This is a genomic window from Actinomadura sediminis (genome assembly GCF_042675525.1).
Lineage (GTDB): Bacteria > Actinomycetota > Actinomycetes > Streptosporangiales > Streptosporangiaceae > Spirillospora > Spirillospora sediminis.
Genome location: NZ_JBHTJA010000015.1, coordinates 54,392 through 103,963, shown reverse-complemented (window position 1 = coordinate 103,963; position 49,572 = coordinate 54,392). Strand labels below are relative to the sequence as shown.

Here is a 49,572-nt window from a genome sequence, read left to right as displayed (position 1 = left end):
CCCGCAGCCGGGGCGTCGTGCGGGTCCGGACGCGCGAGACCGTGCGGCGCTGGGCGCGGGCGGCGGCGCGCCGCCGTGCGCGGGCGAGCCTGCGGCGGCGGGCGCGTTCGGCGGTGTTGCGGCGGTGCCGCAGTTCGGGCGGGATGAGGTCGTGGCGTCCGGCGATGAACTCCTGCACCCAGATCTTGCCGCGGATGAGGGGGCGGCGGATCCGCTTCTCGCGGTTGACGGCGCGGGCGTACTTGCGGGAGTCGACGTCGTATCGCCAGCGGGACCACGGGGAGCCCGGACGGGCGACGCGGACGGCGCCGACGAGCAGCAGCGCGGGCACGAAGAGGCCGATGAGGCCCGTCCAGATCTTGCCCTTGAGGAGCGTCAGCGTCGCGAAGACCAGGTTGATCGCGAGGGACGCGACGTAGAACCCGGAGATGAGCTCGACCTGGACTCCGGGGACGGACGGGAGCGGCGAACTCTCCACGCCGAGCGGGTTGACGCCGAGCAGGAGCAGGCCGGTGACGGCGATCGCGACGAACACGGCGTCGACGGACGCGCGGCCCTTCTCCGTCCAGTAGACGTCGCTGAGGTGCAGGATCAGCGCGAACTCGTCGAGGACGAGCGCGGACCCCATGCCGAAGACGACGGCGGCGGCGAGGTCGAACCCGACGCGGCCGTCCGGGACGGCGAGGCTCGCGACGCCGCCGAGCAGCATGAGGACGACGCCGAACACGACGTGGTGGATGTGGACGTCGCCCGCCTTGACGTTGCGGAACCACCAGCGGACGTTCGCGCGGATCAGCCGCACGTTCACCCGGGTGAGGACGAACGTGACGATGAACGCGACGAAGAAGCCGAACAGCGGCAGGCGGCCGGTGTCGACGATGCGTTCCTCGAACAAATGGATCATGAGCCCCCCGTGGGCTCCATGATGCCCGGTGACTTGCACCGTTATCGTGGGAACCTGCCGATCATGGACGTTCGAGGGGGAGCCGTGGGCGGGATCGTGGAGCGGTGCGACCCCGGCGGGCGCGCCTGGATCGCCGAGGCGATCCGGCTGGTGGAGGCGGACGCGAACCGCAGCGCGGACACGCACCTGCACGTGTTCCCGCTGCCGCCCGAATGGGGCATCGACCTGTACATGAAGGACGAGTCGGTGCATCCGACCGGGTCGCTGAAGCACCGGCTCGCGCGGTCGCTGTTCCTGTACGGGCTGGCGAACGGGTGGATCACCCGCGACACGACGATCATCGAGGCGTCCAGCGGGTCGACGGCGGTGTCGGAGGCGTACTTCGCGCGGCTGCTGGGGCTGCCGTTCGTCGCGGTGATGCCGGCGTCGACGAGCCCGGAGAAGATCTCGCTGATCGAGTTCCACGGCGGCCGCTGCCATCTGGTGGACGAGCCGGGCGCGATCTACGACGAGTCGCGGCGGCTCGCGGCCGAGTGCGGCGGCCACTTCATGGACCAGTTCACGTTCGCCGAGCGGGCGACGGACTGGCGCGGCAACAACAACATCGCCGAGTCGATCTTCGAGCAGCTGCGGCTGGAGCGGTTCCCCGAGCCGTCCTGGGTGGTGGTGGGCGCCGGGACGGGCGGGACGTCCGCGACGATCGGCCGCTACGTCCGGTACCGGCGGTTCCAGACGCGGCTCGCGGTGGTCGATCCGGAGGGGTCGGCGTTCTTCGGCTCGTTCCAGGACCAGGACCCCGGACGGACGGCGTCCGGTTCGCGCATCGAGGGCATCGGGCGCCCGCGCGTCGAGCCGTCCTTCCTGCCGACGGTGATCGACCGGATGATCCGGGTGCCGGACGCGGCGTCGATCGCGGCGATGCGGTGGACGAGCGCGGTCGGCGGCCGGAGCGTGGGCGGTTCGACGGGCACGAACATGTGGGGCGTGGTGCGGCTGATCGCGGAGATGCGGGCGCGGGGGGAGCGCGGCAGCGTGGTGACGCTGATCTGCGACGGCGGCGAGCGCTACACGGGGACGTACGGTTCGGACGCGTGGCTGCGCACGCAGGGGCTCGACATCGCGCCGTACATGGCGGCGCTGGAGACGTTCCTCGCGACCGGCGTGCTCCCGGACGTCGAACCGGACGGGCCGGGCGGCGGCGTCACATGAGCCGGATCGGGTTCACCAGGTCGGCGTAGATCAGCAGGCCGCCCATGACGATCAGCACGATCGCCATCGCGTACGTGACGGGCAGCGCCTTGGCGATGTCCACGTAGCCGGGGTCGGGCCTGCGGAAGATCTTCGCGAAGAACTTCTTGACCGCCTCCAGCAGGGCGCCGGCGATGTGGCCGCCGTCCAGCGGGAGCAGCGGGACGAGGTTGAACAGCCCGACCGCGAGGTTCAGCGAACCGAGCAGCATGACGAAGTAGGAGACCTTCTCCTGCCCGGTGAGCGCGTCGGACGCGGCGACCTCGCCGCCGAACCGGCTGACGCCGACGACGCCGACCGGCCCGTTCGGGTCGCGTTCCTCGCCGCCGAACGCCGCCTCCCACACGCCGACCATCTTCTGCGGCATGTGGAGCAGCGCCTCGACGGTCCGGCCGGTGAGGTCGGTCATGTGCTCGGCGACGGCCCCGGGCCCCTGCCGTTCGAGCTCGCGGACGGGGGTGATGCCGAGGAAGCCGACGGTGACGACCTTGTCCGGGTCGTCCAGGCTCTGCAACCGGTTCTGCGTGATCGGGACGTCCAGCCGCATGCTCTCGCCGTCGCGCTCGATCATCACCGGGACGGTCTTGTTCGCCGAGTCGCGGATCAGCAGCTGGAGCTGCTCGTAGTCCTCGATGCGAGTGCCGCCGAAGGAGACCACGCGGTCGCCGGCCTGCAGCCCGGCCTGCCGCGCCGGGGTGGGCGTGGCGTCGGCGGGGCAGGTGTCGACCTCCGCGGCCTGGCTCGTCGGGATGATGCAGTCGGAGACCTGATGGATGACGGGCTTGCTCACGTACGTGCCGAGGCCCATGATCAGGATCCCGAAGAACACCACCGCGAGCAGCAGGTTCATCGCGGGCCCGCCGAACATGATCAGCAGCTTCTGCCACCAGGGCTTGACGTAGAAGACGCGGTCCTCGTCGCCGGGCCGGACCTCCTCCAGGGCCGCGCCGCGCGCCGACTCGATCAGTCCCTGCCACGGGCCGGTGCTGATCTGCCGGATCTGGCCGGGCTTGTCGCCCTTGCGGGGCGGGAGCATCCCGATCATCCGGATGTAGCCGCCGAGCGGGATCCACTTGATGCCGTACTCGGTCTCGCCCTTGCGCCGGGACCACAGCGTGGGGCCGAAACCGACCATGAACTGGGTGGTGCGCACCTTGAACAGCTTGGCGAAGGAGAAGTGTCCCAGTTCGTGCAGGGCGATGGACGCCATCAGGCCGAAGAAAAGGATCAGTACGCCGGCCAGCCAGCCCATGCGTCACGCCCTCCGGTCGTCCGCACCCCCGCCCGGCGGGGTGATCTCCAGGAACCAACTCAGCGTACGTCATGCGGCGGGCCGTCCGGATGCCCCGGGAATCCGCCCCTGGGAGCGGACAGCGCGGGTCGGGAAGGCGATGGGGGCGTGCGCGAGGAAGTTCTCCACCGACCCGCCCGCCGGCCGGCCCCGGGGCTGGTCGAGGCGGCGACGCCGCTGCTAGCCTGACGCGAAAGCCGTTCATCCCGTGCGGGAGAGTCCCCGGCAGCCGGCCCGGGACGCCGAAGGAGCAAATCCTCCCCGGAACCTCTCAGGCCCATGGACCGCACGGGCCAGGCGACCTCTGGAAAGCGGGGACCCCGGTCCCCCGCCGAAGGTGAAAGCCCGCGGCGCGCGGCGTCCGCTCGGACGTCCGGCCGCGGGTGAAACTCTCAGGCGCCGATGACAGAGGGGGAGGCACCGAGACGCCCGGTGCGCGAGTGGGACGATGGACCACGTCGCGCCCGTGACGAAGGAGCCGAACCGATGTCCGCCGATCCCAACGCGAAGAGAACGCCGCTGCACGACGTCCACACGGACCTCGGCGCGCACCTCGTCGACTTCGCCGGGTACATGATGCCGCTGCGCTACGCCGGCGAGACGGCCGAGCACCGCGCCGTCCGCACCGGCGCCGGGCTGTTCGACCTGTCCCACATGGGGGAGATCTTCCTCGCCGGGCCGGGCGCCGGGGAGGCCCTCGACCACGCGCTCGTCGGGAACCTGTCGCCGATGAAGGTCGGCAAGGCCCGCTACACGATGATCTGCGCGCCCGACGGCGGCGTCCTCGACGATCTGATCGTGTACCGGCTCGCGGACGAGACGTGGATGGTCGTCGCGAACGCCGCGAACGCGGACGTCGTCCACGACGCGCTCGTCGAGCGGGCGCGCGGGTTCGACGCGGCCGTCGAGGACCGGTCCGCCGCGTACGCGCTCGTCGCGCTCCAGGGCCCGCGCGCGCAGGGGATCCTCGAGCGCTTCACCGGCGCGCCGCTGGACGACCTCAGGTACTACGCCGTGCTGGCGGCCGAGGTGGCGGGCGTCGACGCGCTCGTCGCCCGCACCGGCTACACGGGCGAGGACGGCTTCGAGCTGTTCGTCGACGCGGGCGACGCCGAGCGGCTGTGGCGGGAGCTGGCGGCCGTGGACGGCGTCGTCCCGTGCGGCCTCGCGGCGCGCGACAGCCTCCGGCTGGAGGCGGGGATGCCGCTGTACGGCAACGAGCTGACGGCCGAGACCACCCCGTTCGAAGCCGGGCTGGGCCGTGTCGTCAAACTGGACAAGCCCGTCGATTTCGTCGGGAAGAACGCCCTGGCGGCGCAGGCGCAGACCCCCGCGGGCCGTAGGCTCGTGGGACTGGTGGCGCGGGGGCGTCGCGCGCCCCGCAAGGGGTATGCGGTCGTCACGTCCGACGGCGCTCCGTGCGGCGTCGTGACGAGCGGCGCGCCGTCGCCCACACTGGGCAAGCCGATCGCCATGGCGTACCTCGACACCGGTGTCGAGGAGTCCGATCTGGCCGTGGACGTCCGCGGCCGGACCGAACCGGTCGACGTGGTCGCCCTGCCGTTCTACAAGCGTCCTTGAAAGAGAGAGCAACAACGTGAGCGTTCCGGAGCAGCTCCGCTACAGCGAGGAGCACGAGTGGGTGGCCGGCCTCGACAGCGCCGGGCAGGCGCCCGAGGACGGCATCGTCACGGTCGGGATCACGGCCCACGCCGCCGAGGCCCTCGGTGAGATCGTCTACCTCGAGCTGCAGCCGTCCGAGGGCGACACCGTCGAGGCGGGCGAGCCCTGCGGCGAGGTGGAGTCGACCAAGTCGGTCAGCGACCTGTACTCCCCGGTCAGCGGCGAGATCACGGCGATCAACACGAGCGTGGTGGACGAGCCGAGCGTGATCAACGACGACCCGTACGGGGAGGGCTGGATCTTCAAGGTGCGCATCTCCGAGGAGCCGGGCGACCTGCTGGACTCGGCCGCCTACGACAAGCTCGTCGAGGAGGCGTGACGGTGTCGCTCTACGCTTCGCTGGCCGAGGCCGACCCGCAGGTCGCCGAGGCCGTCGGCGCCGAGCTGCGGCGCCAGCAGTCGACGCTGGAGATGATCGCGTCGGAGAACTTCGCGCCGACGTCGGTGCTGGAGGCGCAGGGGTCGGTCCTCACCAACAAGTACGCCGAGGGCTACCCGGGGCGCCGGTACTACGGCGGCTGCGAGTACGTGGACGTCACCGAGCAGCTCGCGATCGACCGCGCCACGGAGCTGTTCGGCGCCGAGCACGCGAACGTCCAGCCGCACAGCGGCGCGCAGGCCAACACGGCCGTGTACTTCGCGCTGCTTCAGCACGGCGACACGATCCTCGGGCTGGACCTCGCGCACGGCGGGCACCTCACCCACGGGATGCGGCTGAACTACTCCGGCAAGGTGCTGAACGTGGTGCCCTACCACGTGCGCGCGGACGACGGCCGGGTCGACATGGACGAGGTGGCCTCGCTGGCCGCCGAGCACCGGCCGAAGATGATCGTGGCGGGCTGGTCGGCGTACCCGCGGCAGCTCGACTTCGCGGCGTTCCGGGAGATCGCCGACTCCGTCGGGGCCCTGCTCATGGTCGACATGGCGCACTTCGCGGGCCTCGTCGCGGCGGGCCTGCACCCCTCGCCCGTCCCGCACGCGGACATCGTCACGACGACGACGCACAAGACGCTGGGCGGGCCGCGCGGCGGGCTGATCCTGTCCCGCGAGGAGTACGGCAAGAAGATCAACTCGGCGGTGTTCCCCGGCATGCAGGGCGGGCCGCTGGAGCACGTGATCGCCGCGAAGGCGGTGGCGCTGAAGATCGCCGGTTCGGACGAGTTCCGCGCGCGGCAGTCGCGCACCGTCGAGGGCGCGAAGATCCTCGCCGAGCGCCTCCTCGCCGAGGACTCGGCGAAGGCCGGTGTGAAGGTGCTGACCGGCGGCACGGACGTCCACCTGGTCCTGGTCGACCTCGTGGACTCGGAGCTGACCGGGCGGGACGCCGAGGACCGGCTGCACGACATCGGGATCACCGTCAACCGGAACGCGGTCCCGAACGACCCGCGCCCGCCGATGGTGACGTCCGGGCTGCGGATCGGCACCCCGGCGCTGGCCACGCGCGGGTTCACGACGGAGGACTTCGCCGAGGTCGCCGACGTGATCGCGCTGGCGCTGCAGCCGTCGTTCGACCGGGACGCGCTGGCCGCGCGGGTGAAGACCCTCGCGGACCGGCACCCGCTGTATCCGAACCTCTAGATCGCCGTTCCCCGCCGGGCCCGCGCGGCCCGGCGGGGAACGCGGGGGGCATCCATGGCCATCAGCGTTTTCGACCTGTTCAAGATCGGCATCGGCCCCTCCTCCTCGCACACCGGCGGCCCGATGGCGGCCGCGCACCGGTTCGCCCGGGGCCTGGACCGGGACGGGCTGCTGGAGAAGACCGCGTCCGTGCGGGCCGTCCTGTACGGGTCGCTGGGCCTCACGGGCAAGGGGCACGGCAGCGACAAGGCCGTGATCCTCGGCTTGCAGGGGGACAAGCCCGAGACCGTGGACGTCGACACCGCCGACGAGCGCGTCGCGGACGTCCGCGCCCGCGGGACGCTCCGGCTGTTCGGCGACCGCGACGTCCCGTTCGAGGTCGGGGAGCACCTGGTGTTCGAGCGGAAGGAGTCGCTGCCCGGGCACCCGAACGGGATGCGGTTCGCCGCGTTCGACGACGCGGGGAACGAGCTGCGCGCGAAGGTGTACTACTCGGTCGGCGGCGGGTTCATCGTGGACGAGAACGCCACCGGCGCCGACCGCATCAAGCCGGACGACACGGTCCTGCCGCACCGTTTCGACACGGCCGCCGAGCTGCTGGAGCGCTGCGCGGAGACGGGCCTGTCGGTGTCGGGCCTCATGCTGGAGAACGAGCGCGCGTTCGGCCGTTCGACCGCCGAGATCCGCGCGCGGCTCCTCGAGCTGTGGGACGTCATGCGCGCGTGCGTCGAGCGGGGCTGCGGCCGCGAGGGGCTGCTCCCCGGCGGGCTGAAGGTCCGCCGCCGCGCACCGCAGCTCCACCGGCAGCTCATGGCGGAGAAGCCCGCCGATCCCCTGCACGCGATGGACTGGGTGACGCTGTTCGCCCTCGCCGTGAACGAGGAGAACGCGGCGGGCGGCCGGATCGTCACCGCCCCGACGAACGGGGCCGCGGGCATCATCCCGGCCGTCCTGCACTACTACGACCGGTTCGTCCCCGGCCGGGACGACGACGGGGTCGTCCGGTTCATGCTGGCCGCCGGGGCGATGGGCGTGCTGTTCAAGCAGAACGCGTCCATCTCCGGCGCGGAGGTGGGCTGCCAGGGCGAGGTCGGTTCGGCCTGCTCGATGGCCGCCGCCGGGCTCACCGAGGTCCTCGGCGGGACGCCCGAGCAGGTGGAGAACGCGGCCGAGATCGGCATCGAGCACAACCTCGGCCTCACGTGCGACCCGGTGGGCGGGCTCGTCCAGGTGCCGTGCATCGAGCGCAACGCGGTCGGCGCCATCAAGGCCATCAGCGCGGCCCGCATCGCGCTGCGCGGCGACGGCCGCCACTTCGTCACCCTCGACAAGGCGATCAAGACGATGCGCGACACCGGCCGCGACATGCTCGACAAGTACAAGGAGACGTCCCGCGGCGGCCTCGCCGTCAACGTCATCGAATGCTGACGGAGCGTGCAGCCCGCTCGGCAGCGTCCCGGCATGGTCACTCGCGGCGTCGACCTCCCCGGCGAACTCGACGCCAGGCTGGTCGAGATCGCGGCGGCCGACGCTGTCTCGACCAACACCGTGATCGTCCGCGCGGTCGCGGAGTTCCTCGCGCGCCGCGATCGGAGGGTCGCCTCCGGCGAAGCCGCGGACTCGTGACGACACACGGAAAGGCCCGGGAGCCGCGGTGGAAATGGGAAGTGCCGCAACCCCCGGGCCGGCGGGCCGCTCAGTGGAAGGGGCCCATGCCGTGATCCGTGTGTTCCCTCCATACGTCGAAGAGCCCCTCTGCGGAGCCGCCCGTGCGTGGGTGGTGGGACAAGCGCGCCTCCTTCTGCTCTCGACGTCAAGTTCTCTATTCGGACATTAGTCGCGTATCCGACACCGTCGTCCCAACGGCGTTCCAAAGCGCCGTCAAGCCTTCGGACGACGCGTTCAGACAACGCGTTCAGACAACGGTCGTGGGTTCGTCCTTCGCCACCAGGCGCAGGCGGACGACCGTCGGGACTGTGTCGCGTTCGAGGGCGGCGCACAGGCGCGGGACGCCCTCCTCCTGGATGCGGCGGCGCAGGTCGGCGGCGTCGGCGCGGTGCCCGTAGGTGACGTTGAGGCGCAGCTCGGGGTCACGGGACGAGCCGAGCAGGCGGGCGCGGACCCGGCGGACGCCCGGATACCGCTCGATCTCCCGCTCCAGGGCCCCGGTGACGGCCTTCGCGGACAGGCTCGTCCTCCCGCCGTCCGGGTCGGGCTCCATCGCGAGTTCGGGGACGCGGCGGGTGCGGACCTGGCCGATCAGCCACAGCACTCCGAGAAGCGCGAGGACGACGGCCGCGGCCGCGATCGCGGGCCAGAACCACGCGTTGTCCTCGGCGAACCGCCGGACGTCCGGGGAGAGCACCCGCGTCGTCTCGTCGCCGAACAGGCCCGCGCCGCGGGCGAGGCCCGCCCCGCCGGCGGCGAGCAGGACGACGCCCAGCAGGATGAGGCCGGTGCGGTTCGCGCGGGCGGGATGCCGGTCCATCAGTCTCCTTCGGCTCTGAGCCGGACCTTGACCGCGCGGGGCGGGAACGGCCGGAGCCGGTCCAGCCGCTCCTGGACGGCCGTCGCGACGCCCTGCCCGAGGCCCTCGGGGTCGTGCACGGGGGTCTCGGCGCGGACCTGCACCTTGCGGCGGCGCAGCTTCACCTTGCGGACGCGCGAGACGCCCGGGGCGTCCTCGGCCGCGGCGGCCGCCGCGCGCTTCAGCCCGCGCCGGTTCACGCCCATCACCACGTTCGGGTCGTCGCCCTGCAGCGGGACCATGCGGGTGCGGCCCGGCAGCAGGCCCGCGAGCAGGAAGATCAGGCCGAGCGCGGCGAGCGCGGCGGTGATGCCGAGGACCTTCGGGTCGTTCCAGGCCGCGTCCGAGACCCGCTCGTACGGGACCAGGTGCCAGGGCCGGTCGAGCAGGCCGGTGATCACCTCGATGGCGGTGAGGACGGCGGCGGCGGTCAGCAGGACCGCGGCGAGCGTCGCCATCCGGACCCGCCGTGACCGGAACGCGTGCCGGGCGGCGCGGTCGGCCTTGCGGGCCCGGGCGGCCCGATCCGCGTGCCCGGTACGGGCCGGACGGACGTGCCCCGCGTGCGTCGTCATCGGACCGTCCTCTCGCGCGCGGGCGGCTGGTCCAGCTCCGCGACGTCCACGTCCACCTGCCGGACCGTCAGCCCGGTCAGCGCCTCGACCCGTTCGCGCACGTTGTCGCGGACGCGGCGGGCCGTCTCGCGCACCGGCATCGGGTACGTCACCGACAGCGCGACCCGCGCGGTGACGATGTCGCCGTCCACGCGGACCTCGGTGCGGGCGGCGCGGCGCCCGGGGACGGACACCCCGAGCAGCGAGCGGCCGAGCCCGCCGGACTCCTCGACCTCGCCGGCGGCGCGGGCTACGATCCGCGCGACGGCCCGGTCGCTGATCCGCGTCTCGCCCCGTTCACCGGACGGCGCGTCCTCCCGGGCGTCCTCCCGGGCGTCCTCCCCGGCGTCCGGCGGCGCGGTCATCGCGGCCGCTTCCCGGCGTTCATCGAGAAGAGCTGCCGGATGTCCAGCTCGCCCTCGATGGCGCGGCCGATCAGGAAGCCGAACGCGCCCAGCAGCAGCACGATGAAGAACGCGCCGAAGCCGCCGAACGCGCCCGCGAACCCGAGCGCGATGCCGAACGCCAGGCCGACCAGCGGCCACAGCAGTCTCATGTCCATCCGGATCTCCCCCTCAGCCTTCGGCCAGGTCCCCGATCAGCACGTCGACCGCGCGCCCCTCGCACAGCGGACGGACGAGCCCGCGGACGTCCTCGGCGACCGACGGCAGCGGGCGGCCGTACCGGGCGACGATCCCGACCTCGACCGTGCCGGCGCGGACGGCGACGCCCGCGAACGGCGCGCCCCGCCGGTAGGTCGCGACGCGGCCGTGCGGCCCGGCCGTCAGCGCCGTGACGTCGTCGCAGGTCAGCACCCGTTCGGCGATCCGCTCGGCGAGGACCTCGGCCGGCGACGGCTCGACCGGCGCGGCCGCCGCGGCGGCCTGCACCGCCGGTGCGGCGCGGGGCCGCTCCGGCGCGTTCGTCCACGTGATCATCGGACCCGCGGCTCCTCGGGCTGCCGGTCCTTGTCCTCGTCCTCGTCCTCGAGGTGCACATCGTCGACGGAGATGTTGACCTCGACGACCTCCAGGCCGCACATGTGCTCGATCTCGTTACTGACGTTCCGGCGGATCGCGTTCCCCAGGTCCGGGATGGAGACGCCGTACTCGACGACGACGTCGATGTCCACGGCGGCCTGCCGTTCCCCGACCTGCACCTGCACGCCCTGCGTGGTGTCGCCGGACATGCCGGGCATCCGTTCCCGCATCGAGCCGAGCGCGCGGCTCATCCCGGCGCCCATCGCGTAGACGCCGCCGACCTGCCGGGCGGCCATCGACGCGATCTTCGCGACCACCACGTCGGCGATCGCCGTCTTGCCGCCCTGCGTGACCAGCTCGCTGCCACCCGAGTCGGACCGTCGCGACTGCTGCTGCGGCGGCTTGTGCATGGTCCCGGTCGCGCCCTGGCCCGTGCGCCCGTCGTCCTGACTCACGACGTCCCCCCAATGCATCGGTAACGCCAGGGTGATGCTCGCCACGGCCCAGAAAAACCGCCAAAATGGACAAAGATCAAGTCAACGACGCTTTGCCCCGGCATGCGAAGGGGCCGGTGGCACCCCACCGGCCCCGCCACGAGAACGCCTTCACCGAGCCCGCCCGGCGAGCCCGCCTATCCCTTGAACATCGCGCGCATCTTGCGCGCGGCGTCGCCCGGCTTCGGCGCCGCGCCCTTGCGGTGCTGCGCGGCGTCCCGCGCGGGCGCCCGCTCCTCGCCCTCGGCCGCGGCGTCGCGGGCCGTCTCGCCCTGGGTCCTGCGCTCGGTCTTGTCGTTCACGTCACCCACGACAACTCCCCCGATGTCGTTGCACTGACGAACCTTCGTCCCAGTGGTACCCCGAGTCGCGCCCGTTCTACCCGGCGGCCTGAGCGCGCTCCGGGTAGAAGCGCACCTCGGGGCGTCCGACCTGCCCGTAGTGGGGGCGGCGCGCGGCCAGCCCGTTGTCGGCGAGGTACTCCAGGTAGCGGCGCGCGGTGACGCGGGAGACCCCGGTCAGATCGGCGACGGCCGCGGCCGACAGCCCGTCCGCCGCCCCGCTCAGCGCCGCGCTGACCCGCTCCAGCGTGTCGCCGCTCATCCCCTTCGGCAGCGCCGGCCGCCCCGGGGTGCGGAGCGCGGCGAGCATCCCGTCCACGTCGGCCTGTCCCGCGACCTGCCCGTCCCGCGCCGTCTGGTCGCGGAACCGCGCGTACCGTTCGAGCCGCTCCCGCAGCGACGCGAACGTGAACGGTTTCAGCAGGTACTGGACGATCCCGGACGACACCGCCGACCGGATGACGGTCAGGTCCCGCGCGGACGTGACGGCGATGACGTCCACGTCGCGGCCCTCGGCCCGCAGCGCCCGGCACACGGTGAGCCCGTGCGTGTCGGGCAGGTAGAAGTCCAGCAGGACGACGTCGACGGGCTCGCGGCGGCAGAACCGCAGCGCGTCCGCGCCCGAGTGGACCACGCCGGCCACCGCGAACCCCGGCACCCGCTCCACGTAGACGCGGTGCGCCTCCGCCGCGACGCGCTCGTCCTCCACCACCAGCACCCGGATCGGCGTGCCGCTCATCGCACCGTCTCCTCCGTCCGTTCGCCGACCGGCAGCCGGACGGTGAACTCCGCCCCGCCCTCCGCGCCGTCCCGCTCCGCGCCCGCTTCGGCACTCCCGGCGCCCACTTCGATGCTCCCGCCGTTCCGGCGCACCGCCTGCCCGACCAGCGCGAGCCCGAGACCGTGCCCGACCGCGTCGTCGCCGGCGTCCCGTCCGCCGGTGCCCTTCGTCGTCCAGCCGCGCCGGAACATGTCCGGGACTGCCGCCGGGTCGACGCCCGGGCCGCTGTCGGCGACCGTCAGCACGAGCGCGTCCGGCTCGGCCCGCACGGTGACCGTCACCCGGGGCCGCCGCCGGCCGGCCCCGGCGATCGCCGCGTCCACCGCGTTGTCGATCAGGTTGCCGAGGATCGTGACGAGGTCGCGCGGCTCGACGCCGCCCGCCGCGCCGTCCAGCGCCGACCCGCCGCCGAGTTCGAGCTCGACGCCGCGTTCGGCGGCCTCGGCCGACTTGCCGAGCAGCAGCGCCGCCAGCACCGGTTCGCGCACCGCGCCGACGACCCGGTCGGTGAGCCGCTGCGCCGCCGCCAGCTCCGACGTCGCGAACTCCACGGCCTGCTCCGGACGGCCGAGTTCGACCAGCGACACCACTGTATGCAGGCGGTTCGCGGCTTCGTGCGCCTGCGACCGCAGCGACTCGGCGAATCCGCGCACGCTGTCCAGCTCGCCGGCCAGCCCCTGCAGCTCGGTGTGGTCCCGCAGCGTCACGACGTTCCCCATGTACGCGCGCCCCCTCGCCCGGTCCCCGGAGCGGACGGGCGAGGTGTTCACGACCAGGACGCGCGTGTCCCCCACGTGGATCTCGTCCGAGCGGGGTCCGGGCGACACGAGCGCCGCGGCCAGCGCGTCCGGCAGCCCGAGACCGGCGGCGGGACGGCCGCGCACGTCGCCGGGCGGCGGCAGCCCGAGCAGGTCGCGGGCCGCGTCGTTGCACAGGACGACCCGTCCGGCCCGGTCGGTCAGCAGCAGCCCCTCCCGGACGGCGTGCAGGATCGCCTCGTAGTAGTCGAACATCTCGCGCAGCTCGCGGGGCGCGGCGCCGCGCGTCTGGCGGCGCAGCCGCGCCGAGATCAGCCAGCTCCCGGCGATCCCGGCGCCCAGCACCGCGGCCGCCACCAGGCCGAGCGACACGACCCGCTCCTCGAACTCCGCGGCGATCTCCCGGACGGTGATGCCCGCCGCGACCAGCGCCACCACGCGGCCCCGTTCGCCGGGCGCGGCGTCGCCGAACACGGGCGCGACCGTCCGGACGGACGGGCCGAGGGTGCCGGTGTAGGTCTCGCTGAACGTCCGGCCGGCGAGCGCGGGGCCGGTGTTGCCGACGAACCGGCCGCCGATCCGCGCGGGGTCCGGGTGGGTGTGGCGGACGCCGTCCGGCGTCATGATCGTGATGAAGTCGATCCCGGTGTCGTGCCTGATCAGCTCCGTGTAGGGCTGGAGGACGGACGTCGGGTCCGGCCGTTGGAGCGCGGCGCGCAGGCCCGGGGAGTCGGCGATGCTCTCCGCCACCGCCGTGACGGTCTGCTCCGCGCGGTCGTGCGCGGCGCGCCGCGCGTCCAGTCCGGCCAGGGCGGTGCCGACGACGAGCAGGCCGACGACGACGGCCTGCAGCACGAGCAGCCGCCGCGCCAGGCTCCAGCGCCCGAACGACGCCGCGGCCAGCGCCTTCACCTTCCGCAGACCTCCGGTCTCCGACACGTGAACGAAATGTACACAAAAGTGACTGGGGTCACAGGCCGCGCGCATAGTGGGCCCGCCGGACGAGCAGAGGAGACGGAACGTTGACCGCCACCCCCACCCCAGCGGGCCGCGAGCGCGGGGACCGCATGCACTACCTGTATCTCGCGGTCATCGCGGCCGTGATCGCCGGCGTGGCCGTCGGGATCGCCGCGCCGGAATTCGCGCTCGAACTGAAGCCGATCGGCGAGGCCTTCGTCAAACTGATCAAGATGATGATCGCGCCGGTCATCTTCTGCACGATCGTGCTCGGCGTCGGCTCGGTCGCCCGCGCGGCCAGCGTCGGCAAGGTCGGCGTCATCACCCTCGGCTACTTCCTGCTGATGTCGACGTTCGCGCTGACGATCGGCCTGGTCGTCGGCAACATGCTGCACCCGGGCGAGAACATGCGCCTCGACCCGTCGAGCGTGTCGTCGGCGCACGAGCAGGCCGAGGGCGGCGAGGGCACCGCCGACTTCCTGCTCGGCGTCATCCCCGACACGCTCGTGTCGGCGCTGACCACGGGCGAGGTGCTGCAGACGCTCCTGGTCGCCCTCCTGGTCGGTTTCGCGCTGCAGCGGCTCGGCCCGGCGGGCGCCCCGATCCTGCGGGGCGTCGAGCACCTCCAGAAGCTGGTCTTCCGCGTGCTCGCGATGATCATGTGGGCGGCGCCGGTCGGCGCGTTCGGCGCGATCGCCGCGGTCGTCGGCTCCAGCGGCTGGGACGCGCTGCGCAGCCTCGCCGTCATCATGGTCGGCTTCTACATCACCTGCGTGGTGTTCGTCTTCGTGATCCTCGGGGCGGTGCTGTGGCTGGTCGCCCGGATCAACGTGTTCGCGCTGCTGCGCTACCTCGCCCGCGAGTTCCTGCTGATCCTGTCGACGTCCTCCTCGGAGTCGGCGCTGCCCCGCCTCATCGCGAAGATGGAGCACCTCGGGATCAGCCGCCCGGTCGTCGGCATCACCGTCCCGACCGGCTACTCGTTCAACCTCGACGGCACCGCCATCTACCTGACCATGGCGACGCTGTTCATCGCGTCCGCGCAGGACCAGCCGCTGTCGGTCGGCGAGCAGATCCCGCTCCTGCTCTTCATGATCATCGCCTCGAAGGGCGCCGCGGGCGTCACCGGCGCCGGGCTCGCCACCCTCGCCGGCGGCCTCCAGTCGCACAGGCCCGAGCTCGTGGACGGCGTCGGCTTCATCGTCGGCATCGACCGCTTCATGTCGGAGGCCCGCGCCCTCACCAACTTCGCGGGCAACGCCGTCGCGACCGTCGTCATCGGCATCTGGACCCGCGAGTTCGACCGGGACAAGGCCCGCCGCGTCCTCGCGGGCGACGACCCGTTCGACGAGGCGACGATGCTGGACGACCACCACGGCGGCGGCACCGGCGGCGACAGCGGCGGCGGCACCGGCGCCGACCGGGCGGACGGCGCGGCCGGGCGGGAACCGGCGTCCGCCGGCACCGCCGCGCCCTGACCCCTCAGACCGCGGCGGGCTCCCGGGGGGCCAGCGAGGTGACGGTCGCCGGGAGCCCGCCGCGGGGGCGCATCGCGGTCAGGCCGGTGGGGCGCGGGTCCCGCCGGTCCGGCCGCAGCGTCGCGCGGGCGAGCAGCCGCGCGAGCATCACGGTCAGCTCGGTGGTCGCCATGGCGGAGCCGATGCAGCGGTGGGGGCCGCCGCCGAACGGGACGAACTCGTGCGGCCCCGGCCGCGGGCCGTCCGTCCAGCGTTCGGGGCGGAACGCGAGCGGTTCGGGCCACACCTCCGGCAGCCGGTGCGTGACGTACGGGCTGTAGATCACCATCGAGCCCGCGCGGACGCGGTGACCGGCGAACTCGAAGTCGGCGGCGACCTTGCGGGCGCTGACCGGGCCGGGCGGGCGGAGCCGCAGCGTCTCGTGGACGACGCCGTCGAGGTAGGGCATCCGCCGCAGCGCCTCGGCCGTCGGAGGGCCGGCCGCCGCGACCTCGGCGGCCGCGCGCTCCCACACGCCGTCCTCGGTCATCAGCGCGTGGACGGCCCACGCCATGGCGGCGGACGTGGTGTCGTACCCGGCGGCGATCAGGTTGATCGCCTGGTCGCGGACCTCCACGTCGCCGAGCCCCGACCCCTCCTCGTTCCGGCCGTGCACGAGGGTCGCGAGCACGTGGTCGTCCTCGTCGGCCGCACCGCGCCGAAGCCGGTCGATCTCGGCGAAGACGCGCGCGTCGGCGACCCGCCGCGCGGCCATCGCGCGGCGCCAGGCGGGCGTGCGCAGCCGCCGGTGGGCGCGCAGGGCCTGCGGCATCCGGTCGATCATCTCCAGCATCGGCTGCAGGCCGTCGCCGACGAGCCGCGCGTCCGCCGCCAGCCGCCGCCCGAACAGCGCCTCGATGGTGCTGCGCCGGATCGCCGCCCGGAACTCGGCGTAGACGTCGACCCGCTCGCCGTCGGCCCAGCCGTCGAGGACGCGGTCGGCGTTCTCCGCCATGGTCCGCACGTAGCGATCGATCTGCCGGTGGTGCAGGGCGGGCCGGACGAGCGCGCGGCGGCGGCGGTGGTCCTCGCCGTCGCTCACGATCAGCGAGGTCTCGCCGTTGACGGGGACGAGGCTCTCGAACGCCTCCCGGTTGCGGAAGAGGTGCTGGTTGCCGAACACGAACCTGTTGGCGTCCGGTCCGAGCAGGTACACGTACCCGGCGCGCCCGGTGCCGAGCCGGAACACCGGCCCGTGCCGTTCGTACAGCGTGATGAGAGCGTCGTAGCGGCGCAGCGCCAGGTCGGCGAGCGCCCGTGCCTGCTGGAACACGGCCACCTCCCGGTTTCGCTACAAATGTAGCGAACCCATGCTACAACCGGCGCGGACGCCGCCCGAGCGGGCCGGGTCCGGGTTCAGCGCAGGAGGGTCGCGACGGCCGCCTCGGCCGCCCGGACCAGCCACGCCCGGTCGGCCGGGCCGTAGAAGGGACGGGCCAGGGCCTCGTAGAGGACGCCGTCGAGCTGCGCGACCAGCAGGCGGGCGGCGCGCTCGGGGTCGGGCACCCCCGCGTCGTTCAGCCCGGCCCGCGCGCGGTGCAGGAACCGCAGGCTCGCCCGCTCCAGATGCGGGCGCAGCTCCGGGCGGCGCGCCGCGTCGAGGTACAGCTCCAGCCGCGCCCGCGTCCGCTGCCGCGCCGGCCCGAGCCAGTACTCCAGCAGGTCGGCGAGCGCGGCCACCGCGTCGTCCGGTGCGCCGCCCGGCACGGGCTGGAGCCGGTCGAGGGCCGCCTCGTCCAGCTCGACGATCCGCTCCAGGACGGCCCCGAGCAGCGCCGACCGGGTGCGGTAGCAACTGCTCGCGCTGCCCGGCGGCAGTCCCGCCCGGGCGTCCACGGCGCGATGGGTCAGCCCGCGCAGCCCCTCGTCCGCGATCACCTCGATGGCCGCGTCCGCGGCGCGCACCGCGCGTGGTGTGCCCATGCGCCCCACAATGCCAGTCCCGGGCGGACCCCGCCGACACGACGGACGCGACGGACGCGACGGACCCGCCCGCCGGGCCTCAGGCCGTCTCCAGGCGCGGTCGGCGCCGGTCGGGGCGGGGGAAGGTCAGCCGGAACCGGATCACGGCGGGCAGGTCGGGCATCCCGACCGCCCGCCGGTACCGCTCCACGGGTCCGGCGCCCAGCTCCCCGTACACCTCGCCCAGCACGGCGTCGCCCGCGCACACCACCGTCATCCGCAGCCGCGGCCGGTGCACGCTCCCGGTCAGCCGGATCCGGACGTCCGCGACGCCCGGCAGGCTCCGCGCGTCCCGGTCGAGGTCGCCCGCGGCCGCCCGCGCGCGGTCGCGCGTCCGGGCGTCCAGGTCGGGCCGCCACTGCTGGACGGCCGACCGGAGCTGCATGATCAGCCATAGCTGCCCGCTCAGCGCCGCCGCCTCGGCGAGGCCCGTCAGCACCGGAAGGAACCAGAGGCTGTCGGTGGCGAACGCCACCAGCGCCGGATGGAAGGGCGGCGCGTCCGCCAGGCCGAAGGCGCCGCGCCCGAGGGCGAGCGCCGCGGCGCCGCAGCCCGCCAGGACGGCCCCGGTCGCCGTGATCGCGATCCGCATGCGTCTCCCCTCAGCCCCGGCGGTAGCCGACGCGGACGTCCACGGGCGGCCGCCGCATCGGCTCGATCGAGTCCAGCCGCTCGCCGACGGCGTCGGCGACGAGGTCCGCCAGGTTGGCGGGGTTGTGGTACGGCGTCTTGACCCGCACGACGATCCGCCGCCGCAGCACGCCGGGGCCGCGGACGCGCGCGCGTTCGATCCCGGGCACCCGCAGGGCCGCGACCGCGACCGCCCGCCGCAGGTAGCCGCGGCCGAGCCCGCCGACGAGCCGCGCGTCCGCCCCGGCGAGCGGGACGGCCCGCAGCCGTCCCGGCAGCCCGGCGAGGACGAGTGCGACCCCGAGCGCGGTGGTCGCGGCGGCCGCGGCCGTCACGGCCGGGTCGCTCCACGGGAGCCGGTGCAGGGCGTCCACGACGCGGTCGGCGCCGGGGATCGGATGGACTCCGGAGCCGAGCGCCGCCGCCAGCAGCTCGACGGCCGCGACGCCGCCGAGCGCGGTGAGCAGCAGCGCGGCGGTCAGCCCGGCGAACGCCCGGCGCGGCCGAAACTCGCGGACCGCCAGGCGCCGTGCCCGCCTCTCGTTCTGCGCTTCCCGAATCAGGTCCTTGACCAGCGTCTCGGTCACAGCCACCCCCGTGAGCCACATCGGACGTCGTTGCTCATCGTGACCGAAGAACACGGGGAGTGAAACACGCCATGCCGACATTTACGCACGTCAGCGCAAGATCACCGGACGTGGGGGGCGGATCGCCGCCCGGGCGTCAGCGGAAGACGACCGTCCGGTCGCCGTTGAGCAGGACGCGGTGCTCGGAGTGCCACCGGACGGCGCGGGCCAACGCGAGGCACTCGACGTCCCGTCCCACGGCGACGAGCTCCTCGGGGCTGTGGGTGTGGTCGACCCGCGCGACCTCCTGCTCGATGATCGGGCCCTCGTCCAGGTCGGCGGTGACGTAGTGCGCGGTCGCGCCGATCACCTTGACGCCACGCGCGTGCGCCTGGTGGTAGGGCCGGGCGCCCTTGAAGCTCGGCAGGAACGAGTGGTGGATGTTGATGATCTGCCCGGGGAGCTTGGCGCAGAAGTCGTCCGACAGGATCTGCATGTAGCGGGCGAGGACGACCAGGTCGGCGCGGTAGTGCTCGACCAGCGCGAGGATCTCGGCCTCCTGCGCGGGCTTGCCGCCGGACCCGGCCGGCAGGTGGTGGTAGTCGATCCCGTACGACTGGGTGAGCGGCCGCAGGTCGGGGTGGTTGGACGCGACCGCGACGACGTCGATGTCCAGCAGCCCGGACCGGTGGCGGAACAGCAGGTCGTTCAGGCAGTGCCCGCCCTTGGACACCATGATGAGCACGCGCGGCCTCTCGGCGAGGTCGTGCAGTTGCCACTCCAGCCCCAGCTCGGGCACGAGCGACGCGAACGCGCCGCGCAGCCCGTCCGGGTCGGTGTCGGGAAGCGCGGCGAACTGGACCCGCATGAAGAACGTGCCGGACTCGGGGTCGCCGAACTGCTGGCTCTCCACGATGTTGCACCCGCGCTCGGCGAGGAGCCCGGAGACCGCGGCGACGATTCCGGGCCGGTCGGGGCACGACAGGGTCAGGACGTATTGCTTCACGATCTCTCTCTCGCCACGATCCGGCTTTTCGGTCCCCGAGCTTACGCCGCCGAGCCCCGGTCCGGACGCCGGACCCGCAGGTCGCGGGCATGTTCGGGACCCGCGAGGACGGGACGGGCGGGTGCGGCGGCGCCGCCGCGCCGGGTTCGGCCCACCTTGCGGAAGAAGTCCCGCATGTCTCCCACGAGGCGGCCGGGGAAGCCGATTGTCAGAACAGAGCGTTCCGTTCTGGACATGGCGGGGCCGAAGCGACAGAATGGTCCACATGTCGCCGCTGCTCACCCTGCGCGCGCGCAACCGCGCGCTGCTGTCCCGCCAGATGCTCCTCGACCGGGCCTCGATCCCCGTGGTGGCGGCCGTCGAGCGGCTCGCCGGACTCCAGGCGCAGACGCCGCACTCCTGGTACGCCGGCCTGGGCGCGCGGCTGGACGGCGTGACGCCGGGCGACATCGCGGACCTGCTCGTCGACCGCGAACTCGTCCGGCTGGCGCTGATGCGGTCGACGATCCACCTGGTGAGCGCGCGGGACGCGCTGTGGCTGCGGCCGCTGATCCAGCCCGTCCTCGACCGGGACCTGTTCAAGAACTTCACGCACGGCAAGCCCGTCGAGGGCCTGGACATGGACGAGCTCGTCGCCGCCGCCCGTCCGCTGCTGGAGGCCGGGCCGCTGACGGGCGGGCGGCTCGGCGCGGCGCTCGCGGAGCACGGGCGCGCGGCCGGGTGGGGCGAGCGTCCGCCCGCGTCGCTGGCGTACGCGGCCCGCAACCGGATGGCGCTGGTGCAGGTGCCGCCGCGCGGCGTGTGGGGGAAGAGCGGGCCGATCGCGCACACCACCGCCGAGTCGTGGCTCGGGCGGCCGCTCGCCGCGGACGCCTCCCTCGAGGAACTGGTCCTGCGCTACCTCGCCGCGTTCGGCCCGGCGAGCGTGATGGACGTGCAGACGTGGTCGGGGCTCACGCGGCTGAAGGGCGTCGTGGAGGGGCTGCGGCCCCGGCTGGCGACGTTCACCGACGAGGCGAGCGGGCGCGAGCTGTTCGACCTGCCCGACGCCCCGCGCCCGGACCCCGCGACGCCCGCGCCGCCGCGCCTGCTGTACGACTTCGACAACCTGCTGCTGTCGCACGCCGACCGGTCGCTGGTGGTCACCGATGCCTACCGGGCGCAGAAGTACGCGAAGCGCCGGCCGATTCCCGGGATCGTGCTGCTCGACGGCTTCACGGGCGGCGAGTGGGAGCTCGCGCGGGACCGCGACGCGGCCGTCCTGACCGTCCGGACGTACGCGGAGCCGTCGGCGGCGGAGGCCGCGGGACTGGAGGCGGAGGCGCGGCGGATGCTCGACTTCGCCGCCGCGGACGCGGCGACGCGGGACGTGCGCCTCGCCCGCACTACTACCAGTGAGTAGTTTATTGCCGCCTTTTAGGGTTACTTTGCCTGCCATGCGGCGAATCCTGCTCGTGGCGGTGGCGATCTCCCTCCTGGTGGCGGGCTGCTCGGACGACGGAGGCGGCGGCGACCCCGGCAAGGGCGGGCGCCCGGCGAAGGTGGACGGGATCCCGACCGGCGCGGGCACGCACAAGCAGAAGCTGAAGGTCGACGCGTTCGGCCACCGCGAGTACCTGCTGCACGTCCCGCCGAAGGTCGCCGACGGCGCGTGGCGGGACGGCCGGCCCGCCGAGCCGCCCCCGCTCGTCCTCGCCCTGCACGGCGGGCTGGCGGACATGAACCGGGCCGAGGAGCGGACGGGCTTCAGCGGGCTCTCGGACGAGCACGGCTTCCTCGTCGCCTACCCCAACGGGTTCATGACCACGTGGAACGCGGGCGACTGCTGCGGCGCCGCGAAGATCGGCGGCATCGACGACGTGGAGTTCCTGTCCGAGCTGATCGGCAAGCTGACGGAGGCGGGGCTCGCCGACCCGGACCGGGTGTACGTGACCGGGTTCTCCAACGGCGCCGGGATGGCGTACAAGTTCGCGTGCCGCGAGCCGGGGAAGGTCGCGGCGATCGGCGCCGTGGAGGGGGCGCTCGTCACCGACTGCGAGCCGTCGGAACCGGTGTCGGCGATGATCGTGCACGGCACCGAGGACGCCAACGTCCCCTTCGACGGCGGCGGGGACCGCGACTTCAACGACAAGCGGCCCTTCCCGCCGGTGTCGCGGGCCGTCGACTTCTGGCGGAAGCGTGCGGGGCTGCCCGAACCGAAGGAGAAGGTCCCGGGCCTCGGCGAGAACGGGACGTGCACGAGCACCGGCAAGGGACCGGACGGGGTCGCGGTGACGTTCTGCAAGATCGTCGGCGGGACGCACGAGTGGCCGTCCGGCGCGAGCGAGCGGCTGTGGGAGTTCTTCGCCGACCACCCGCGCAAGGGCTGAGCAAGGGCCGATCAAGGGCTGACCAGCGTCCCGGACACGACGTGAGAGGTTTTCACATTTGTCGCCGGATGTGGCAATGTGGGCCCCATGAACCTCCGGGACCGCTACGACGCCGCGACGGCCGGATTCGAGGCGCCGTTCGCCGTCGTCGACCTCGCGGCCTTCCGCGCCAACGCCGCCGACCTCGTCCGCCGCGCCGCCGGCAAACCGATCCGGGTGGCGAGCAAGTCGGTCCGCTGCCGCGCGCTCCTGGAGGACGTCCTCGCGATGGACGGGTTCGCGGGGATCATGGCGTTCACCCTCCCCGAGGCGCTGTGGCTCGCCGCCGAGGGCCTCGGCGACGACATCCTCGTCGCCTACCCGACCGCCGACCGCACCGCCCTCGCCGAGCTCGCCGCGAGCGACGCCGCCCGCACCGTCACGCTCATGGTGGACTGCCCCGAACACCTCGACATGATCGAGCGGGCCGCCGGAGACCGCCGCATCCGCGTCTGCATCGACATCGACGCGTCGTACCGTCCGCTCGGCGGGCGGGTCCGGATCGGCGCGCTGCGCTCCCCGCTGCGCACCGCCGCCGAGGTCGCCGCGTTCGCCGAGGAGATCCTCAAGCGTCCCGCCCTCGACCTCGTGGGGCTGATGGCCTACGAGTCGCAGATCGCGGGCGTCGGCGACCGGCCGCCCGGACGGCCCGCGCGCGGCCGCGTCATCCGCGCCATGCAGCAGCGGTCCCGGCTGGAGCTCGCGCGGCGGCGCGCGGCGATCGTCCGGGCCGTCCGCGGCCTGACCGACCTGGAGTTCGTCAACGGCGGCGGCACCGGCAGCGTGGAGAAGACGGTCGCCGAGCGGGCCGTCACCGAGGTCGCGGCCGGGTCCGGTCTCTACCACCCGCACCTGTTCGACCAGTACTCCAACTTCACCGGACGGCCCGCCGCGCTGTTCGCCCTCCCCGTGGTGCGGCGCCCGGGGCCCGGCGTCGTGACCGTCCTCGGCGGCGGCTACCTCGCGTCCGGCCCCGGCGACCCGATCCGGCTGCCCGTCCCCCACCTGCCGACCGGCCTGTCGTACAACCCGGACGAGGGCGCCGGGGAGGTGCAGACGCCGCTGCTCGGACACGCCGCCGACCGGCTGCGGATCGGCGACCGCGTGTGGTTCCGGCACACCAAGGCGGGCGAGCTGTGCGAGCGGTTCGACACCGTCCACCTGATCGACGGCGACGGCTTCGTCCGCACCGTCCCGACCTATCGGGGCGAGGGCCGCACGTTCCTCTGAGGACGGGTTAGGTTGGCGGGTATGAGCGACGTACCCGTCATCAGTGTGCGCGGCGAGGCGGTGCTGGAGGTCGAGCCCGAGATCGCCCGGCTGTCGGTGCACGTCCAGTCGCAGGAGGACGACCGCCGCGGGGCGCTCGACCGGCTCGCCGAGCGCAACGACCGCTGCCTGGAACTCGTCCGCTCCTACGGCGACGCGGTCGAGCGGCTGGAGACCGGCGGCCTGTCGATCACCCCGCTGCTGCGGCACCGGCGCCGCGAGGGCGAGGTCCGCGCCTACCAGGGCACCGTGTGGATCAAGCTCGTGATCCGCGACTTCGCCGTCCTCGGCGAGCTCGTCGCCCGGCTCGGCGACCTCGAACGCACCTACGTCCACGGCCCCGACTGGGACCTGCGGCGCGACAGCGAGGTGTACGCGCGCGCCGCCCGGCAGGCCGCGCAGGAGGCCGTCGCCCGCGCCCGCAGCTACGCCGACGCCCTCGGCGCCCGCCTCACCGGGCTGCTCGAACTGTCCGACGAGGGCCTCGGCCGCGCCGACGCCGGCGGCCCGGTGCCGGTCCGGCTCGCCGCCGCGTACGGCGCCCCCGAGTCCGCCGGCGAACCCGAGCCGATCGACCTCGAACCCGCGCGGCAGACCGTCCGCGCCGCCGTCGAGGCCCGCTTCACCGCCACCGCCCCCGACCTGGACGCGTGACCGCGTGAAGATCGCCATCATCGGCGCGGGCAGCGGCTACATGCCGGGCGTGATCCGGGGCCTGCTGCACCGGGCCGGCGACCTCGCGGGCACCGAACTCGCCTGCCACGACATCGACGCCCCGCACCTGGACGTCATGACGCGCCTCGCACGGAACATGTTCGCCGCGCGCGGCGCGTCCTTCACCGTCACCGCGCACACCGGCCTCGAGGCGGCCCTCGACGGCGCCTCCTACGTGTTCACGACGTTCCGTCCCGGCGGGCTCGCGGCCCGGCACCTGGACGAGTCGATCCCGCTGAAGCACGGCGTCGTCGGGCAGGAGACCGCGGGCCCCGGCGGGTTCCTGATGGCCCTGCGCTCCGTGCCCGTCCTGCTGGAGATCGCGGGCGCCGCGCCGCCGGACGCGTGGATCGTCAACTACACGAACCCCACCAACATCGTCACCGACGCCGTCGCCCGGACGACCGGCGCGCGCGTCATCGGGCTCTGCGACCAGTTCGCCGGCGACACCGAGATGTGGGCCGGCCTCCTCGGCCTCCCCTTCGACCGTCTCGAAGCCGACTGGATCGGCCTCAACCACGCGACGTGGGCGTCGCGCGTCCGTCTCGACGGCACCGAACTCGACCTGCCGCGCCTCCTCGCCGACCTCGACGTCCCGGGCGGCGGCGCGACCCCGTGGCGCGACCCGTCCCGCATGGTGGAACTCGCGAAGGCCCTCGGGTTCCTCCCGAACTCCTACGCGAAGTACTACTTCTTCCACGACGACGTCGTCCGCGAACTCCGCGAGAAGGGCACCACGCGGGCGCAGGACATCCTCGCGATGCTCCCCGCCTACTACGAGCGGATCGACGCCGAGTCCCGCGCGCCCGACCCGGACCCGTCCCGCGAGCGCGGCGGCGGCGAGCACGGCGAGTTCGCCGTCGACGTCATCTGCGCCCTGCACCGCGACGAGAACCGCCGCATGATCGTCAACACCCGGAACGGCGGCGCCGTGTCGTCCCTCGACGACGACGCGATCGTCGAGACGCCCGCGCTCGTCGGCCGCTCCGGGCCCGTCCCGCTCACGATGGGCCCGCTGCCCGCGCCCGTCCGGGGGCTCACGCAGGCGATCCACGCCTACGAGCGGCTCGCGTCCGACGCGGCCGTCACCGGCGACCGCCGCACCGCCCTGCAGGCCCTCATGGCGCACCCGTTCGTCCGGTCCAAGCACACGGCCGAACGGATCCTCGACGAGGGCCTCGCCGCGCACCGCGCCCACCTGCCCCAGTTCGCCTGACGCAAGTCGGAGGCGCCGGCCCGCGTGCTGCGGACCGGCGCCTCGGGGGTTCGGGAGCGGGTTCAGCGGCGGCGCTTGCGGCTCCGGCGCCACAGGACCAGGGCGGTCAGCGCGACCGCCGCGCCGACCCCGGCCAGCACGACGCGCTGATCGAGCTGCCCGGGCTCGCCGTCCTCGCCCTCGGCGGGACGGACGAGCGAGCCCATCGCCTGCGCGACGATCCCGGCCTCCTCCTTCAGCCGCTCGGTCCCCCGCTGGGCCATGTGCTTCGGGTTGAGCCGGTCCGCGAGCTCGTCGATGTTGCGCGCGAGCTCCTCGCGGGTGCGCTCGATCTCCCGCTCCACTGCCTCCGGGTCGCGGCCCCTGTCAGCCATGCCGTGTCCTCACCATGTCGGTCGACGCATGATCCGAACAGTCTTGCAGGTCTCGCCCGCGAACGCCCGACACACCCACCCGGTACGGTTGGAGGCATTTCCCGAGCGAAAGGCGGAACACGTGTCCGAGCGGCTGCAGCCGGGGGACCTCGCCCCCGATTTCGAGCTCCCCGACGCCGACGAGAACCCGGTGTCGCTGGCGTCGCTGCGCGGCAAGCGCGTGATCCTGTACTTCTACCCGGCCGCGATGACGCCGGGCTGCACCAAGGAGTCCGTCGACTTCCAGAGCAGTCTCGTGGAACTGGAGCCCGCGGGCGTCGCGGTCGTCGGCGTCTCCCCCGACAAGCCCGCCAAGCTGGCGAAGTTCCGGGAGAAGGAGGGCCTGACCTTCCCGCTGCTCTCCGACCCGGAGAACGAGGTGCTGAAGGCCTACGGCGCCTACGGGGAGAAGAAGCTGTACGGCAAGACCGTCGTCGGGGTGATCCGCTCGACGTTCGTGATCGACCCCGAAGGCGTGATCGAGAAGGCGTACTACAACGTGAAGGCCACCGGCCACGTGGAGCGCCTCCGCCGCGACCTCTCGGTCTGACCCGCTCCGCCCCCGCAGACGGGGCGCCCGGCTAGGCGGCCGCGTGCCCGAACAGCAGTCCCAGCCAGAGCCAGCCGACGATGATGGTCGCGCGCTGCACGAGGCCCGCGTACCGGGAATCGTTCTCCCACGCCTGCCCGAACGCCGCGAATCCGGCGGCGAAGAGCGCGGCCGTCACGCCCGAGTACCACTTCCAGGCGGCGTCGGGCACGGCGAACGCCGCGATGACGGCCGCGACCGGCAGTGAGCCGAACACCACCGCCCCCGCCCGGTCGTGCAGCCGGTGGCGCGCGGACGTGTCCTCCGGCGTCCCGTCCGGGGCTCCCGGGGGATAGCCGCGCATGGCGTCCATGGGGAAGATCCCCGACGCCACGAGCGACGCGCCGAACACCGCGATGGCGCCCGCGAGGGCGGCGCTGTCCAGCGCGTCCGCGACGGCGACCGCGCCCGCCGTGACCAGGACGCCGCACAGCACGAAGTTCGCGGTCTGCAGCCATCCGCGCGGGCCCAGGGCCAGCGCGCTGACGGGGTGCCGCACCGGCCGGTAGCCCGGGCGCGTCCAGCCGTCCAGCAGGAACGTCACGACGAACCCCCACGCGCCCGCCGCGCCCGCCCACAGCAGTGCGGTCACGGGCGACTCCCCGGCCCAGAACGTCCGATCTGTCCACCGTCCATACGGATGGACTCTAGGCCGCCGGGCCGGCGGAGGAGGAGGGCGACGGGCCCGCCGAGATCCTGGCCCCTTCGTCACGGCCGGGGACGAGAAGGGTTCCGGGTGCGGGCGGGGGGATTCGAACCCCCACGGTGTCTCCACCAACAGGACCTAAACCTGCCGCGTATACCAGGTTTCGCCACACCCGCGCGCGCCCCCGCGAGGGGGGCGCGTTCAGCTTAGCGGCTCGGACGATCACACCGGCATCGAGTTCTCCTCCGTCCGCGGCGCACCGGGCCCGGGGGCCGCGGGGGCGGGGCGTCCGCGGAGCATGGCCGCGACCAGGACGGCCGTGACCGCGAGGGCGATCGCGGAGTAGAGGAACGCGGTGCCGATGCCGGTCGCGAAGGCGTCGCGGGCCTGCTCGGCGACGCGGGGGCCGAGCTGCGCGGCGACCGCCGGGGACGACTCGGCCTGCTCGGCGACGCGGGCGGGCACCCCGGCGAGGTCGAGGTCGGCGCGGTAGGCGGACTGCAGGACGCTGCCGAGGACGGCGATGCCGAGCGCGCCGCCGAGCTCGCGGGCGAGGTCGTTCACGGCCGAGCCGACGCCCTGCTTGGCGGCGGGGAGGGCGTCGGTGATCGCGGCGGTCGCGGGGGTCATCGCGAGGCCCATCCCGGCGCCGAGCGGGACGAGGCCGGTGAGCAGCAGCCAGTACGAGCTGCCGGCGTCGAGGAACGAGAACACGGCCATCGCGAGGGCCACCAGGAGCAGGCCCGCGGTGACGACGCGGCGGTGGCCCAGCCGGGCGGCGAGGCGGGGCGCGATCACCCGGGCCGACGGCATCAGCACCACGGCCAGCGGGAGCAGGCTGGCCGCCGCGAGCAGCGGGCCGTCGCCCTTCACGATCTGCAGGTACTGCAGGACGATGAACACGAAGCCGAAGAACGCGAAGAACTGCACGGTGATCGAGAGGGTCGCGGCGGAGAAGGCGGGGATGCGGAACAGGCGGGGGTCGAGGAGCGGGTTCGGGCGGCGCAGCTCCCAGCCGACGAACGCGGCGAGCAGCACGATCGAGAGCGCGAGGCCGCCGAGGGTGTGCGGGCTCGTCCAGCCCTCCATCGGCGCCTCGATGATCGAGTAGACGCCGGCGCCGAGGCCCGCGACGCTGATCAGCGCGCCGGTGAGGTCCAGGCGCGGGGCGTCCGGTTCGGCGGACTCGGGGACGACGGCGAGGGTCGCGGCGAGCGCGACGGCCGCGAGCACGACGTTCATCCAGAACACCGACCGCCACGACCAGACCTCGAGGAGGCTGCCGGACACGAGCAGCCCGAAGATCGCGCTCGCCCCGGCGACGCCCGCCCAGGCTCCGACGGCGCGGGCCCGCTCGCGGGCCGGGAACGTCGAGGTGATCGTCGAGAGGGTGGCGGGCATGACCAGTGCGGCGCCGATGCCGAGGACGCCGCGCATCGCGACCAGCCAGGCGGGGTCGTCGGCGAACGCGGCGGCCGCGGAGCCCGCGCCGAAGATCAGCAGTCCGGCGGCGAGGACGCGGCGCCGCCCGTAGCGGTCCCCGATGGCGCCGCCGAGCAGCAGCAGCGCCGCGAAGACGAGCGCGTAGGCGTCGATGATCCAGGCCAGCTCGGTCTGCGTGGCGCGCAGGTCGCGGGCCAGGGACGGCAGCGCGGTGTTGAGCGACGCGACCGCCGACACGACGGTGGCCAGGGACAGCATCACGGCGGGCAGCACGGCCTTGTGGACGCCCGGGGGTTCTTCGGCGGTCATCACGGTCTCCTTGGTTGCGATGGCTCGAAGGTCGCGCACCGCGGAGCTATATTTCAACCATGATGAATAAATCGCGGGGGCGGCGGCGCGGCTCCCCCGACACCCGGGAGGAGATCCTCGCGGTGGCGCGCCGCCGGTTCCTCGCCGACGGCTACGCGCGGGTGACGATGCGCTCCATCGCCGCCGAGGCGGGCGTGGACGCCGCGCTGATCAGCTACTTCTTCGGCTCGAAGAAGGGCCTGTTCGGCGCGGTGCTCGGGCTGCTGGCGAACCCGCCCGAGGTGCTGGCGGGCGCGCTGCCCGGCGACCCCGCCGGCCTGCCCGAACGGATCCTGCGCGCCCAGCTCGCCGCCTGGGACGACCCCGTCGGCGGCCCCCGGCTCGCGCTGATGGTGCGCGCGGCCCTCCAGGAACCGGACCTGTCCCGGCTGCTCAGGGACGTCGTGTGGCACGAAATGATCGAGCGCGTCGCCGCGACGGTCGGCGGCCCCGACGCGTCCGGGCGCGCCGCCGCGTTCGGCACCCAGCTCGCCGGGGTGGTGTTCGCCCGCTACCTCCTCGCCATCGAGCCGATCGCCTCGATGCCGGCCGATGAATTCGTGGCCCGGCAGGTACCGGCGATGCGCGCCGCCCTGTTCCCGCCGCGGCGCCGTCCGGGGTTTTGAAAAGGGGGCCTGCGCGGACGGGCCGGGCGGCCTACTCTTGAGGGTGTCCGTGCGCTGAGCCGCCGCATGCGCGCGGACGGTGACGCCGTGATCGACAACTCGCTGGGGGCGCCGTGAGCGCGACCTTCACTCATCGCGTACTGCCGTACGACGGGGTGAACGAGTTCCTCGCGGGCGCCGTCCCGTTCCTCGGCGAGGGGCTGTCGGCGGGCGACCGCGTCCAGGTCGTCTGCGGGCTCGGCCTCGAGGTGCTGCTGCGCGACGCCCTCGGCGCGGACGCCGCGGGCGTCGAGTTCACCGACGCGGCCCGCTGGTACGCGCACCCCTCGCGGACCCTCGCCGACTGCCTCAGCGACGCCGAGGCCCTCGACGGCGAGGGGCGGCGGCTGCGGCTGCTCGGCGAGCCCGTGTGGGCGCGCCGGCGGCCGCTGGAGGTCCTCGAATGGCAGCGGGTCGAGGCGATCCTCAACATCGCGTTCCGCGAGACCGGAGCCGCGATCATGTGCCCCTACGCCGCGACGCTGCCGCCCGGCGTCGTCGCGGCGGGCCGCCGGACGCACCCCGAGACCGTCCGGGGATCGCGCGCCGTGCCCAACCCCGGATTCGTCGACCCGGGCTCGTTCAGCGCGCAGTGCGACCGCGACCCGCTGCCGCCGCCGCCCGGCCACGCGGACGAACTGAAAATCGACCGTCCGGACCTGTACTGGCTGCGCGCCTACGTCGCCGAGTACGCCCGCCGCACCCCGCTGCCCGACGAGGACCTGCAACGGCTGCTGGTCGCCGTCACAGAGATCGTCACGAACGCGGAGCGGCACGGCGAGCCGCCCATCATGCTGCGGATGTGGACGGACGCCGCCGAGGACGCGCGCGGCGACCCGGCGTTCGTGTGCGAGGTGTCCGACGCGGGCCGCTGGCCCCCGGACGCCGGGTTCGGGCTCGTCCCGCCGCGCCGGTCCGAGGCGGGCACCTGCGGGCGGTTCGGGCTGTGGGCCGTGCGGCTGCTGTGCTCGCTCGTCCAGATCCGGACGGGTCCGGCGGGGACCGTGGTGCGGTTGCGCCTGGCCCTGCCCGGTCCCCTTCCCGGAACCGGCGACGGAGGGTGATGGAGTCCGTGCAACCGGCTTCCAAAACGCAATGGACGGCGTACTCTGGACGCATCCACGACGACCTCGATGGGCAGGCCATGGAGACACCCTGGTTCGCCAAGCGACCCGTGAGCGATATCCGGCCGGGCGATCACGGCTGGCTGGCCTACACCGGCTTCGAGGAGCGCGACCGGGTCATCGGCCCGTTCGTGCGCGAGGGGCTGGCGACGAACGAGAAGGTCGTGTACGTCACCGACGCGCCCGCCGACCGGCTGCCCGGCCTCGGCGACGGCGCCGGCGTCGACGTGGCGGCCGTCCAGCGGTCCTGCCAGCTGCGGGTGATCTCGCGGCGGGACGCGTGCCTCAACCGCGGCGGCGGGTTCGAAGCGGCGAGGATGCTCGACACGATCGCCGGCGAGGTCGAGTCGGCGTTCGGGCAGGGCTTCCGCGCCGTCCGCCTCACCACCGACTACAGCTGGCTGCTGAACGATCCCGGCGTCGCCGACCTGCCGGGCGTCCTCGGCTGCGAGCACCGGGTGGGCGACGCCGTCTCGCCCAGCACCATGGCGATGGCGGTGTGCCAGATCGACCGGCACGCCTGCCCGCCCGACCAGCTCGCCGCGCTCCGCGACACCCACGAGGTCCTCGTGGAGGTCGATCCCGAGTACGAGGACAACGTCCTGCGGATCGTCCGCACCTTCGAACCGGACGGCCTGCGCGTCGAAGGGGAACTGGACGCCGCGCGGCACACGGCGTTCGCCGAGAAGCTGGCGAAGGTCAGCGTCCGGCCGGACGGCCGGCGCCGGGGCGTCCACCTGGACCTGTCCCGGCTCCGCTTCATCGACCTGCGCGGCCTGCACCTGCTGGTGCGGCACGCCGTGGCGCTCGACGGCGACGACGCGCTGGTCCTGGACGGGCTGCAGCCCGAAGTCGAGAACGTGATCGAGATGGTCGGCTGGCACCGGCTGCCCGGGCTGGCACGCGGCCGCGACCGGATGCCCGAGACGGAGGACCTCGCCTGATGACGCTGGAACACAGGACGTTCGTGTACGCGGGCACCGACGACTACCTCGAGGTCACCGTCCCGTTCCTGGAGGCGGGGCTGGAGGCCGGTCAGACGGTCGTCGCCGTGGCGCGCGAACCCCATCTGACGGCGCTGCGCGACACGCTCGCCGAGCACGGCGACGCGATCACCTTCCGCGACTCCGCCGCGTTCTACCGGCACCCGGTCCACACCCTGCGCGACTACCAGCAGATCGTGAAGGACAGCGCGCCGCGCAGCGTGTGCGCCCTGGCCGAACCGGTCTGGGACGGCTGGGACGAGCTCCAGACCCGCGAGTGGATCCGCTACGAATCGCTGATCAACGTCGTGTTCGGCGGCTCCGGGGCGCGCGCGCTGTGCCCCTACGACGGGGCGTCCCTGCCCGACGAGGTCGTCCGGCAGGCGCAGCGCACGCACCCGATCGTCCTGCGCGACGGGCGTTCCCGGGTCAACGACGAGTACGTGCGGCCCGAGGTGTTCGGCGCCGAGTGCGACCGGGCCCGCGGCTTCGAGCGTCCCGCCGACGCCGACCAGATGGTCATCGACGGCGCCGACCTGCACGCGCTGCGCGCGTTCGTCGAGCACCGCGCCGCCGTGCACGGCCTCGGCCGCACCGGCACGCTGAACCTCATCACCGCGGTGAACGAGCTCGCCGCGAACGCCCTCCAGCACGGCACGCCGCCCGCGGGCCTGAGCGTGTGGTCCGACGGCGACGACCTCGTCTGCGAGGTCGGCGACCACGGCTGCTGGCGGCCCGCGCCCAGCCCCCTGACCGGGTTCATCCCGCCCGACACCGCGCTGCAGCCGGGCTTCGGCCTGTGGACCGTCCGGCTGCTGGTCGACCTGATGGAGCTGCGCACCGGTTGGGACGGAACGTTCGTGCGGATCCGCGTCCGCCGCTGAGACGGCGCCCGCACGGAACCCTGCGGAGCGGAGGGCGGCGGCTCGCCGGCCGCCCCCGCCGAGGGCCCCGGGGCGACCTCGGGACGACCCGCCGAGGCGGAGCACGCGGCTGTGCGGGCTCCGGTCAGGTCAGGCCGGCGGCGGCCAGGGCGTCGGGGAGGATGCCGGCGAGGGCGCGGAACGCGCGGCCGCGGTGGCTGATCGCGTCCTTCTCCTCCGGCGACAGCTCCGCCGTCGTGCGGGTCTCGCCCTCCGGGACGAACACCGGGTCGTACCCGAACCCGCCGGTGCCGCGCGGGGCGCGCGCGACCGTCCCGCGCATCCGGCCCTCCACGCAGTGCTCGACGCCGCCGGGCAGGACGAGCGCCGCCGCGCACACGAACGCCGCGCCGCGCCGCCCGTCCGGGGCGTCGGCGAGCTGGTCGAGGACCAGGTGCAGGTTCGCGGCGTCCTTGTCGCCGGACGCGTCGCCGAACCGGCCCGACCAGCGGGCCGACAGGACGCCGGGCATGCCGTTCAGTTCGTCCACGCACAGGCCGGAGTCGTCGGCGACGGCGGGCAGGCCCGTGTGCGCGCAGATCGCGCGGGCCTTCAGCAGCGCGTTGCCCTCGAACGTCGGCTCGGTCTCGGGGACGTCCGGCGCGTCCGGGAACTCGGCGAGGCCCGCGACGTCGATGCCGTCCAGGATGCGGCGCAGCTCGACGATCTTGCCCTGGTTGCGGGTGGCTAGCACGATGCGGGTCATCGGCCGAGCGCCTCCCGCTGCAGCCGGGTCAGCTCGGCGCAGCCGCCCGCCGCGAGGTCGAGCAGCGCGTCCAGTTCGGCGCGGTCGAACGGGGCGCCCTCGGCGGTGCCCTGCACCTCGACGAACCTTCCGTCGCCGGTGCAGACGACGTTCATGTCCGTCTCGGCGGCCGAGTCCTCCTCGTAGCAGAGGTCGAGCCGCGCCTCGCCGTGCACGACGCCGACGCTGACCGCCGCGATGGAGGTGGTGAACGGGTCGCGCTTGACGAGGCCGCGCTCGCGCATCCAGCTCACCGCGTCGGCCAGCGCGACGTACGCGCCGGTGATCGCGGCGGTGCGGGTGCCGCCGTCGGCCTGCAGGACGTCGCAGTCGAGCCGCACGGTGTTCTCGCCGAGCGCCTTGTAGTCGATGCAGGCCCGGATGGACCGGCCGATCAGCCGGGAGATCTCGTGGGTGCGGCCGCCGATCTTGCCCTTGACGGCCTCGCGGTCGTTGCGGGTGTTGGTGGCGCGGGGCAGCATCGCGTACTCGGCGGTGACCCAGCCGAGGCCGCTGTCGCGCCGCCACCGGGGCACCGAGTCCTCGACGGACGCGGCGCACAGCACCCGGGTGCCGCCGAACTCGACCAGCACCGAGCCCTCCGCGTGATCGAGCCAGCCGCGCTGGAAGCGGACGGGGCGGAGGCTGTCGGGTGCGCGATCATCGGGGCGAGACATGCGCACCACCCTAACGCCGACCCGGCACCGCACGGTCACGTGTCGTAGTCACGGAACGGGTCTCCTCGATCACACCGGGACGTCCGGCCGGCGCCGGACGAGCGGCGCCGGGCGACCGGGGCCGGTGCCGCGGCGCGGGCGGCTCACAGCTCGTAGCGGGTGCCGACCTGCGCCAGCTCGATCTCGCCGCCGTAGCCGCCCGACTTGGCCTCCTTGAGCGACACGTCGGCGTCGTTCCACGGCACCAGGTGCGTGAGGACGAGCCGTCCCACCTCGGCGCGCGCGGCGTGCTCGGCGGCCTCGCGGGCGGTCAGGTGCAGCTCGGACGGCAGCGACGGGCCCTCCAGGAACGACGCCTCGCACAGGAACAGGTCGGCGTCCCTGGCCAGGTCGACGAGCGTGTCGGACGGCCCGGTGTCGCCCGAGTAGGCGAGCGCCTTGCCGCCGTGCTCGATGCGGAACGCGTACGCCTCGACGGGGTGCGGCATGAGCGCCGTCGTCACCCGGAAGGGGCCGATCTCGAACGTGCGCCGCAGCGTCCGGAAGTCGAACGTCTCGGACATCCCGGGGTCGGGGTCGAGGTCGTAGGCGCGGGCCATCCGGGCGGCCGTCCCCTCCGGCCCGTGCACGGGGATGCGCGGCGGCGGGCCGCTCGGCCGGTACGTCCGCGCGACCCAGTACCCGCACAGGTCGAGGCAGTGGTCGGCGTGCAGGTGCGAGATGCACACGGCGTCGATCTCGTACAGGGAGTGGAAGCGCTGCAGCGAGCCGAGCGCACCGTTGCCGAGGTCGAGGATCATGGCGAAGCCCTCGGCCTCGACGAGATAGCTGGACGCGGGACTGTCCGGCCCAGGGTAACTGCCGGAGCAGCCGATCACAGTGACCCGCACGCTCACTCCTCCTTCTGCGTCCCCCGAGGAATCAGGTGGTCATCCGGTCAGGGCACGGCCGAGGTCGCTCTCGACCGTCCCGATCTCCGGTCCGAGGAACCGGCGCCCGAGCTCGGCGAACACCTCGGGGTCGCCGGTCACCCGGAAGCGGTGCCGCGGCGGGGGCGTCCCCTCGGCGCGGGCCAGTCCCCGGTCGTGGAGCACTCGGTACACGTCCTTGGCGGTCTCGTCGGCGCTTGAGACCAGTGTGACCCCGTCCCCGACGACATACGAGATGACGCCGGCAAGAAGGGGGTAATGCGTGCAGCCGAGGATGAGGGTGTCACATCCGGCGTCCACGACGGGTTTCAGGTACTCGCGCGCCGCGTCCAGCAGTTCGTCCCCGGCCGTCACTCCCGCCTCGACGAACTCGACGAAGCGGGGGCAGGCGGCGCTGACGAGCTCGATGTGCGGGGCGGCCGCGAACGCGTCCTCGTAGGCGCGGCTCTGCACGGTGGCGCGCGTCGCGATCAGCCCGACGCGCCCGTTGCCGGTGGCGCGGGCGGCGCGGCGGGTCGCCGGATTGATCACCTCGACGACCGGGACGTCGTAGCGTTCGCGGGCGTCGCGCAGCATCGCCGAGCTGGCGCTGTTGCACGCGATCACCAGCATCTTCACGCCCTCGTCGACGAGGCTGTCGAGCATCTCCAGCGCGAACGCGCGGACCTCGGCGATCGGCCGCGGCCCGTACGGCTGGCGCGCCGAGTCGCCCAGGTAGACGATCGGCTCGTTGGGGAGCTGGTCGAGGATCGCGCGGGCCACGGTGAGACCGCCGAACCCGCTGTCGAAGACCCCGATCGGGGCGTCCAGCGGAAACTCCCCGAGCGGGTCCGCGGGCGCCTCCGCCGGGAGGAGCGAGGGGTCGTCCCCGCTCGGCGAACCGGCATCTGACATGGTCATCAAGGCTAGGCGACGGACGGACCCACAGGTGCGTCATGCGTTGGACATCACACCGCCACCCGGCGGAAAACACACCTGCCCATGGGGCCGGGTCCGATCTCGTGGAATTCTCGGGCGAAACGCCGGGGAAATCCCTGGGCTACCTGAAGCCGCCCTTGGGGACGCGCGCGAGCTGCCGGCTCTGCGCGACCAGCCGGCCCGCCGAGTCCCACACCTCGACCTCCTCGTCGAACCAGCCGCCGGTCAGCAGCCGTCCGGAGCCGTGCAGGGCCAGCCAGCCGGGCGCGGGGACGGCGCGCATGTGCCAGGTCAGCTCGACGGTCGGGGCCCAGCCGTTCGCGCCGAGGTTGAGCGAGACGGGCGGCAGCGCGTCGACGGCGAGCGCGAGGACGTACGGGTCGGGCTCGTGCCCGTCGGGCAGCCGGAACCAGGCGCGGACCTCGGGACGGCCGCTGGGGTTGCCGTCGAGCCAGCCCATGGTGGTGCGGTCGAAGCGCATGTCGACGTGGTCGGCGAAGCCGTTCTCGTCGCCGGGCGGGCGGGCGCCGGTGCAGTCCTCGAGGGGCGGGACCGGCACGGCGGGCGGCTCGCCGACCCAGTCGGGGTCGGTGCCGGGCTCCAGGGTGCCGGTGGTGACGAGCGCGTCCACGATGCGCTTGCCGTCCTGGACGAGGCTGACCAGGGACGTCGCCGCGGTGCGGCCCTCCTTGCGCGGCTCGACGACGATCTCCGCGGGGGCGCCCGCGTTCGCGACGCGCAGGAAGTTCGTCGCGGTCGAGACGGGGTGCGCGTGCGGGGAGGCGTCCACGGCGGCGCGGCCGAGCAGCGCCATCAGGTAGCCGCCGTTGGGCGCCGCGCCGATGCAGTAGCCGGGGTGGACGTCGACCGCGTAGCGGCCCTCCTCGATCCGCCGCACCGCGGTGGCGTCCGCGAACACGCTCATCTGCACTCCCTGCTCCACCGCGCGGCGGGCGTCCGCCCGGCCGGATTCTAGAACCACGTTCGGAACCGAACCCTACCGGCTGCCGGGCGAACCCGCCCATATGAGTAGCATCACGCCACTGACGCGGCTAGGCCCAGAGCTGGCCCTCCAGGGCCGCCTCGGCCTCCTCCAGCGTGCCGCCGTACGCGCCCGTCGACAGGTACTTCCACCCGCCGTCGGCCACGATGAACACGATGTCGGCCCGCTCCCCGGCCTTGACGGCCTTGCGCGCCATCCCGATCGCGGCGTGCAGCGCCCCGCCCGTCGAGATGCCCGCGAAGATGCCCTCCTGCTCCAGCAGCTCGCGGGTGCGGCGCAGCGCGTCCGCCGACCCCACCGAGAACCGCGTCGTCAGCACCGAGTCGTCGTACAGCTCGGGGATGAACCCCTCGTCGATGTTGCGCAGCCCGTACACCAGCTCCCCGTACCGGGGCTCCGCCGCGACGATCTTCACGCCGGGCACCTGCTCGCGCAGGTAGCGGCCGACGCCCATCAACGTCCCGGTGGTGCCGAGGCCCGCGACGAAGTGCGTCACGGTCGGCAGGTCGGCGAGGATCTCCGGCCCGGTCGTCGCGTAGTGCGCGAGCGCGTTCGCCTCGTTGCCGTACTGGTAGAGCATCACCCAGTCCGGGTGTTCCTCGGCCAGGCCCTTCGCGACGCGGACGGCCTCGTTCGACCCGCCCGCCGCGGGCGATGGGATGATCTCCGCGCCCCACATCTCCAGCAGCTGCCGCCGCTCCGCCGAGGTGTTCTCCGGCATCACGCACACCATCCGGTAGCCGCGCAGCTTCGCGACCATGGCGAGCGAGATGCCGGTGTTGCCCGACGTCGGCTCCAGGATCGTGCAGCCCGGCGTCAGCCGCCCGTCCTTCTCCGCCTTGTCGATCATGTAGAAGGCGGGCCGGTCCTTCACCGAGCCGGTCGGGTTGCGGTCCTCGAGCTTCGCCCAGAGCCGGACGTCCTCGCTCGGCGACAGGCGCGGCAGCCCGACCAGCGGCGTGCCGCCGAGCGAGTCCAGCAGCGACTCGAAACGCATGTCGTTCGTCGTCTCCGTAGTCGTCCGGCCGGTCAGCCGCCGGCGACGGCCGGGAGGATGGTGACGCTGTCGCCGTCGGCGACCTCGGTGTCCAGGCCGCCGAGGAAGCGCACGTCCTCGTCGTTGAGGTAGACGTTCACGAACTTGCGCAGGCCCTTGTCGTCCACCAGGCGGGCGCGCAGCCCCTCGTGCCGCGAGTCCAGGTCGGTGAACAGTTCGTCCAGCGTGCCGCCCTTGCCCTCCACGGACTTGGCGCCGTCGGTGAGATTGCGCAGGATCGTCGGGATCCGGACCTCGATCGCCATCGCGATGATCTCCTTTTGGTCGTACGGGGGCTCCCCGCCCAAGCCGTTGCAACAGGGCGGGGAACGCGGGAATTCCAGGCGAGGATCAGCGCGTCGGCGAACAGTCGTAGACGACCTCGGCGCGCGAGTGCCCGAACAGGAAGCTCTGCACGGGGGGCACCACGGCGGGCGGGACGCGGCGCCGTGCGCCCGTCCTGCTCCCGCTCGTCCACATAACGCCCACTTTACCTGCCCCGGCCATCGCTCTCCGTAGCGCCCGTCACACCTGCTCGGCGTCCGGGTAGGAGTCGACGATCACGACTTCCTCCTCGGTCACCTCGCCGTCCAGGATCCGGTACGAGCGGAACTCCACGTCGTCCTCCTCGCGGGTGGACACCAGGACGTAGTGCGCGTTCGGCTCCTGCGCGTACGAGATGTCGGTGCGCGACGGGTACGCCTCCGTGGCCGTGTGCGAGTGGTAGATCACCACCGGCTCCTCGTCGCGGTCGTCCATCTCCCGCCACACCTTCAGCTGCTCCTGGGAGTCGAACCGGTAGAACGTCGGCGAGCGCTCGGCATTGACCATCTGGACGAACCGGACGGGACGGTCGGACCCGGCCGGGCCGGCGATGACCCCGCAAGCCTCGTCGGGGTGGTCGGCGCGCGCGTGCGCGACGATCCTGTCGACCAGGGAACGCTCGATCGTCAGCATGCCCCGAAGGCTACCCCGCGGCCCGCCCGTCCCCGGCGCCGAGTCCGGACTGTGGACGGCTCGCCGCGGCGCCCGTCACCACAGCTCCTGCACGAGGCTCTCCTGCAGCATCGTGAGCCAGTCGTACGCCGCGAACATCGGCGTACGCGGGTCGTCCCGGGGGAGGCGCACGGCCTCGTCGTACCACTCCTCGCCGATGTCCAGCCGGGTGCCCAGCGCCAGCCGGACGTCGTTCAGCGCGCGCAGCCACACCTGCGCCTGCTCGTCGTCCAGCAGGACGGTCCCGCCCCCGTCGGGCAGGGTCTTCAGCACCGTCGCGGCCGCCTCGCGCTTGCCGTCCCGCAGCCCCATCTCGGTGTAGCGGCGGAAGTCCCCGGCCGCCTCGGCCTCCTCGCGGCCCGCCTCGCCGCCCGGGTCGCCGTACCCGTCCGGGAACAGCCGGGCGAGCACCGGGTCGTCGGGCTTCACGGCCTTCTCGGCGATGCCGATGGACGCCAGCGGGTCGTCGGGATCGCCCCGCTCCCCGGCCCCGGGCGAGCCCTCGCCGATGAGCGCGAGCATCTGCTCCATCAGCGAGTTCAGCAGCCCCGACTCCTCGGCCGCCAGCCGCACCCGCACCCCGTCGCCCGTCCTGCGGACCGCCGGCATCAGTCGTCCCGCTTCACGGTCGCCCACAGCCCGTAGGAGTGCAGGATCTCGACGTCCCGTTCCATCTCCTCGCGGGTGCCCTTGGCCACGACGGCCCGCCCCTTGTGATGGACGTCCAGCATCAGCTTCTCCGCCTTCGGCTTCGGGTAACCGAACACGGTCTGGAACACGTACGTGACGTACGACATGAGGTTGATCGGGTCGTTCCAGACGATCGCCAGCCAGGGCCGGTCGGCGCGCGCGTCCTCCTCGACGTCCGGCCGCTCCAGCTCGACCGGTGCGGGCGCCGTGCTCATGGCGCTCATGGCCTGCGTCTCCCCCTCTCGCCCGCTCTCGGTCCGCCCAACGTCTCCGATGCTAGGCGCACCGGCCTTCACGTCCATGGTGCCCGCACCGGGGCTTAGGCTGCCACTTGTGGACGTTGGTGAAGGAACGGGCGGCACCGCGCTGCTGACCGACCGGTACGAGCTGACCATGCTGCAGGCCGCGCTGCGCAGCGGGACGGCCGACCGGCCCGCCGTGTTCGAGGTGTTCGCGCGCAGCCTCCCGGCCGGCCGCCGGTACGGCGTCGTCGCCGGGACCGGGCGGCTCCTCGACGCGATCGAGGCGTTCCGCTTCGGGACGGACGAACTGGACTGGCTCACGTCGAACGGCGTCGTCGACGACCCCACGGCGCAATGGCTGGAGAAGTACCGCTTCACCGGGAACGTCTGGGGCTATCCCGAAGGCGACTGCTACTTCCCGGACTCGCCCATCCTGCGGGTGGAGGGGACGTTCGCCGAGGCCGTCCTCCTCGAGACGGTCGTGCTGTCGATCCTCAACCACGACTGCGCCATCGCGTCCGCCGCGTCCCGCATGGTGCAGGCCGCCCAGGGCCGCCCCCTCATCGAGATGGGCTCGCGGCGCACGCACGAACGCGCGGCCGTCGCGTCGGCGCGCGCAGCCTACGTCGCGGGGTTCGCCACCACCTCGAACCTCGAAGCCGGACGGCTCTACGGCGTGCCCACGGCGGGGACGAGCGCGCACTCGTTCACGCTCCTGCACGACAGCGAACGTCACGCGTTCGAAGCCCAGCTCGCGTCCCTGGGCGAGTCCACGACCCTCCTCGTCGACACGTACGACGTCGAACGGGCCGTCCGCACCGCCGTCGAACTCGCCGGTCCCGCGCTCGGCGCCGTCCGCATCGACTCCGGCGACCTCGGCGTCATGGCCCGCCGCGTCCGCGACCAGCTCGACTCCCTCGGCGCCCGCGACACCCGCATCGTCGTCACCGGCGACCTGGACGAGTACGGCATCGCCGCGCTCGCCGCCGCGCCCGTCGACGGCTACGGCGTCGGCACGTCCCTCGTCACCGGGTCCGGCGCGCCCACCGCCTCGCTCGTCTACAAGCTCGTCGCCCGCGCCGACGCGCCCGGCCCCGACGCGCCGATGCGTCCCGTCGCCAAGCGGTCGACCGGCAAGCCGAGCCGGGGCGGGCGCAAGGCCCCCGTCCGCCGCGTCGACCCGCACGGCTTCGCCTACGCCGAGACGATCACGTCCGGGGAGCCCGCGCCCGGCCCCCGCGACCGCGTCCTGCAGGTCCCGCTCGTCCGGGACGGCGAGGTCGTCGGCCGCGAGCCGCTGCGGGACGCGCGCGACCGGCACGCCCGCGCGATCGCGGAACTGCCCCCGACGGCCGTCCAGCTGTCCCGCGGCGAGCCCGCGCTGCCCACCGAGTTCGTCGACGGCGGCCCGCGCCCCTGACCGGCGGTTCCTCCGCACCCTGGACTGGGATAGCGTCCAAGTGACGGGGAAATACCGGGGTGAAAGCGGAACGGGAGCGGTCATGGGCAAGAAGGCTCTGATCATCGTGGACGTCCAGAACGACTTCTGCGAGGGCGGCTCGATGGCCGTTGCGGGCGGCGCGGACGTCGCCACGGCCATCTCGGGGCATCTGTCGGCCCACCGGCCCGAATACGCCCACATCGTCGCCACCCGCGACTTCCACCTCGACCCGGGCGCGCACTTCTCCGCCGAGCCCGACTTCGTCGAGAGCTGGCCGCCGCACTGCGTGATCGGCACCCCCGGCGCCGACTTCCACGAGAACCTCGCGCTCGCCGACATCGAGGCCGTGTTCAGCAAGGGCCGCGAAACCGCCGCCTACAGCGGCTTCGAGGGCGCCACCGACGACGACGTCCCGCTCGCCGACTGGCTCGCCGCGCACGGCGTCGACGCCGTCGACATCGTCGGCATCGCCACCGACCACTGCGTCCGCGCCACCGCCGTCGACGCCGCCCGCGGCGGCCTGCGCACGACCGTCCTGCTCGACCTGACGGCCGGGGTCGCCGCGCAGACCACCGACCGCGCCCTCGACGAACTCGCCCGGGAGGGCGTCGTGCTCACCGGTGCCCCGGTGGTGAAATCCTGAACTCGTGACGAACGACGTGAAGCCCCCCGAGATCATCCTGATCGGCGGCGTGTCCGGCAGCGGCAAGACCACCGTCGGCACGCTGCTCGCCGAACGCCTCGGCTGGGACTACGCCGAAGCCGACGACTTCCACTCCCCCGAGAACATCGCCAAGATGCGCTCCGGCGTCCCCCTCACCGACGCCGACCGCATGCCCTGGCTGCGCGCCATCGGCGTCTGGATGGACGAACGCATCCGCGCGGGCGAGCCGGGCGTCGTCACCTGCTCGGCCCTCAAGCGCACGTACCGCGACGTCCTGCTCGACGGCCGCACCGACCGGGTCGGGCTCGTCCTCCTGGACGGCGACCGCGACACGATCGCCGCCCGGATGCGGCAGCGCAAGGGGCACTTCTTCAAGCCCGAGCTGCTCGACAGCCAGTTCGCCGACTACGAACGCCCCGGACCCGACGAGGACGTCCTCACCGTCCCCGTCGAGGAGACGCCCGACGAGATCGTCGACCGCATCCGCACGGCCCTGCACCTCAGTGCCGGCGACGGGCCGCCCACTCGCGGATCTTCGTGATCCGCGCCTTGATCTCCTCCGCGCTCGCCTGCGGCACCGCCGGGCCGCCGCACTGCCGGCGCAGCTCGTTGTGGATCACGCCCTGCGGCTGCCCCGTCCGGTGATTCCACGCGTTGACCAGGCCGTTCAGTTCCCGCCGCAGCGCCGCGATGTCTTCGGCGGCGGTCCGGTCGGCGCGTGGATCACCCGTCTTCTTCCGGGACCCCGCCAGTTGCTCCGCCTGCCGCTTGCGCAGCAGCGCCGACACCTGCTCGGGCTCCAGCAGCCCCGGAATGCCGAGGTACTCCTCCTCCTCGGCCGACCCCGGCGTCGCGTGCATGCCGAACTCGCCGCCGTCGTACAGCACCCGGTCGAACGTCGCGGACGCCTCGACCGTCTCGAACGGCAGCTCCTCGCCGACGTCCGGCGTGTCCTGCTTCTTGTTCGCCTCGGCGATCAGATCGTCGTCCAGGCCGTCCTCGCGGACCGGACGGTCGAGCACGTGGTCGCGCTCCTCCTCCAGCTCCGCCGCGTGCCCCATCAGCGTCGGCACCGACGGCAGGAACACCGACGCCGTCTCGCCCCGCTTGCGCGCCCGGACGAAACGGCCGATCGCCTGCGCGAAGAACAGCGGCGTGCTGGTCGACGTCGCGTACACGCCCACGCACAGGCGCGGGATGTCGACGCCCTCCGAGACCATCCGGACCGCGACCATCCACCGGTCCTCGGTCTCGCTGAACTGCTTGATCTTCTTCGACGCCGACGGGTCGTCCGACAGCACGATCGTCGCGCCCTCGCCGGTCACCGCCCGCAGCATCTTCGCGTACGCCCGCGCCGTCTCGTGGTCGGTCGCGATCACCAGCCCGCCCGCGTCCGGGATCACCCGCCGCAGCTCGGTCAGCCGCCGGTCCGCCGCCGCGAGGACCTGCTTGATCCAGTCGCCCTTCGGGTCGAGCGCCGCCCGCCACGCCTGCGCCGTCTGGTCCTGCGTCAGCGGCTCCCCGAGCGTCGCGGTGATCTCGTCGCCCGCCCGCGTCCGCCACCGCATCTCCCCCGCGTACGCCAGGAAGATCACCGGACGCACGACGCCGTCGGCGAGCGCGGGCCCGTACCCGTACGTGTAGTCCGCGCGGCTCCGCCGGACGCCGTCCGGCCCCTCCTCGTACTCGACGAACGGGATCGGGTTGATGTCCGTCCGGAACGGGGTGCCCGACAGCGACAGCCGCCGCGCCGCCGGTTCGAACGCCTCCCGCACCGCGTCGCCCCACGACAGGCCGTCCCCCGCGTGGTGCACCTCGTCGAAGATCACGAGCGTCTTGCGGGACTCCGTCCGGTTCCGGTGCAGCGCCGGCCGCGCCGCGACCGTCGCGTACGTCACCGCGACACCGTGGAAGTCCTTGCCGACGGGCCCGCTGCTGTTCTGCCACTCGGGATCGAGCTTGATCCCCACCCTGGCGGCCGACTCGGCCCACTGCCGCTTCAGGTGCTCGGTCGGGCACACGACCGTCACCGCGACGACGGCCCGGCGCTCCATCAGCTCCCGCGCGAGCCGCAGCGCGAACGTCGTCTTACCCGCGCCGGGCGTCGCGACGGCGAGGAAGTCGCGCGGGCCCGGCTGCCGGCCGTCCGTCCCGAAGTACGCCTCGAGCGCCTGCTGCTGCCAGGCGCGCAGGGACGACGCCGTCCCCCAGGCGGCCCGTTCGGGGAACGCGGGGGGCATGCTCGGTGCGGCGAAGGTGCTCACGGTCATAGCAGGCTACATACCGGGACCGACAGATCGTGCCCCCGAGCCGAACCTGTGCCGCGATCCACACCGCGACCGGCCGACACGCCCGGCGGCCCTCCCGGGCGTGTCCCCACCCGAAACCGCACCGCACCGCCCTAGCCGGCTCGCCCTAAGCCGCACCGGCGTCACAGGGCGAGCCCGACACCCCCCGCACAGCCGAACCGCGCGCACGACGAAATTCCGCGCACGTCGCACCCTCCGCCCGGCGGCGGAGGGCCGTTCGAGGCGGCGGGTCAGTCCTCGTTCTTGTCGCCGCCCGACTGCATGGATTCGTAGATCTCCTTGCACTCGGGGCAGACGGGGTACTTCTTCGGGTCGCGGTTCGGCACCCACACCTTGCCGCAGAGGGCGATCACCGGCGTGCCGCTCACCGCGCTCTCGGTGATCTTCGCCTTCTTCACGTAGTGGGCGAACCGCTCGTGGTCGCCGTCACCGTGCGACAGATCCGGCCGTACGTCGGTCTGGGTGTCGCCATCGGGAAGGATCTTCGTGCTCACGTCATCACCTTAATTCAGCGTCGGGTCCTCAGGGTACGTGGCGACGAACGCCAGGTCGCCGCCTTGGCGGCGGAGGACGTCGGACCAGAGGCGGCCGGGGTCGGGGGCGAAGACGTCGCCGGCCTCGGCGGGCACGAGGTACCACGCGCCCTCCTCGATCTCCGTGCGCAGCTGCCCGGCGGACCAGCCGGCGTAGCCGGCGAAGACGCGGAGCTGGAGGAGTTCGGCCGCGAGCAGGCCGGGCGGGGCCTCCAGGTCGACCAGGCCGACCCGGGACACCTCGGCGCCGCCCTCGAGGGCGCGCCAGCCGAGGGGCTCGTCCTCGCCGGGGAGGCGGGCCAGGGCGAGCGCGTTGTCGAGCGCGACCGGTCCGCCCTGGAACACGACGGACGGTCCGGTGACGAGTTCGGCCCACGGCGGGAGCACGCGGTCGACCGGTACCTCTGTCGGCCGGTTGAGGACGACGCCGAGCGTGCCGCCGTCCATGTCGTGCTCGACCAGCAGGACCACGCTGCGCTTGAAGTTGGGATCCTCCAGCTGCGGGGTCGCGACGAGCAGTAGCCCCACCCTGATGCCGTCTTCCATGGGTTCCATCATGCGTTGCGCCGGCCGTCGGCGGCACGTCCCCTCTCCCGTCGGCGTCGCCGATCCCGGCGGACGCGGTGTTCGTCCGGCACTCTCTCACCCTCGGGCGGCCGGTAAGTCAAGCATTCCTGTCGACGGGGGGCGAGAGCACGCGTTAAGAATGGGTAAGCGACATCGGCCGCCCGCACCCGCGGGCCCGGGGAGGACAGCGATGCAGTTGCCCAGGGTCGTCATCGCCGCCGTGTTCTTCGCCCTCGCGGCGTTCATCGCGATCCCTCCGCTGGTGGGAGGGGACGACTCGGAGACCGCGGCGCCCGCGTCGAACCGGACGACCGAGCCGTCGCCGTCCGGGTCCGGTTCGCCGTCGCCGTCCGGGTCCGGCTCGCCGCCGCCGTCCGGGTCCGCCACCCCCTCGCCGTCCGGGTCGCCGAAGCCGACGGCGACGGGGCGGGGGGACGCGGCGCTGACGGCGGAGATCGGCTCGGTGTCGTGCCCGGAGCGCACGGTGCCGGTGCGCGTCCGCAACGCCGGGTCGCGGCCCGCCGACTTCAGCATCGAGAAGAACGACGACACGGCCGCGATCCCGGGACGGCTGGGGGCCGGCGAGTCGCGCACGGTGGACGTCGAGGTGCGGGAGGACCGGCGGACGCGGGTGCAGGTCGCGTGGGCGAACGAGCGGATCGCGTCCGAATCCGTCGAGGCCAACTGCGCCGGCGCGGGATCGCCGGGCGACGACCCGTCCGAACTCCCCTACACCGGCCAGGACGACGGGGTGCTGTGGGCGCGCGGCGCCACCGCCCTCGCCGCCCTGGTCACCGGTGTGATCATCTTCTGGTACGGGGGCGTGTGGCCCCGCCGCCGCGAGAAGATGCCGCGGAAGTGACCCGTCACGCCTCCGTGCGGGGGCGGCCGCCCGCGGCCTCGCGGACCGCGCCGGCGACGCGGGAGCTCACGTCCGGGTGGAACACGCTCGGGACGATGTAGTTCGGGCCGATCTCTTCCGGGGTGACGACTTCGGCGAGGGCCGCCGCGGCGGCGGCGAGCATGTCGAGGGTGACGCCGTCCGCCTGCGCGTCGAGGAGGCCGCGGAACACTCCGGGGAACGCGAGGACGTTGTTGATCTGGTTCGGGTAGTCGCTGCGGCCGGTGGCGACGACGGCGGCGTGCTCGCGGGCCTCGTCCGGGGAGACCTCGGGCTCGGGGTTGGCGAGCGCGAAGACGATCGCGTCGTCGGTCATCGTGGCGACGTCGTCGCCGGTGAGGATGCCGGGGGCGGAGACGCCGATGAACACGTCGGCGTCCTTGACGGCGCCGCGCAGGTCGCCCGCGTAGCCGGCGGCGTTGGTGTGCTCGGCGATCCAGCGGAGCGAGTCGTCGAGGTCGTCGCGGCCGGTGTGGACGGCGCCGCGGTAGTCGCAGACGATCAGGTCGCGGGCGCCCGCGTGCATCAGCAGCTTGAGGATCGCGCTGCCCGCGGCGCCCGCGCCCGCCATCGTGATGCGGACGGACGACAGGTCCTTGCCGACGACGCGGAGCGCGTTGGTGAGGGCGGCGAGGACGCAGATCGCGGTGCCGTGCTGGTCGTCGTGGAAGACGGGGATGTCGAGGAGCTCGCGGAGGCGGGCCTCGACCTCGAAGCAGCGGGGCGCGGAGATGTCCTCGAGGTTGATGCCGCCGAACGCGGGCGCGAGGATCTGGACGGTCCGGACGATCTCGTCGGTGTCCTGCGTGTCGAGGCAGATCGGCCACGCGTCGATCCCGGCGAACCGCTTGAACAGGGCGGCCTTGCCCTCCATGACGGGCAGCGCGGCCTCCGGGCCGATGTTGCCGAGGCCGAGGACGGCGGAGCCGTCGGTGACGACGGCGACGCTGTTGCGTTTGATCGTCAGCCGCCGGACGTCCTCGGGGTTGCGGGCGATCGCGAGGGAGACGCGCGCGACGCCGGGCGTGTAGGCCATGGACAGTTCGTCGCGGTTGCGCAGCGGGACCTTGGACGACATCTCGATCTTGCCGCCGAGGTGCATCAGGAACGTGCGGTCGCTGACCTTGTGGATCTTGATGGCGTCGAGCTGCTCCAGCGCCGCGGCGATCGCCTCGGCGTGCTGGGTGTCGCGGGTCGCGATCGTGACGTCGATGCGGAGCGTCTCGTGCCCGGCGGTGTTCACGTCGAGGGCCGTGACGATGCCGCCCGCGTTCTCCACCACGTGGGTGATCTGGCTGACGGCCTTGCCCCCGGCCGGGACCTCCAGCCGGACGGTGATGGAGTACGAAACGCTCGGGACGCTCGCCACGACAGATGCTCCCTCTGTAACCGGGTATGTCCGTGTCCCGGACGTGCGGCGCTCGGCGCGGCACGCCGGGGGCCGTGCCCGGACGGCCCCGCTGGCTCAGATCGCGCCCGCCGCGGCGACGACGAGGTCGACGGCGGCGGGCACGGGCAGCCTCGTGGTGTCGATCACGAGGTGGTAGAGCCGCGGATCGGCGGGGTCGGCCCCGTAGAAGTGCTTCACGTAGGCCGTTCGGGCGCGGTCGTTGTCCACGAGCATACGCTCCGCTTCGCGGTACGGCGTCCCGCTCGGCCCACTCGCGTCCCAGTTCGGGGGCATCTCGGCGGCGGCGCGCACCAGCCTGCGCTCGCGCGGCCCGTCCAGCCGGACGTGCAGCGTGCCGGGCCGGTCGCGCAGGACGAGCGCGGCGGCGCGGCCGAGGACGACGCAGCCGTCCGCGGCGGCGCGGCGGATCGCGGCCTCGGTGCGGGCGGTGAACTCCTCCGGCGGGACGGCGTCGCGGTTCGGCAGGTGGACCTCCATGCCGCTCAGCGACACGTTCGGCAGCCGCGCGGCCCCGGCGAGGATCCGGCCGAGGCCGCGCTCGGCGCGCCCGTCGTGGGCGAGGGCCTCCTCCAGCGTGCAGCCGATCTCGCTCGCGACGACCTCGGGAATCGCGCGGTCGACGAACGGCAGGCGGAGGCGCTCCGCCACGGCGGGGCCGACGAGGGCGCCGGCCGCGCCGAACGCGGCGGAGATGGTCACGGTCCGGGCGGTCACGGACCGTTCATGCCCGTTTCGGGCGCCCGTCACCATGCCCGGCCGCCGGACCGGCGGTTCCTAGAACAGGGCCGACTGCAGCGAGCGGCGCGCCTTGCCCACGCGGGGGTCGTCCGGCGGGAGCAGGTCGAACAGCGACAGCAGGTGCTTGCGCGCGGCGTCGCGGTCGTCGCCCGCGCCGGTCCGCACCGCGCCGATCAGCCGCGCGAACGCCTCGTCGACGCGTCCCGACATCATCTCGACGTCGGCCGCGCCGATCTGCGCGCGCACGTCGCCGGGCTTGTCCAGGCCCTCCTGGAGGGCGCGCTGCGGGTCTCCGAGGGCCTGCACGCGCAGGCTGAGCTCGACGAGCCCGAGCCCCTGCTTGGCCTGGGCGTCGCGGGGGTTCTGCGCGAGCAGCCGCTCGAACGCGGCCTTGGCCGCGTCGAGGTCGCCGCGCTGGAGGGCGTCCTCGGCCTCGGCGAGCCCGGGGTCGATCTGCGGCTGGGCCGGCTGCTCCGCGCCCGGCTCGCCGGCGGGCTCGTCCGGCAGGAGGCCCTCCTTGCGGAGCACGTCGAAGAGCTGGTCGATGGCCTGCCTGACCTGCGGCTCGGGCGCGGCGCCGTTCAGGAACGGCAGCAGCTGCCCGGCGACGACCGCGGCGACGAACGGGATCCCCTGGACGCCCATCTGCTGCATGTACGCGGCGAGCTGCGGGTTCGCGTCGACGTCGACCTTCGCGAGGACCCACTTCCCGGCCGCCTCGGCGGCGAGTTTCTCCAGGATGGGCCCGAGCTGCTTGCAGGGCCCGCACCAGTCGGCCCAGAAGTCGACGAGGACGGGCACGCTCTGCGAGCGCTCCACGACCTCGGTGTTGAACGTCTCGTCCGTGACGTCGAGGACGTACTGCCCGCCGGGCGCGCCGGCGGGCGCGGCCCCGCCGCCCGCCTGCGCCTGCGCCCGGCGTTCCTGCTGCTTCCTGGCGGCCGCCTGGCGCGCGCCCAGGTCGATGGCCCCGTGCAACGAAAAGTCCCGAGAAGGCATGCCTCCATCCTGCCCCATCCCCGCACCGCCTGTGCGCCCGTACGCTCCCAGCGGAGTGCGGGGACGGGCCGGAGGCGACCGTCGGCCGGGTCAGCCGAGCCGCTCGCCGTACACGTGGTCGACCGTCATGGTCATGAGCACCCTGCGGTCGGACACCATGACGGACCGGTACTCGGCCCAGTCGGGGTGCTCCCC

Annotated in this window: 58 protein-coding genes, 1 tRNA gene and 2 riboswitches (1 of these 61 running past the window's edge); of the genes, 21 read left to right on the top strand and 38 right to left on the bottom strand. The window is 73.5% G+C overall.

What is annotated here, in order from left to right; genetic code table 11:
• A partial coding sequence (locus ACFQ11_RS11365; RefSeq protein WP_378298039.1) for a hypothetical protein occupies positions 1–904 on the bottom strand: 904 nt, incomplete at its 3' end.
• A gap of 63 nt (positions 905–967) precedes the next feature.
• On the opposite strand from ACFQ11_RS11365, the gene cds1 reads away from it, so the two are divergent.
• Entirely contained in the window at positions 968–2,113 is a 1,146-nt protein-coding gene (cds1, locus tag ACFQ11_RS11360) for an L-cysteine desulfhydrase Cds1 (protein WP_378298037.1), read from the top strand.
• Here cds1 and ACFQ11_RS11355 read toward each other — a convergent pair.
• The gene (locus tag ACFQ11_RS11355; protein ID WP_378298036.1) at positions 2,106–3,404 is read right to left on the bottom strand and encodes a M50 family metallopeptidase; all 1,299 of its coding nucleotides are present in this window, start codon (positions 3,402–3,404) and stop codon (positions 2,106–2,108) included. The two genes, cds1 and ACFQ11_RS11355, sit on opposite strands and share 8 nt — an antisense overlap.
• A 240-nt stretch (positions 3,405–3,644) precedes the next feature.
• A riboswitch (glycine riboswitch) is annotated at positions 3,645–3,740 on the top strand.
• Between the two features lie 4 nt (positions 3,741–3,744).
• A riboswitch (glycine riboswitch) is annotated at positions 3,745–3,855 on the top strand.
• Between the two features lie 74 nt (positions 3,856–3,929).
• On the opposite strand from ACFQ11_RS11355, the gene gcvT reads away from it, so the two are divergent.
• Genes gcvT through ACFQ11_RS11330 form a run of 5 tightly spaced genes read left to right on the top strand, consistent with a single transcriptional unit; the run spans position 3,930 to position 8,330 of the window.
• On the top strand, positions 3,930–5,024 hold the full coding sequence (gcvT, locus tag ACFQ11_RS11350; RefSeq protein ID WP_378298034.1) for a glycine cleavage system aminomethyltransferase GcvT: 1,095 nt from the start codon (positions 3,930–3,932) through the stop codon (positions 5,022–5,024).
• A 16-nt stretch (positions 5,025–5,040) separates the two neighbouring features.
• The gene (gene gcvH / locus ACFQ11_RS11345) at positions 5,041–5,445 is read left to right on the top strand and encodes a glycine cleavage system protein GcvH (RefSeq protein WP_378298032.1); all 405 of its coding nucleotides are present in this window, start codon (positions 5,041–5,043) and stop codon (positions 5,443–5,445) included.
• Positions 5,442–6,704 (top strand): serine hydroxymethyltransferase, encoded by a 1,263-nt coding sequence (locus tag ACFQ11_RS11340; protein WP_378298030.1) that lies wholly within the window; start codon positions 5,442–5,444, stop codon positions 6,702–6,704. Before gcvH ends, ACFQ11_RS11340 begins: the two co-directional genes overlap by 4 nt.
• Positions 6,705–6,758: 54 nt before the next feature.
• A complete protein-coding gene (locus ACFQ11_RS11335; RefSeq protein WP_378298028.1) occupies positions 6,759–8,132 on the top strand; it encodes an L-serine ammonia-lyase in 1,374 nt (457 codons plus the stop codon).
• A gap of 33 nt (positions 8,133–8,165) precedes the next feature.
• Positions 8,166–8,330 carry a hypothetical protein gene (locus ACFQ11_RS11330; protein WP_378298026.1) on the top strand — a complete coding sequence of 55 codons (165 nt, stop codon included), beginning with the start codon at positions 8,166–8,168 and terminating at the stop codon, positions 8,328–8,330.
• 289 nt (positions 8,331–8,619) lie between these two features.
• On the opposite strand, the gene amaP is transcribed toward ACFQ11_RS11330, so the two are convergent.
• The 9 genes from amaP to ACFQ11_RS11285 form a co-directional block, all read right to left on the bottom strand.
• Positions 8,620–9,192 carry an alkaline shock response membrane anchor protein AmaP gene (amaP, locus tag ACFQ11_RS11325; RefSeq protein ID WP_378298024.1) on the bottom strand — a complete coding sequence of 191 codons (573 nt, stop codon included), beginning with the start codon at positions 9,190–9,192 and terminating at the stop codon, positions 8,620–8,622.
• Positions 9,192–9,806: a DUF6286 domain-containing protein gene (locus ACFQ11_RS11320; protein WP_378298023.1), complete on the bottom strand. Its 615-nt coding sequence runs from the start codon at positions 9,804–9,806 to the stop codon at positions 9,192–9,194. The genes amaP and ACFQ11_RS11320 overlap by 1 nt, the downstream gene beginning before the upstream one ends.
• Complete coding sequence (locus ACFQ11_RS11315; protein WP_378298022.1) at positions 9,803–10,210, bottom strand: Asp23/Gls24 family envelope stress response protein; 408 nt, start codon at positions 10,208–10,210, stop codon at positions 9,803–9,805. The genes ACFQ11_RS11320 and ACFQ11_RS11315 overlap by 4 nt, the downstream gene beginning before the upstream one ends.
• The gene (locus ACFQ11_RS11310; protein WP_378298020.1) at positions 10,207–10,407 is read right to left on the bottom strand and encodes a hypothetical protein; all 201 of its coding nucleotides are present in this window, start codon (positions 10,405–10,407) and stop codon (positions 10,207–10,209) included. The genes ACFQ11_RS11315 and ACFQ11_RS11310 overlap by 4 nt, the downstream gene beginning before the upstream one ends.
• Before the next feature lie 13 nt (positions 10,408–10,420).
• Positions 10,421–10,783, bottom strand: a complete 363-nt coding sequence (locus ACFQ11_RS11305) for a hypothetical protein (RefSeq protein ID WP_378298019.1) — start codon at positions 10,781–10,783, stop codon at positions 10,421–10,423.
• Complete coding sequence (locus tag ACFQ11_RS11300; protein ID WP_378298017.1) at positions 10,780–11,280, bottom strand: Asp23/Gls24 family envelope stress response protein; 501 nt, start codon at positions 11,278–11,280, stop codon at positions 10,780–10,782. Before ACFQ11_RS11300 ends, ACFQ11_RS11305 begins: the two co-directional genes overlap by 4 nt.
• Before the next feature lie 176 nt (positions 11,281–11,456).
• Entirely contained in the window at positions 11,457–11,621 is a 165-nt protein-coding gene (locus tag ACFQ11_RS11295) for a hypothetical protein (protein WP_378298014.1), read from the bottom strand.
• Positions 11,622–11,697: 76 nt separating this feature from the next.
• Positions 11,698–12,399, bottom strand: a complete 702-nt coding sequence (locus ACFQ11_RS11290; RefSeq protein WP_378298012.1) for a response regulator — start codon at positions 12,397–12,399, stop codon at positions 11,698–11,700.
• On the bottom strand, positions 12,396–14,138 hold the full coding sequence (locus ACFQ11_RS11285) for a sensor histidine kinase (protein WP_378298010.1): 1,743 nt from the start codon (positions 14,136–14,138) through the stop codon (positions 12,396–12,398). The genes ACFQ11_RS11290 and ACFQ11_RS11285 overlap by 4 nt, the downstream gene beginning before the upstream one ends.
• An 83-nt stretch (positions 14,139–14,221) precedes the next feature.
• Here ACFQ11_RS11285 and ACFQ11_RS11280 point away from each other — a divergent pair, with 83 nt between their 5' ends.
• The gene (locus ACFQ11_RS11280; protein WP_378298008.1) at positions 14,222–15,634 is read left to right on the top strand and encodes a cation:dicarboxylate symporter family transporter; all 1,413 of its coding nucleotides are present in this window, start codon (positions 14,222–14,224) and stop codon (positions 15,632–15,634) included.
• A 4-nt stretch (positions 15,635–15,638) separates the two neighbouring features.
• Here ACFQ11_RS11280 and ACFQ11_RS11275 read toward each other — a convergent pair whose 3' ends face one another.
• The 5 genes from ACFQ11_RS11275 to purU form a co-directional block, all read right to left on the bottom strand.
• The gene (locus ACFQ11_RS11275; RefSeq protein WP_378298006.1) at positions 15,639–16,946 is read right to left on the bottom strand and encodes a cytochrome P450; all 1,308 of its coding nucleotides are present in this window, start codon (positions 16,944–16,946) and stop codon (positions 15,639–15,641) included.
• Positions 16,947–17,029: 83 nt separating this feature from the next.
• Positions 17,030–17,596, bottom strand: coding sequence for a TetR/AcrR family transcriptional regulator (locus ACFQ11_RS11270; protein WP_378298004.1), 567 nt, complete (start codon positions 17,594–17,596; stop codon positions 17,030–17,032).
• Positions 17,597–17,675: 79 nt separating this feature from the next.
• Positions 17,676–18,227: a hypothetical protein gene (locus tag ACFQ11_RS11265; protein ID WP_378298002.1), complete on the bottom strand. Its 552-nt coding sequence runs from the start codon at positions 18,225–18,227 to the stop codon at positions 17,676–17,678.
• A 10-nt stretch (positions 18,228–18,237) separates the two neighbouring features.
• Positions 18,238–18,852, bottom strand: coding sequence for a DUF6286 domain-containing protein (locus ACFQ11_RS11260; protein WP_378298000.1), 615 nt, complete (start codon positions 18,850–18,852; stop codon positions 18,238–18,240).
• Between the two features lie 136 nt (positions 18,853–18,988).
• Positions 18,989–19,837 (bottom strand): formyltetrahydrofolate deformylase, encoded by an 849-nt coding sequence (gene purU, locus ACFQ11_RS11255; RefSeq protein ID WP_378297998.1) that lies wholly within the window; start codon positions 19,835–19,837, stop codon positions 18,989–18,991.
• 265 nt (positions 19,838–20,102) lie between these two features.
• Here purU and ACFQ11_RS11250 point away from each other — a divergent pair, with 265 nt between their 5' ends.
• The 5 genes from ACFQ11_RS11250 to ACFQ11_RS11230 all read left to right on the top strand — a co-directional run bounded on the left by ACFQ11_RS11250 (position 20,103) and on the right by ACFQ11_RS11230 (position 25,444).
• Positions 20,103–21,239: a winged helix DNA-binding domain-containing protein gene (locus ACFQ11_RS11250; protein ID WP_378297996.1), complete on the top strand. Its 1,137-nt coding sequence runs from the start codon at positions 20,103–20,105 to the stop codon at positions 21,237–21,239.
• 34 nt (positions 21,240–21,273) lie between these two features.
• Positions 21,274–22,206: a CE1 family esterase gene (locus ACFQ11_RS11245; protein ID WP_378297994.1), complete on the top strand. Its 933-nt coding sequence runs from the start codon at positions 21,274–21,276 to the stop codon at positions 22,204–22,206.
• A gap of 87 nt (positions 22,207–22,293) precedes the next feature.
• Positions 22,294–23,475 carry an amino acid deaminase/aldolase gene (locus ACFQ11_RS11240; RefSeq protein ID WP_378297992.1) on the top strand — a complete coding sequence of 394 codons (1,182 nt, stop codon included), beginning with the start codon at positions 22,294–22,296 and terminating at the stop codon, positions 23,473–23,475.
• Positions 23,476–23,496: 21 nt separating this feature from the next.
• Positions 23,497–24,168, top strand: coding sequence for an SIMPL domain-containing protein (locus tag ACFQ11_RS11235; protein WP_378297990.1), 672 nt, complete (start codon positions 23,497–23,499; stop codon positions 24,166–24,168).
• 4 nt (positions 24,169–24,172) lie between these two features.
• Positions 24,173–25,444, top strand: coding sequence for a family 4 glycosyl hydrolase (locus tag ACFQ11_RS11230; protein WP_378297988.1), 1,272 nt, complete (start codon positions 24,173–24,175; stop codon positions 25,442–25,444).
• A 62-nt stretch (positions 25,445–25,506) separates the two neighbouring features.
• On the opposite strand, the gene ACFQ11_RS11225 is transcribed toward ACFQ11_RS11230, so the two are convergent.
• Positions 25,507–25,818 (bottom strand): DUF3618 domain-containing protein, encoded by a 312-nt coding sequence (locus ACFQ11_RS11225; protein WP_378297986.1) that lies wholly within the window; start codon positions 25,816–25,818, stop codon positions 25,507–25,509.
• A 121-nt stretch (positions 25,819–25,939) separates the two neighbouring features.
• On the opposite strand from ACFQ11_RS11225, the gene bcp reads away from it, so the two are divergent.
• On the top strand, positions 25,940–26,407 hold the full coding sequence (gene bcp, locus ACFQ11_RS11220) for a thioredoxin-dependent thiol peroxidase (RefSeq protein ID WP_378297984.1): 468 nt from the start codon (positions 25,940–25,942) through the stop codon (positions 26,405–26,407).
• A gap of 31 nt (positions 26,408–26,438) precedes the next feature.
• Here the strand turns inward: bcp and ACFQ11_RS11215 are convergent, their stop codons facing one another.
• From ACFQ11_RS11215 to ACFQ11_RS11205, 3 genes are all read right to left on the bottom strand, one after another.
• Complete coding sequence (locus ACFQ11_RS11215) at positions 26,439–27,038, bottom strand: DUF998 domain-containing protein (protein ID WP_378297982.1); 600 nt, start codon at positions 27,036–27,038, stop codon at positions 26,439–26,441.
• 145 nt (positions 27,039–27,183) lie between these two features.
• Positions 27,184–27,268, bottom strand: a tRNA-Leu gene (locus ACFQ11_RS11210).
• Between the two features lie 46 nt (positions 27,269–27,314).
• Entirely contained in the window at positions 27,315–28,844 is a 1,530-nt protein-coding gene (locus tag ACFQ11_RS11205) for an MFS transporter (protein WP_378297980.1), read from the bottom strand.
• Positions 28,845–28,903: 59 nt separating this feature from the next.
• On the opposite strand from ACFQ11_RS11205, the gene ACFQ11_RS11200 reads away from it, so the two are divergent.
• From ACFQ11_RS11200 to ACFQ11_RS11185, 4 genes are all read left to right on the top strand, one after another.
• A complete protein-coding gene (locus ACFQ11_RS11200) occupies positions 28,904–29,509 on the top strand; it encodes a TetR/AcrR family transcriptional regulator (protein WP_378297978.1) in 606 nt (201 codons plus the stop codon).
• 113 nt (positions 29,510–29,622) lie between these two features.
• Positions 29,623–30,612 carry an anti-sigma factor RsbA family regulatory protein gene (locus tag ACFQ11_RS11195; RefSeq protein WP_378297977.1) on the top strand — a complete coding sequence of 330 codons (990 nt, stop codon included), beginning with the start codon at positions 29,623–29,625 and terminating at the stop codon, positions 30,610–30,612.
• Positions 30,613–30,722: 110 nt separating this feature from the next.
• On the top strand, positions 30,723–31,616 hold the full coding sequence (locus ACFQ11_RS11190; RefSeq protein ID WP_378297975.1) for an MEDS domain-containing protein: 894 nt from the start codon (positions 30,723–30,725) through the stop codon (positions 31,614–31,616).
• A complete protein-coding gene (locus tag ACFQ11_RS11185; RefSeq protein ID WP_378297974.1) occupies positions 31,616–32,539 on the top strand; it encodes an anti-sigma factor RsbA family regulatory protein in 924 nt (307 codons plus the stop codon). Before ACFQ11_RS11190 ends, ACFQ11_RS11185 begins: the two co-directional genes overlap by 1 nt.
• A 124-nt stretch (positions 32,540–32,663) precedes the next feature.
• Here the strand turns inward: ACFQ11_RS11185 and rdgB are convergent, their stop codons facing one another.
• The 11 genes from rdgB to clpS form a co-directional block, all read right to left on the bottom strand.
• On the bottom strand, positions 32,664–33,284 hold the full coding sequence (gene rdgB / locus ACFQ11_RS11180; protein ID WP_378297972.1) for an RdgB/HAM1 family non-canonical purine NTP pyrophosphatase: 621 nt from the start codon (positions 33,282–33,284) through the stop codon (positions 32,664–32,666).
• On the bottom strand, positions 33,281–34,000 hold the full coding sequence (gene rph / locus ACFQ11_RS11175) for a ribonuclease PH (RefSeq protein ID WP_378297970.1): 720 nt from the start codon (positions 33,998–34,000) through the stop codon (positions 33,281–33,283). Before rph ends, rdgB begins: the two co-directional genes overlap by 4 nt.
• Positions 34,001–34,143: 143 nt before the next feature.
• On the bottom strand, positions 34,144–34,890 hold the full coding sequence (locus ACFQ11_RS11170) for an MBL fold metallo-hydrolase (protein ID WP_378297968.1): 747 nt from the start codon (positions 34,888–34,890) through the stop codon (positions 34,144–34,146).
• A gap of 39 nt (positions 34,891–34,929) precedes the next feature.
• Positions 34,930–35,829, bottom strand: a complete 900-nt coding sequence (gene murI / locus ACFQ11_RS11165; RefSeq protein ID WP_378297967.1) for a glutamate racemase — start codon at positions 35,827–35,829, stop codon at positions 34,930–34,932.
• 139 nt (positions 35,830–35,968) lie between these two features.
• Positions 35,969–36,829, bottom strand: a complete 861-nt coding sequence (locus tag ACFQ11_RS11160) for a thioesterase family protein (protein ID WP_378297965.1) — start codon at positions 36,827–36,829, stop codon at positions 35,969–35,971.
• A gap of 70 nt (positions 36,830–36,899) precedes the next feature.
• Positions 36,900–37,847, bottom strand: a complete 948-nt coding sequence (locus ACFQ11_RS11155; RefSeq protein ID WP_378297963.1) for a PLP-dependent cysteine synthase family protein — start codon at positions 37,845–37,847, stop codon at positions 36,900–36,902.
• A gap of 32 nt (positions 37,848–37,879) precedes the next feature.
• A complete protein-coding gene (locus ACFQ11_RS11150) occupies positions 37,880–38,152 on the bottom strand; it encodes a MoaD/ThiS family protein (protein ID WP_378297961.1) in 273 nt (90 codons plus the stop codon).
• 85 nt (positions 38,153–38,237) lie between these two features.
• Positions 38,238–38,366, bottom strand: coding sequence for a hypothetical protein (locus tag ACFQ11_RS11145; RefSeq protein ID WP_267898570.1), 129 nt, complete (start codon positions 38,364–38,366; stop codon positions 38,238–38,240).
• Between the two features lie 45 nt (positions 38,367–38,411).
• A complete protein-coding gene (locus ACFQ11_RS11140) occupies positions 38,412–38,843 on the bottom strand; it encodes a M67 family metallopeptidase (protein WP_378297959.1) in 432 nt (143 codons plus the stop codon).
• 75 nt (positions 38,844–38,918) lie between these two features.
• Complete coding sequence (locus tag ACFQ11_RS11135) at positions 38,919–39,491, bottom strand: DUF2017 domain-containing protein (protein ID WP_378297957.1); 573 nt, start codon at positions 39,489–39,491, stop codon at positions 38,919–38,921.
• Positions 39,491–39,787: an ATP-dependent Clp protease adapter ClpS gene (gene clpS / locus ACFQ11_RS11130; RefSeq protein ID WP_378298048.1), complete on the bottom strand. Its 297-nt coding sequence runs from the start codon at positions 39,785–39,787 to the stop codon at positions 39,491–39,493. The genes ACFQ11_RS11135 and clpS overlap by 1 nt, the downstream gene beginning before the upstream one ends.
• 85 nt (positions 39,788–39,872) lie before the next feature.
• Here clpS and ACFQ11_RS11125 point away from each other — a divergent pair, with 85 nt between their 5' ends.
• The 3 genes from ACFQ11_RS11125 to ACFQ11_RS11115 all read left to right on the top strand — a co-directional run bounded on the left by ACFQ11_RS11125 (position 39,873) and on the right by ACFQ11_RS11115 (position 42,460).
• Positions 39,873–41,234 carry a nicotinate phosphoribosyltransferase gene (locus tag ACFQ11_RS11125; RefSeq protein ID WP_378298046.1) on the top strand — a complete coding sequence of 454 codons (1,362 nt, stop codon included), beginning with the start codon at positions 39,873–39,875 and terminating at the stop codon, positions 41,232–41,234.
• A gap of 82 nt (positions 41,235–41,316) precedes the next feature.
• Complete coding sequence (locus tag ACFQ11_RS11120) at positions 41,317–41,898, top strand: isochorismatase family protein (RefSeq protein WP_378297955.1); 582 nt, start codon at positions 41,317–41,319, stop codon at positions 41,896–41,898.
• A gap of 4 nt (positions 41,899–41,902) precedes the next feature.
• A complete protein-coding gene (locus ACFQ11_RS11115; RefSeq protein WP_378297953.1) occupies positions 41,903–42,460 on the top strand; it encodes a gluconokinase in 558 nt (185 codons plus the stop codon).
• Here the strand turns inward: ACFQ11_RS11115 and ACFQ11_RS11110 are convergent.
• The 3 genes from ACFQ11_RS11110 to ACFQ11_RS11100 all read right to left on the bottom strand — a co-directional run bounded on the left by ACFQ11_RS11110 (position 42,420) and on the right by ACFQ11_RS11100 (position 45,307).
• A complete protein-coding gene (locus tag ACFQ11_RS11110; RefSeq protein ID WP_378298044.1) occupies positions 42,420–44,159 on the bottom strand; it encodes a DEAD/DEAH box helicase in 1,740 nt (579 codons plus the stop codon). The genes ACFQ11_RS11115 and ACFQ11_RS11110 overlap by 41 nt on opposite strands.
• Positions 44,160–44,458: 299 nt before the next feature.
• A complete protein-coding gene (locus ACFQ11_RS11105) occupies positions 44,459–44,722 on the bottom strand; it encodes a DUF3039 domain-containing protein (RefSeq protein ID WP_378297951.1) in 264 nt (87 codons plus the stop codon).
• 9 nt (positions 44,723–44,731) lie between these two features.
• Positions 44,732–45,307 carry a YqgE/AlgH family protein gene (locus ACFQ11_RS11100; protein ID WP_378297950.1) on the bottom strand — a complete coding sequence of 192 codons (576 nt, stop codon included), beginning with the start codon at positions 45,305–45,307 and terminating at the stop codon, positions 44,732–44,734.
• 211 nt (positions 45,308–45,518) lie between these two features.
• Between ACFQ11_RS11100 and ACFQ11_RS11095 the strand changes: the two genes are divergently transcribed.
• The gene (locus ACFQ11_RS11095; protein ID WP_378297948.1) at positions 45,519–46,190 is read left to right on the top strand and encodes a hypothetical protein; all 672 of its coding nucleotides are present in this window, start codon (positions 45,519–45,521) and stop codon (positions 46,188–46,190) included.
• Between the two features lie 4 nt (positions 46,191–46,194).
• Here the strand turns inward: ACFQ11_RS11095 and ACFQ11_RS11090 are convergent, their stop codons facing one another.
• The 4 genes from ACFQ11_RS11090 to ACFQ11_RS11075 all read right to left on the bottom strand — a co-directional run.
• A complete protein-coding gene (locus ACFQ11_RS11090; RefSeq protein ID WP_378297947.1) occupies positions 46,195–47,598 on the bottom strand; it encodes an NAD-dependent malic enzyme in 1,404 nt (467 codons plus the stop codon).
• 96 nt (positions 47,599–47,694) lie between these two features.
• Entirely contained in the window at positions 47,695–48,390 is a 696-nt protein-coding gene (locus ACFQ11_RS11085) for a cytidylate kinase-like family protein (protein WP_378297946.1), read from the bottom strand.
• 24 nt (positions 48,391–48,414) lie between these two features.
• Complete coding sequence (locus ACFQ11_RS11080; protein ID WP_378297945.1) at positions 48,415–49,356, bottom strand: tetratricopeptide repeat protein; 942 nt, start codon at positions 49,354–49,356, stop codon at positions 48,415–48,417.
• 111 nt (positions 49,357–49,467) lie between these two features.
• Positions 49,468–49,572, bottom strand: partial view of a PPOX class F420-dependent oxidoreductase gene (locus ACFQ11_RS11075; RefSeq protein WP_378297944.1) — the final stretch only. 327 nt of this gene lie beyond the right edge of the window; 105 of the gene's 432 nt are visible here — the last part of the coding sequence; the start codon falls outside the window, past its right edge; it ends in the stop codon at positions 49,468–49,470.

Bases quoted from the DNA above. Each gene is read 5' to 3' on its own strand.
- cds1 (WP_378298037.1), top strand. From the start codon at position 968: ATGGACGTTCGAGGGGGAGCCGTGGGCGGGATCGTGGAGCGGTGCGAC.
- ACFQ11_RS11200 (WP_378297978.1), top strand. From the start codon at position 28,904: ATGATGAATAAATCGCGGGGGCGGCGGCGCGGCTCCCCCGACACCCGG.
- ACFQ11_RS11290 (WP_378298012.1), bottom strand. From the start codon at position 12,399: ATGAGCGGCACGCCGATCCGGGTGCTGGTGGTGGAGGACGAGCGCGTC.
- ACFQ11_RS11320 (WP_378298023.1), bottom strand. From the start codon at position 9,806: ATGACGACGCACGCGGGGCACGTCCGTCCGGCCCGTACCGGGCACGCG.
- clpS (WP_378298048.1), bottom strand. From the start codon at position 39,787: ATGAGCACGGCGCCCGCACCGGTCGAGCTGGAGCGGCCGGACGTCGAG.
- amaP (WP_378298024.1), bottom strand. From the start codon at position 9,192: ATGGACCGGCATCCCGCCCGCGCGAACCGCACCGGCCTCATCCTGCTG.
- ACFQ11_RS11315 (WP_378298022.1), bottom strand. From the start codon at position 10,210: ATGACCGCGCCGCCGGACGCCGGGGAGGACGCCCGGGAGGACGCCCGG.
- ACFQ11_RS11095 (WP_378297948.1), top strand. From the start codon at position 45,519: ATGCAGTTGCCCAGGGTCGTCATCGCCGCCGTGTTCTTCGCCCTCGCG.
- rph (WP_378297970.1), bottom strand. From the start codon at position 34,000: ATGTCTCGCCCCGATGATCGCGCACCCGACAGCCTCCGCCCCGTCCGC.
- ACFQ11_RS11265 (WP_378298002.1), bottom strand. From the start codon at position 18,227: ATGCGGATCGCGATCACGGCGACCGGGGCCGTCCTGGCGGGCTGCGGC.
- ACFQ11_RS11305 (WP_378298019.1), bottom strand. From the start codon at position 10,783: ATGATCACGTGGACGAACGCGCCGGAGCGGCCCCGCGCCGCACCGGCG.
- ACFQ11_RS11270 (WP_378298004.1), bottom strand. From the start codon at position 17,596: ATGGGCACACCACGCGCGGTGCGCGCCGCGGACGCGGCCATCGAGGTG.
- ACFQ11_RS11110 (WP_378298044.1), bottom strand. From the start codon at position 44,159: ATGCCCCCCGCGTTCCCCGAACGGGCCGCCTGGGGGACGGCGTCGTCC.
- ACFQ11_RS11335 (WP_378298028.1), top strand. From the start codon at position 6,759: ATGGCCATCAGCGTTTTCGACCTGTTCAAGATCGGCATCGGCCCCTCC.
- ACFQ11_RS11330 (WP_378298026.1), top strand. From the start codon at position 8,166: ATGGTCACTCGCGGCGTCGACCTCCCCGGCGAACTCGACGCCAGGCTG.
- ACFQ11_RS11120 (WP_378297955.1), top strand. From the start codon at position 41,317: ATGGGCAAGAAGGCTCTGATCATCGTGGACGTCCAGAACGACTTCTGC.
- rdgB (WP_378297972.1), bottom strand. From the start codon at position 33,284: ATGACCCGCATCGTGCTAGCCACCCGCAACCAGGGCAAGATCGTCGAG.
- ACFQ11_RS11155 (WP_378297963.1), bottom strand. From the start codon at position 37,847: ATGCGTTTCGAGTCGCTGCTGGACTCGCTCGGCGGCACGCCGCTGGTC.
- ACFQ11_RS11125 (WP_378298046.1), top strand. From the start codon at position 39,873: ATGGTGCCCGCACCGGGGCTTAGGCTGCCACTTGTGGACGTTGGTGAA.
- ACFQ11_RS11250 (WP_378297996.1), top strand. From the start codon at position 20,103: ATGTCGCCGCTGCTCACCCTGCGCGCGCGCAACCGCGCGCTGCTGTCC.
- ACFQ11_RS11245 (WP_378297994.1), top strand. From the start codon at position 21,274: ATGCGGCGAATCCTGCTCGTGGCGGTGGCGATCTCCCTCCTGGTGGCG.
- ACFQ11_RS11135 (WP_378297957.1), bottom strand. From the start codon at position 39,491: ATGCCGGCGGTCCGCAGGACGGGCGACGGGGTGCGGGTGCGGCTGGCG.
- ACFQ11_RS11205 (WP_378297980.1), bottom strand. From the start codon at position 28,844: ATGACCGCCGAAGAACCCCCGGGCGTCCACAAGGCCGTGCTGCCCGCC.
- ACFQ11_RS11140 (WP_378297959.1), bottom strand. From the start codon at position 38,843: ATGCTGACGATCGAGCGTTCCCTGGTCGACAGGATCGTCGCGCACGCG.
- murI (WP_378297967.1), bottom strand. From the start codon at position 35,829: ATGACCATGTCAGATGCCGGTTCGCCGAGCGGGGACGACCCCTCGCTC.
- gcvT (WP_378298034.1), top strand. From the start codon at position 3,930: ATGTCCGCCGATCCCAACGCGAAGAGAACGCCGCTGCACGACGTCCAC.
- ACFQ11_RS11085 (WP_378297946.1), bottom strand. From the start codon at position 48,390: ATGGTGACGGGCGCCCGAAACGGGCATGAACGGTCCGTGACCGCCCGG.
- ACFQ11_RS11240 (WP_378297992.1), top strand. From the start codon at position 22,294: ATGAACCTCCGGGACCGCTACGACGCCGCGACGGCCGGATTCGAGGCG.
- ACFQ11_RS11150 (WP_378297961.1), bottom strand. From the start codon at position 38,152: ATGGCGATCGAGGTCCGGATCCCGACGATCCTGCGCAATCTCACCGAC.
- ACFQ11_RS11100 (WP_378297950.1), bottom strand. From the start codon at position 45,307: ATGGAAGACGGCATCAGGGTGGGGCTACTGCTCGTCGCGACCCCGCAG.
- ACFQ11_RS11185 (WP_378297974.1), top strand. From the start codon at position 31,616: ATGACGCTGGAACACAGGACGTTCGTGTACGCGGGCACCGACGACTAC.
- ACFQ11_RS11310 (WP_378298020.1), bottom strand. From the start codon at position 10,407: ATGGACATGAGACTGCTGTGGCCGCTGGTCGGCCTGGCGTTCGGCATC.
- ACFQ11_RS11145 (WP_267898570.1), bottom strand. From the start codon at position 38,366: ATGTGGACGAGCGGGAGCAGGACGGGCGCACGGCGCCGCGTCCCGCCC.
- ACFQ11_RS11235 (WP_378297990.1), top strand. From the start codon at position 23,497: ATGAGCGACGTACCCGTCATCAGTGTGCGCGGCGAGGCGGTGCTGGAG.
- ACFQ11_RS11355 (WP_378298036.1), bottom strand. From the start codon at position 3,404: ATGGGCTGGCTGGCCGGCGTACTGATCCTTTTCTTCGGCCTGATGGCG.
- ACFQ11_RS11225 (WP_378297986.1), bottom strand. From the start codon at position 25,818: ATGGCTGACAGGGGCCGCGACCCGGAGGCAGTGGAGCGGGAGATCGAG.